The following is a 56,683-nucleotide window of genomic DNA, read 5'->3' on the forward strand; positions in this document are numbered from 1 at the left end:
CGACGAGGACGAGCACCTGGACAAGCTGCGCGGCTACGCACAGGACTCCGGCGAGGGCCGCTGGACCGTGGAGGCCGCCATCGACAACGCGGTGCCGCTGCCGGCGATCACCGCGTCCCTGTTCGCGCGGTTCGCGTCCCGGCAGGACGACTCGCCGCAGATGAAGATGATCGCGGCGCTGCGCAACCAGTTCGGCGGCCACGCGGTCGAGAAGAAGTAATCCACAGGGTTGTTCACAACAGCCCACAAGCTGGGGGAGGTCGGCGCCCGACCATGCACGTCACGCATTTGTCGCTGGCCGACTTCCGCTCGTACGCCCGGGTCGAAGTTCCGCTCGACCCGGGCGTCACCGCCTTCGTCGGCCCCAACGGGCAGGGCAAGACGAACCTGGTCGAGGCGGTCGGCTATCTCGCCACCCTCGGCAGCCACCGTGTCTCCTCCGACGCGCCCCTGGTCCGCATGGGGGCCGACCGTGCGGTGATCCGGGCGCAGGTCAGGCAGGGCGACCGGCAGCAGCTGGTCGAGCTGGAGCTGAACCCGGGCAAGGCGAACCGTGCCCGCATCAACAGGTCGTCGCAGGTCAGGCCGCGTGATGTGCTCGGCATCCTCAGGACCGTCCTCTTCGCCCCCGAGGACCTCGCCCTGGTGAAGGGCGACCCCGGGGAGCGGCGCCGCTTCCTCGACGAGCTGATCACCGCCCGGTCCCCGCGCATGGCGGGCGTGCGCTCCGACTACGAGCGGGTCCTCAAGCAGCGCAACACCCTGCTGAAGTCGGCGGCGCTCGCGCGCCGGCACGGCGGCCGTTCCATGGACCTGTCCACGCTCGACGTGTGGGACCAGCACCTCGCGCGCGTGGGCGCCGAGCTGCTCGCCCAGCGGCTCGACCTGATCGCCGCACTCCAGCCGCTGGCCGACAAGGCGTACGAGCAGCTGGCGCCGGGCGGCGGCCCGATCGCCCTGGAGTACAAGCCGTCGGCGCCCGGCGAGGCCCACACGCGCGAGGATCTCCACGAGCAGCTCATGGCGGCGCTCGCGGAGGCCCGTAAGCAGGAGATCGAGCGGGGCGTCACCCTCGTGGGGCCCCATCGAGACGATGTGCTTCTCAAACTCGGTCAGCTGCCGGCCAAGGGATACGCCTCGCACGGCGAGTCCTGGTCGTATGCGCTGGCGCTGCGGCTCGCCTCGTACGACCTGCTGCGTGCGGAGGGCAACGAGCCGGTGCTGATCCTCGACGACGTGTTCGCCGAGCTGGACACCCGGCGTCGGGAGCGGCTGGCGGAGCTGGTGGCGCCCGGGGAGCAGGTGCTGGTGACGGCGGCGGTCGACGACGACGTACCGCATCTGCTGGTCGGGGCGCGGTACGCGGTCTCCGGTGGGGTGGTGGAGCGCGTATGAGCGGCCCTCAGGAGCCCGCTCCGAAGAAGACGCCCGAGCCCTCCGGCATCGACCTCGCGCGCGTGGCGCTGCGCGCGGCCAAGGAGCAGGCACGCGCGCGTGGGGACGCGGCGCAGCAGAAGAAGCAGGCGCGGCGGGGCGGCCTGCGCTCCGGCGCGCGCGCCGACGGGCGCGACCCGATGGCGCTGGGTGCGGCGATCAACCGGCTGATCAGTGACCGGGGCTGGGAGGCGCCGGCGGCGGTCGGCGGGGTCATGGGGCGCTGGCCGGAGATCGTCGGCGAGGACGTGGCCAAGCACTGTGTGCCGGAGCGCTACGACGAGGACGAGCGGGTGCTCGTGGTGCGCTGTGACTCGACCGCGTGGGCGACCAATCTGCGGCTGCTGGCGCCGACGCTGGTGGCGCGGCTCAACGAGGACCTGGGGCACGGTGCGGTGCGGGTGATCAAGGTGCAGGGGCCTGGTGGCCCCGCCCGGCGCTACGGTCCCCTGCGTGCCCCGGGCAGCACCGGCCCCGGTGACACCTACGGATGACACGGACGAGCCCGCAAACCTGTGGGTGACAGACATCACATCGACGGCCGTCGGCGGTCCTTCGGGACCTTCGGCGGCCGTCGTGTCGTACACCCGCACGCGGTTGCGAATCGCGACCTGACTCCCAAGTAGCCAAGGGTTGACAGCCGGAAGCGCTGAGTGCCTCCGTGAGCCTCTTGGAGCCCCGCTCCGTATATGGGGACCCGGCGGAGCGGTATTTCGGGCGGCACATGAGGACTCAGGTACCGGCAAACCCCCATCACTGTCGGCGCTACCGGTAGACTGGAAGCCAATCCCGCCCCATTCGTGGGGACCGCCGGGACAAGCTGAGCAACGCTGATCAAGGCTTACCAACGCAACATGCCGCAGCCGCTCCGGCAACCCGCCGACGAGCTTGGCTCGTGCTGTGCCAGAAAGGGCGCTTCGTGGCCGATTCCGGCAACCCCAACGAGAACATCCCGTCCACCGACGCCGGCGTGAACGGCGAGGTCACCGCCTCGTACGACGCCAGCGCCATCACCGTCCTCGAGGGTCTGGACGCGGTCCGCAAGCGACCCGGTATGTACATCGGCTCGACCGGCGAGCGCGGCCTGCACCACCTCGTGTACGAGGTGGTCGACAACTCCGTCGACGAGGCGCTGGCCGGGTACGCGGACACGATCGACGTGACGATCCTCGCCGACGGCGGCGTCCGGGTCGTCGACAACGGCCGAGGCATCCCGGTGGGCATCGTCCCGTCCGAGGGCAAGCCCGCCGTCGAGGTCGTGCTGACCGTGCTGCACGCGGGCGGCAAGTTCGGCGGTGGCGGTTACGCCGTCTCCGGTGGTCTGCACGGCGTGGGTGTGTCCGTCGTGAACGCCCTGTCGTCGAAGGTCGCCGTCGAGGTGAGGACCGACGGCCACCGCTGGACGCAGGACTACAAGATGGGCGTCCCGACCGCGGCGCTCGCGAAGCACGAGGCCACCGACGAGACCGGCACCTCGGTCACCTTCTGGGCCGACGGCGACATCTTCGAGACCACGGAGTACTCCTTCGAGACGCTCTCGCGGCGTTTCCAGGAGATGGCGTTCCTCAACAAGGGTTTGACGATCAAACTCACTGACGAGCGCGAGTCGGCGAAGGCGACGTCCGGTGCGGACGAGGCCGGTGCGGACGAGAAGGCCGAGGTCAAGCACGTCACGTACCACTACGAGGGCGGCATCGTCGACTTCGTGAAGTACCTGAACTCCCGCAAGGGAGACCTGGTGCACCCCACGGTCATCGACCTGGAGGCGGAGGACAAGGACAAGAGCCTGTCCCTCGAGGTCGCGATGCAGTGGAACAGCGGCTACAGCGAGGGCGTGTACTCCTTCGCCAACATCATCCACACCCACGAGGGCGGTACGCACGAGGAGGGCTTCCGTGCGGCGCTGACCTCCCTCATCAACAAGTACGCGCGCGACAAGAAGCTGCTGCGCGAGAAGGACGACAACCTCACGGGTGACGACATCCGCGAGGGTCTGACGGCGATCATCTCGGTGAAGCTGAGCGAGCCGCAGTTCGAGGGCCAGACGAAGACCAAGCTGGGCAACACGGAGGCGAAGACCTTCGTGCAGAAGGCCGTCTACGAGCACCTCAACGACTGGCTGGACCGCAACCCGGTGGAGGCCGCGGACATCATCCGCAAGGGCATCCAGGCGGCCACCGCGCGCGTGGCGGCCCGTAAGGCGCGCGACCTGACGCGTCGCAAGGGTCTGCTGGAGTCGGCGTCGTTGCCGGGCAAGCTGAGCGACTGCCAGTCCAACGACCCCACCAAGTGCGAGATCTTCATCGTCGAGGGTGACTCCGCCGGCGGCTCGGCCAAGTCCGGCCGCAACCCGCAGTACCAGGCGATCCTCCCGATCCGAGGCAAGATCCTCAACGTCGAGAAGGCGCGGATCGACAAGATCCTGCAGAACCAGGAGATCCAGGCGCTGATCTCGGCCTTCGGCACGGGTGTGCACGAGGACTTCGACATCGAGAAGCTCCGCTATCACAAGATCATCCTGATGGCGGACGCCGACGTCGACGGCCAGCACATCTCCACCCTGCTGCTGACGTTCCTGTTCCGCTTCATGCGGCCGCTGGTCGAGGCCGGGCACGTCTACCTCTCCCGTCCCCCGCTGTACAAGATCAAGTGGGGCCGGGACGACATCGAGTACGCGTACTCGGACCGTGAGCGCGACGCGCTGATCGAGATGGGCCGCCAGCGCGGCAAGCGGGTGCGCGAGGACTCGATCCAGCGCTTCAAGGGTCTCGGCGAGATGAACGCCGAGGAGCTGCGCGTGACCACCATGGACGTCGAGCACCGCGTCCTCGGCCAGGTCACCCTCGACGACGCCGCCCAGGCCGACGACCTGTTCTCGGTCCTGATGGGCGAGGACGTCGAGGCCCGCCGCGCGTTCATCCAGCGCAACGCCAAGGACGTCCGCTTCCTCGACATCTGAGTCGGTCTCAGCTGACCGCACCAGGAAGGATCTTCACCAGCAATGGCCGACGAGAACACTCCTGTCACCCCGGAAGAGGGCGGCGACGTCGTCATGCGGATCGAGCCCGTCGGGCTCGAGACCGAGATGCAGCGCTCGTACCTCGACTACGCGATGTCCGTCATCGTGGCCCGCGCGCTGCCGGACGTCCGGGACGGTCTCAAGCCCGTCCACCGCCGCGTCCTGTACGCGATGTACGACGGCGGCTACCGCCCCGAGCGCGGCTTCTACAAGTGCGCGCGCGTGGTCGGCGACGTCATGGGCAACTACCACCCGCACGGCGACTCCTCCATCTACGACGCCCTGGTCCGCCTCGCCCAGCCGTGGTCGATGCGCATGCCGCTCGTCGACTCCAACGGCAACTTCGGCTCCCCGGGCAACGACCCGGCGGCCGCCATGCGCTACACCGAGTGCAAGATGGCGCCGCTGTCGATGGAGATGGTCCGTGACATCGACGAGGAGACCGTCGACTTCACGGACAACTACGACGGCCGCTCCCAGGAGCCGACCGTCCTGCCGGCCCGCTTCCCGAACCTGCTGATCAACGGCTCGGCGGGTATCGCGGTCGGCATGGCGACCAACATCCCGCCGCACAACCTGCGCGAGGTCGCGGCCGGCGCCCAGTGGTACCTGGAGAACCCGGAGGCCTCCCACGAGGAGCTCCTGGACGCGCTCATGGAGCGCATCAAGGGCCCCGACTTCCCGACCGGCGCGCTGGTCGTGGGCCGCAAGGGCATCGAGGAGGCGTACCGCACGGGCCGCGGCTCGATCACCATGCGGGCGGTCGTCGAGGTCGAGGAGATCCAGAACCGCCAGTGCCTGGTGGTCACGGAGCTGCCGTACCAGACCAACCCCGACAACCTCGCGCAGAAGATCGCCGACCTGGTGAAGGACGGCAAGATCGGCGGCATCGCGGACGTCCGCGACGAGTCCAGCTCCCGCACGGGCCAGCGGCTCGTCATCGTCCTGAAGCGGGACGCGGTCGCCAAGGTCGTCCTGAACAACCTGTACAAGCACACCGACCTGCAGTCGAATTTCAGCGCCAACATGCTGGCCCTGGTCGACGGGGTCCCGCGCACGTTGTCCCTGGACGCGTTCATCCGACACTGGGTGACGCACCAGATCGAGGTCATCGTCCGCCGGACGAAGTTCCGGCTGCGCAAGGCCGAGGAGCGGGCGCACATCCTGCGCGGTCTGCTCAAGGCCCTGGACGCCATCGACGAGGTCATCGCGCTGATCCGGCGCAGTGAGACCGTCGACGTCGCGCGCACGGGCCTGATGGAGCTCCTGGAGATCGACGAGATCCAGGCCAACGCCATCCTCGAGATGCAGCTGCGCCGACTGGCCGCCCTGGAGCGCCAGAAGATCATCCAGGAGCACGACGAACTCCAGGCGAAGATCGCCGAGTACAACGCGATCCTGGCCTCGCCGGTCCGCCAGCGCGGCATCGTCAGCGAGGAACTTGCCGCGATCGTCGAGAAGTACGGCGACGACCGCAAGACGATGCTGGTCCCCTACGACGGCGACATGTCCATCGAGGACCTCATCGCCGAGGAGGACATCGTCGTCACCGTCACGCGCGGCGGTTACGTCAAGCGCACCAAGACGGACGACTACCGGGCGCAGAAGCGCGGTGGCAAGGGAGTTCGCGGCACGAAGCTGAAGGAAGACGACATCGTCGACCACTTCTTCGTCTCCACGACCCACCACTGGCTGCTGTTCTTCACCAACAAGGGCCGCGTCTACCGGGCGAAGGCGTACGAGCTGCCCGACGCCGGGCGTGACGCGCGTGGACAGCACGTCGCGAACCTGCTGGCCTTCCAGCCGGACGAGGCGATCGCGGAGATCCTCGCCATCCGCAACTACGAGGTGGCGCCGTACCTGATCCTGGCCACCAAGGGCGGTCTGGTGAAGAAGACGCCTCTGAAGGATTACGATTCGCCGCGTTCCGGAGGCGTCATCGCCATCAACCTCCGGGAGACGGAGGACGGTTCGGACGACGAGCTGATCGGAGCCGAGCTTGTTTCGGCCGATGACGATCTGCTTCTGATCAGCAAGAAGGCGCAGTCGATCAGGTTCACGGCGACGGACGAAGCACTCCGTCCCATGGGCCGTGCCACCTCGGGCGTGAAGGGCATGAGTTTCCGTGAGGGAGACCAGCTGCTCTCGATGAATGTTGTTCGACCCGGTACGTTCGTGTTCACTGCCACCGACGGTGGGTACGCGAAGCGGACCGCCGTCGACGAGTACCGCGTCCAGGGTCGCGGCGGCCTCGGCATCAAGGCCGCCAAGATCGTGGAGGACCGGGGTTCTCTCGTCGGCGCGCTGGTGGTCGAGGAGACCGACGAGATCCTCGCCATCACCCTGGGCGGCGGTGTGATTCGTACGCGAGTCAACGAGGTCAGGGAGACGGGCCGTGACACCATGGGCGTCCAACTGATCAACCTGGGCAAGCGCGATGCCGTCGTCGGCATCGCACGTAACGCCGAGGCGGGGCGCGAGGCGGAGGAGGTCGACGGCGAGGACGCCGTCGACGAGACCGCCGAGGATGCCGCGACCACCGGCACGGACGAGGGTGAGGCGCCCTCGGCCGAGTAGCACGAGGAGTGAGTCACGTGAGCGGAGCCACGGGCGCCGGACCGTCCAGTACCTCTTCCGGTACGGACACGGACGACGGCGGTCGTGGCTCCGCCGCGCGTACGAACGCCGCGCGGACGACCGACGCGCGCACCACGGACGGGCGGGCGACAGATTCGCACACGACCCAGCTGAAGGCGATCAAGTCGCCCGCGAAGGACTCTCCCGCACCCGACGCACCTGGATCACAGGGGGGAACTGTGACGGACACCCGAGGCCCGCAGACCCAGCAGTACGCGGCCGGCGCGGGCCCGGCTGCTCCGGGCGCACAGCCGCAGCCGTCGGCCCAGCAGGCGCCGTCGCCGCTGCCGGGGGAACGCCAGCCGCAGCAGGCCGCGGGGCCCTACCACCCGCCGCAGGCCTACCAGGCGCAGGCGGCTCCCACGGGCGCCGTACGCCGGCCGCGCACCGGCGCGCGGACGACACCGCGCACCCGCAAGGCGCGGCTGCGGGTGGCCAAGGCCGACCCCTGGTCGGTGATGAAGGTCAGCTTCCTGCTCTCCATCGCGCTCGGCATCTGCACGATCGTCGCGGCTGCCGTCCTGTGGATGGTCATGGACGCGATGGGCGTCTTCTCGACGGTCGGCGGCACCATCTCGGAGGCGACCGGCTCGAACGAGTCCAACGGCTTCGACCTCCAGGCGTTCCTCTCCCTGCCGAACGTCCTGCTGTTCACGACGATCATCGCGGTCATCGACGTCGTCCTCGCGACGGCCCTCGCGACCCTCGGCGCGTTCATCTACAACCTCTCCGCCGGCTTCGTCGGCGGCGTCGAGCTGACGCTCGCCGAGGACGAGTGAGCGGCCCCGACTATCGATTTTGGGACTGCCCCGGTCGTGCGCTAATCTTCAGGAGTCAGCGCGCGGGACACACACCGCAGAGCGCGGCGGGGCTATAGCTCAGTTGGTTAGAGCGCATCCCTGATAAGGATGAGGCCACAGGTTCAAATCCTGTTAGCCCCACAGCACGAAGACCCCCGGTCCACAGGACCGGGGGTCTTTTGGCACCCATCGTCGAGAGCCAGGAGGGGACATGCTGGACGGGCTGCGGGATTACACGGGGAGCATCCTGGTTTTCGGGATCCCTCTTGCCGCGGGCGCGGCCCTGTTCATCTGGCGCCACCAAAATCTGGCCCGCCGGGGCGTGACCGTCAGCGCGCTGTGCACCAACACCGCCCGGGACGCCAAGGGCCTGGTCACGCTCCGTCTGATGTATGAGGTGGACGGCAGGCAGTACCACCGCAACAGCATGCCGTACCAGTTCCCGCCCATCGGGGTGGGGCAGCGGCTGGACATCATCTACGACGCGAAAACCCCCGAGTACGCCGAGGTCGTGGAGCAGCGGGGGCGAGGCCGAGTGCCGTGGTTCGTCGGAGGAATTGCCCTGCTCTTCCTGGTGCTGCTCGGCCTCGCGCATCTGTGAGGCGCGTCCGGTGCACGGAAAGGCCCGGTCGCTGGCGACGGGGGATGCACCAGCGACCGGGCTATGGCCAAGGCTAACAACGGGGAAGGTGCTGGGGGAGGCGGCTGCTCGGGACCGGTGAGGTGTTGTGACCGGGATCACGTGATCCCGGTCAGTCCTCGCACGGGGGTTCATAGGCGAGCCGGGGCAGGTACTCGTGCCATTTGCCGGGCGTCAGGACGCCGTGCGTGGCCGAGCAGACGCGGTGGACCGCCGCGTCGACGTCGAGATTCCACAGCCGTACGGTGTCGACGCCACTGGAGATGCCCAGCAGATCGGCGCGCGGGCTGAAGGACAGGAAGCTGCCCGTCCTGCCGTTGGGGGTCATCGCCTGCCCGATGGGCGTCGCCAGCGCCGGGTCGGTGACGTCCCAGGCGCGGACCGTGTTGTCGTTGCCGCCGCTGGCCAGGGTGTCGCCGTCCCGGCTGAAGGTCAGGGACACGATCGCCTCGGTGTGGCCGGTGAGAACGGGGCCGGCCTGTGCCGCGTCGCCGGGGTCGGTGACGTCCCACAGGCGGACCGTGTCGTCGTCACCGGCGCTGGCCAGGGTGTGGCCGTCCGGGCTGTAGGCGAGGGTGTCGATGGGGCCGGAATGGCCGGTGAGCGGCTTGCCGAGCGGGGTCGCGTGACCGGGGTCGGTGACGTCCCACAGCCGTACGGTGTCGTCGGCGCCGCCGCTGGCCAGGGTGCGGCTGTCCGGGCCGAACACCAGGGAGTTGACGTACCCCTTGTGGCCGGACAGCGGGGCGCCCAGCCGGGTGAGGTGCGTGGGGTCGGTGACGTTCCACAGCTGGATCGTGCGGTCGTCGTGGGCCGTCGCCAGCAGCCGGCCGTCCGGGCTGAACGCCAGCGCCTCGGGACCCGGGAAACGCGTCCGGAGGGGGACGGGGCGGCCGTAGGGGACCGGACGGCGGGGATCGGCGACGTTCCACAGCTGCACCGCGTGACTGCCCGTCAGGACCGCCAGGACGCGGCCGCCGGGGGCGTACGCCAGCGCGTGGATGTCGCCCTCACCCGGTCGGAAGGGGGTGCCCAGGGGCTTGGGGCGGTCGGGGTCGGTGACGTTCCACAGACGGACGCGTTCGTCGCGGGCCGCGGTGGCGAGGACGCGGCCGTCGGGGCGGAACGCACCGATCCTGCCGGTCATGTCCGAGGTGGGGACCGACCACAGGCGGACCTTGTTGTCGCCGTTGCCGGTGGCGAGCGTACGGCCGTCGGGGCTGAAGCCGAGGGCGTACATCTCCCCGCTCGCGCCCGCCAACGGCTCCCCTATCTGCGACGGGTAGGCGGGGTCGGCGACGTTCCACAGGCTGGCCGTGCTGTCGGCGCTCGCGGCGGCCAGGCGCGTGCCGTCGGGGCTGAACGCCACCGACCAGACGGGGCCGGTGTGCCCGGTCAGCGGGGTGCCCAGCGGCTCGGGTCGGCGTGGATCGGCCACGTTCCACAGCCGTACGGTGTCGTCCGTGCTGCCGCTGGCGAGGGTACGGCCGTCCGGACTGAACGCCACGGAGTGGATGAGCCCGGTGTGCCCGGTCAACGGGCCCCCCAGCGGCTTCGGTTCGCGCGGTTCGGCCGTGTCCCACAGGCGGATCGTGTCGTCGTCGCCCCCGGCCGCCAGGGTCCGTCCGTCGGGACTGAACGCGACGGACCGCACGGCGGCGGTGGAGCCGGTGAGCGGCTTGCCGAGCGCCGCCGGGTGCGCGGGGTCGGTCACGTTCCACAGCCGTACGGTGCGGTCGTCGCCGGCGGAGGCCAGGGTGCGACCGTCCGGACTGAACGCGACGAGGTAGATCGTGCCGTCGTGGCCGGTCAGGGGCGCACCGAGGAGACGCGGGCGGCTCGGCTGCCGTACGTCCCACAGGCGGATCGTTCCGTCGTCCGAGGCGCTGGCGAGCGTGCGGCCGTCCGGGCTGAAGACCGCGCCGCTGACCCAGCTCGTGTGACCGGTCAGCGGCCTGCCGAGCGGCTTGGGGCGGGCGGGGTCGGAGACGTCCCACAGGCGGACCGTGCGGTCGTAACCGGCGGTGGCGAGGATGCGGCCGTCGGGGCTGAACGAGGTCAGGTAGACGGCGCCCGTGTGGCCCAGCAGCGGGGTGGCCAGCGGGGCGTTGGCCGTCGACAGCAGGCGGCTGCGCGCGCCCTCGTCGCCCCCGCGCAGCCGGTGCGCCACCAGGGCGAGCTGGGCGGACAGCGAGGGATCGGTGTCCTGGAAGCGGTCCGACTCGGCGACCACCTGCTCGAAGACGGCGTCGTCCCGCTGCTTCCACGCGATCACCGCGGCGCAGACGGCGACCAGGGTCAGCGCGAGCAGCGCGGAGATCGCGGCCCGGCTGATCCACACCGTGCGCCGGCGCAGCCGTACCGAAGCCGCCAGGAACTCCGTCGCGCTGCGGGTCAGGAGGGTGTCGCCGGCCGACTTCGCCCAGGTGCGGGCCTGTTCGAGACGCGAGCCGCGGTACAGCAGCGCGGAGTCGCGGTCGGAGTCCTCCCAGGACCTGCCGTCCTCCTCCAGGCGCTGGCGCAGCAGATTGCCGCCCCGGTCCTCGTCGATCCAGTCGCGCAGCCGCGGCCAGGCGTGCAGGAGCGCCTCGTGGGTGATCTCCACCGTCTCCGCGTCCAAGGTCACCAGCCGGGCCCGTACCAGCGCCTCCAGGGACTCCTCGGTCTTGTCGGGGTCCGCCGACTCCGCCGCCAGCTGCCGCCGCGTCCCGCGCCTGCGGGTGGCCTGGGTGTCCTCGCCGAGCCGGACCAGCCGCAGCAGGAGCAGTCGTGCGGCGGTACGGGCGGCCGGGTCCAGGCCGGACCAGGCCCGCTCGGCGGTCGCCGCCACCGCGCCCTGGATACCGCCCGCGGCGCGGTAGCCGGCCAGCGTCAGCCGGCCCGACTTGCGGCGCTGCCAGGTCGCGAGCAGGGCGTGGGACAGCAGCGGCAGCACCCCGGCGTCGTGGGCCCCGCGCGGCCCGTCGGCGCTCACCTCGCGCACGATCAGCTCCGCCAGGCCCGGCTCCAGCTCCAGCCCGACGGCCTTCGCCGGGGCGGTCACGGCCTCGCGCAGCTCCGCGCTGGTCAGCGGGCCGAGCACCATGTGACGGTGCTGGAGCGCGTCGGCGAGTTCGGGGTGGTCGAGGCACTGCTCGTAGAAGTCGGCCCGGACACCGAGGACGACCAGCACCGGGGCCGGATCGTCCGGGCCGTCGCCGGGCGCGGACAGGGTGTGCAGCAGCTGGACGAAGGTACGCCGGTCCTTCTCGTCGGCGCAGAGGGTGAACGTCTCTTCGAACTGATCGACGATCAGGACCGGGCGGGCGGGGCTGTCTCCCTCGGGGCGGTTTCCGCTGGGGCTGTCTCCGCCGGGGCTGTTTCTGCTGCGGCTGTCACCGTCAGGGCTGTTTCCGCTGGGACTGGCTCCGCTGGGGCCGACCCCGCTGGGACCGGCTCCGCTGGGACTGGCTCCCTTGGTGGCCCACGCCCGCGCCTGGTCCCGTACTGACCGGGCGAAGCCGGTCTCCTCGGGGTGCGGGGCCGTGGCGAGCTCGGGTATACGACGTGTCAGCTCCGCGAGCGGCTCCGCCCCCGGCACGAGCTGGACTACGTCCCGGCCCTGGTCGGTCAGCGCGGGCCCCAGACCGGCGTTGAGCAGGGAGGACTTCCCCGCTCCCGAGGCGCCCACGAGCATGACCAGTCCCCCGGACCGCTCCGCGCCGAGGAGGTGGGCGAGGAGGGCGTCGGTGCTGCGTTCGCGGCCGAAGAACCAGCGGGCGTCCTCGCGACGGTACGAGGCCAGGCCACGATAGGGGCAGACGCCGGCCGCGAGCGGGGGCGCTGCCTCGGCCGGGGGGCGCTCCTGGGTGGCGGGGGCAGTGGCAGCGGCGGCACCGGTCACCGCCTGCTCCCACAGGCGCTGCCAGTGGGTGAGGTCGTAGAGGCCGGTGGAGACCGGAGTGGGCTGGGCGCGGCGGGCCTGGGGTATCAGGATGTGCAGGACGGCCGCGAGCGCCGCGAACTGCGCGGGCACGTTCCTGGCCCGGCGCCAGTCGCTGATGCGCTGCGCGGAGACCTGTACGGGCCGCCCGCGCTCGTCGACCCGTTGCAGTCGGCCGACCGCCTCGGACACGCTCTTGAGGGGCGGATTTCCGGCCTCTCTGTACAGCAGGGCGAGGCGTTCGGCGAAGGCCGTGCGTGCCCCTGAGTCGGAACTCAAGGCCTCCACCCCTTACTTTCCTCGCCACTGGGCATCCGGACCGGAAAACTCACTCTATAGCGCTGACCTGCGGAAAAGTCGATTCCCCAGGTCCGGAACCTCCCCGGCGACGGCATCAGGGGGCAGGATCGGGCCACGACAGCACAGTTGACTGTGTGTCGTCTGAGCTTCCGCCGGAGTAATCACGGCCGCATCCGGACTGCCATGTTCCGGCCATTGCCCGGCCATTGCCCGGCCGCGCCGCCGAGGCGCAGGCCGACGCCGCCCCACAGTTCGGCACCGGTCCCCACGAGGGGAGGGACCGGTGCCGGACGATGGGGCGCGTGGGCGCGAGGCGCGTAGGTGCGTGGGCGCATGAGCGCGTGGGCACCTGGTGTCGTACGTCGTGGTCAGCGTCGTACGGCTTCTTCCTTGTCCTTTGTCCTTGTATCGGGCGGTACGCAAGTTCGCCGTTACGTCGGGTGGTGCCGGCGGGTGAGGGCCGGAGAGCGGGGCCGGCTAGGGGGCGGCGGTCGCAGGGGTGGCGGCGGTCGTCCGGTCGGTTGACCCGTTCATCGCCTGGTCGGTTGACCTGTCCATCGCCTCGTCGGTCGATTCCGTGTCCGCCGGGGAGCGGTGGCGGCAGCTCGGGGTCTTGCCGTGTGCCTCGGCGCGGATGCGCTGCTTCATCGTCGGGGGCAGGGACCTGACGTGGGCCGGCGACCAGGAGCAGGAGAGGGGCCAGGGGACAAGATCAGGCGTCGCCATCGGCGCGGTGCCGTTGCGGGCCGTGTCGGTCTGCGGTGCGGCCGCCGCGGCGGTCGTGGTGACGAGTCCGAGCGTCGTGCACAGCGCCAGGAAGGCGGTGACGATGACGGTCCACAGCTTCATGACCTTGTTCTGGTTCATGACCCCTCGCATTCAGGTTGGGCGATTTGCGTACTTTCCTCATGATGTGTATGCGGCTCGCGAAATCACGGACCGACGCCCACGGCGCGTCGATCTTCAGATGAACACCACTCGGATGGGTGCAAGGAGCCCGAAAACCGGAGGAGAGGGGAGCAGTGAGGTCAAAGTCACCGTGTGTGGAGGTCTGATCACCCTCCGATCGGAGCGGCGTCATCCACTTCTACTGCGCTGTGGAGAGCGGAAGTTGAGGGGCTGACGCAGGTCACCGATCGGTATCGGTCGGTGTGTATAGTCGGGCGCCAGAGGTCCCCTACGTCAAGGAAAGACGAGGTCGCGCGGTGAAGAAGCTTCTCCTGGTCGCACTGGCCGCCATCGGCGGGCTCCTCGTGTACCGCCAGATCCAGGCGGATCGCGCCGAGCAGGATCTGTGGACGGAGGCGACTGACTCCGTGCCCACGGGTTCGTGAGCACTGACACCCGGTAGCACTGACACCCGGTTTCTGACAGACCCCGGCCGCCGTTGCGGTCGGGGTTTTGCGTTCGGAATACGGGGGTGAGGCGCGCCCCGGCCGGGCAGGATGGGCCACGGTCCGGGACGAGGAGGGGTGGCGGGTCGTGGTGCGGCGGCGTACGGTGCGGTGGCGTTCTCGGCCCTGGGCTGCTCTGCGCCCGGCAGTCGTCGGAGTGGTCCTCGCGGCCGTCACTCTGACGGGGGAGGCTGCCTCGCCGGCGGTCGGTGCGGTGGGTTCTGCCGGTGTGGCTGGTTCTCTCCGTGCGGTGGGTTCTGTCGGTACGGCTGACTCTGCCGCTGCCGCCGGTTCTCTCGGTACGGACGCCTCGTACGGCTTCGCGTCCGACGATCAGCCGGTCGCCGGTGCCACGAGCACCGCGGACGCCGAGCTCCTCGCTCCTGGCAAGACGTACAAGAGCTCCCTTCCGGCGGGCCGTGATGCCGTCTACCGCCTCGAACTCGACGCCGTGTCGGACGCGTACGTCTCCGTCACCGCCGTCCCGCGCCCGAACACGACGGTGACCGCGTACGACGGCATCAGGGTCACCGTCCAGGACGCCAACAGCCGTACCTGCTCCACCGAGAGCGCTTCGGTCGGGGCGGGCCGCAGTGCGCGGCCGGTCGTGGCGTGGGGCAAGCGCGAGACCTTTCTCCGGCGTACCTCGTGCCAGGGCGACGGCTCCTACTACGTGATCGTCCATCGCATCGCCGGGACGGGCCCGGTCCAGGACGACTGGGACCTGGAGCTGGCGCCGTTCCTGGAGCCGCGCCTGGAGAAGGCCGCGGGCACCGCGCCGCCGGAGAGCTGGGACTCCGCTTCCCCCGAACCGCCCACGGGCGCGGCCGCACCCCGTCCCGGCGGCCCGGGCTTCGGCGCGGCCGTGGGGTTGGAACCGGGTGTCTGGAGCGCGGGCATCTCCCCGGGGCAGACGCTCTTCTACGCGGTACCGGTCGGCTGGGGGCAGCGAATCGACGCCACCGCCGAACTGGGCGGCACGGGCCGCGGTCCCTTTGTGGGCGGTGCCCTGACCATGTCGCTCTACAACCCTGCTCGCGGTCCCGTCGACGACGTGAGCATCGGCTACAGCGGCAGTCAGAAGTCGGGCTCGCTCGACTCCCTGCCGCCCGTCGGCTACGCCAACCGTTACGCCGTCTCCGACACGGTGAACGGCATGCGGTTCGCCGGCTCCTACTACCTCGTCCTGCATCTCGCCGAGCGGGTGGGCGAGGAGTTCGGTACCGAGCCGTTCGCAGTGACGTTTCGTGTGGGTGTCGACGGCGCGGCCGAGGCGGGGCCTGTGTATGACGGACGGTTCCAGCCTCCGGGGCCCTTCGAGGCCGCGGGGCGGGGGCAGCAGGCGCAGGGGCGGGGGGCGGGAGCTGCCGGGGGAGGTGGCGCCGGTGGGGCCGCGGGGGGCGACCCGGTGATGACGGTGGTCGCTGTCGTCGGGATCGGGGGCGGGACCGTGCTGCTGGCGGTGCTCGGGGTGTGGACGGTGGTGGCTCGGCGGCGGGCCAGGGGTGCCTGGTAGAGGGCGTGGGCCGAAGGCCGGCGGGAGCTGGTGGGAGCCGGTGTGGGTCGGCGCGGCGGGGGCCGGTGCGGGCCAGTGGGGCGGGAGCCAGTGGGGGGCAATGGGGGGCAATGGGGCCAGTGGGGGCGGCCGTGAGTGATCAGATGCGGGTCAGCGCCCAGAAGCCCACGGCGTAGCAGGTCAGCGCGAGCAGGAGGAGCGGGAGCGCCACCTTGGCCGGGGGGCCGGGGCGGCGTCGGGCTCTGGAGCCGCGGCGGCGGGGGGTTGCCTGAGCCGGAGACGCCGAAGATGCCGGAGGCGTGGGAGGGGCCGGAGAAACCGAGGGGGCCGGAGGCGGAACCTGCGGGGATCGGGCGGTGTATGAAGCAGTAGAGGCATCGGCGCGCTGACGCGGGAGGGGCGGGGCCAGAGGCGGTGCCGGGAGGGGGGACTGGTGTGGCGCTCGGGCTTCGTGGCGCTGTGGCTCGGGGAACTGTGGCTTGGAGGACTGTGCCTCGGGGGGCTGTGGCTTGGGGGACTGTGGTTCGAAAGCGCTTGGCGGAAAGGCCTGTGGCTCGGCGGCCTGCCGCTCGGACGAGGGGGTGGGGGTCTGCGGAGGCGGCAGGTGGAAGCTGCCGGTGTCCGACATGGAGGGTCGCTGCGCTCCGGTCGACCGGTCCGTGGCGGGAGCGTGCCGGGGGCGGGGTGGTGTGGCGTCCGGCGTGAGACCGGTGGCGCTGCTCTGCCGCGGGTCGGGCGGCGGGGCGGCTGCGCGGGCGGTGGTGTGACGTGGATCGGTCGTCACCGAACCCGTGCCGGGCCATACGGAGGCCGGGGAGCTGTCCGGCCAGGAGGACTCCCCCGGCTGCCTGCGCGTGCTGCCCGATGCGCTCCTCGCTCCTCGCGTGGTCTCCACGCCCGGCGCCCGCTTGAGGGGCCCCTCGGTGCCGAACCCCGGCGGCAGGGGCCCCAGTTGGTCGAAGATCTCGATCAGCTCGTCGTCGGGGCCGGGTTCGGGCAGCAGTTCCGTGGCCGCGGCGAGCGCCTTGCGCGCCCCCGTGGCCGTGCGGAACCGCGCCTGCGGATCAGGCTGCAGCAGCGTGGCCACGACCTGCCACAGCGGTTCGGGTATGCCTTTGGGCGGGCCCGGTGTGCCGTGCGCCGCGAAGTACTGCACGAGCGCCTTGGTGTCGGGCTTGGCTCCCTCCAGGAGATACAGCGCGACCAGTCCTACGGCGAACAGGTCGGCGGGGAAGTCCGGTTCGGATCCCGTCATCTGCTCGGGCGCGATGTAACCGGGCGTCCCCACCACGAGGTTGGTCTCGGTCAGGCGCGGCTCGCCCAGCCGCATGGCGATGCCGAAGTCGGACAGCCGCAGCCGGGGGCGGCCCGTGCCGGTGGCCTCCAGCAGCAGGTTGGCGGGCTTGATGTCCCGGTGGACGACGTCCTCCGCGTGCACCGCGGCCAGCCCGGACAGCAGTTGGTCGAGCAGGACGCAGACGAAGGAGGGCGGCAGCGGGCCGTAGTCCCCGACCAGATGGACCAGCGAGCCGCCGCCCACCAGGTCCATGGTGAACAGGACCTTGTCGTCGTCGGCGGCCCAGCTGGCGGGCGCGAGCACATGGGGGTGGTCGATCCGCAGCGCCTGCTCACGGACGAACCGCAACAGGGAGTGCGCGTCGCTCTGCTGGAGCACCTTCGCGGCGACATAGCGCCGGCGCCGGTGGTCCCAGGCGCGCCAGACGGCGCCGACGCCACCGCGCCCGATCGGGTCGACGAGTTCGTACCGGCCGGCGAAGACCTCACCCATGGCTGTGCGTCGCTCCTCCCCCTTCGGTCTTCCCCCTTGCCTCCCCCTCTGCGAGGGATACGACTCCCGTCGTATCCCTCCGAGATGAGTGACACCCCTCATGCCCGGGGCCCAGCGGCAGGACACGCCCCCACATGTCCTTCTCCAGCCCCTCTGCGGTGAGGCACGACCCCCTCGCACCCCTTCTCGTCCTCCTCGGCTGTCGGCCCGGCTGCCGCCCCCTTCGGTGACCGGGCCCCGGGGTCAGCTCTGGTGGGACTGGTAGTGCGTGACGGCGTCGGAGGTGCGGCCGGCGCCGTAGACCCGGAGGAACTCTGCCAGTTCCGGGTGGGTCGGGGCGAGGGTGTCGGCGGCGTCGATGATGTCGCCGGCGGCCGCGACCGAGCGCAGCAGCGACTGGATCTCGCGGACGACCCGCTTGACCGTCGGCGCTCCCGAACTGCTGGTCGTGGTCGTGGCGTTGCTGAGCACCGAGCCCCCCTGCGACTTCTTGATCTCGTCCATCCGTTCGGTCGCCTCGGCGGCGCTGACGCTGCCGTCCGCGACCTGCCCCGCCAGGTCCTGGAGCAACTGCACCCGCTGCACCACGGCCGGGTTGCCGATCTTCGCCCGCTGGCCGCTCATCAACTGCGACAGCATCGGTGCGGACAGGCCCAGTACCCCCGCGAGACGAGCCTGGTTGAGGCCAAGATCGTCTATGAGCTTACGGAAGAGCGCCCCCAGCGGCTCCCCGTACCAGTTCCGCTGCAGTTCCCGCGCTCTTGCGGTGGCTTCCTGCTGTGCGGCGTCCATTGCGTCTCCCCATCGCTTCCCCAAATACCGCGGTTCGCTGTAGCGAACCACGCCGAGCATCTTACGGAGAGTGGTCATCCATCGGGACCCCCAATCTTTTTGCGAGATACCCGGGGCGACCCGGTACTCTGGTCTGCGGCGCCCGCCGGACGTGTGACTCTTCCGGACGGACGCTCCTTTTCCGGGGCCTTAGCTCAGTTGGTAGAGCGCTGTCTTTGCATGGCAGATGTCAGGGGTTCGACTCCCCTAGGCTCCACTTCAATGAACCCCCCTGACCTGCGGAAACGCGGTCAGGGGGGTTCTTCTGTCGGTTTCTTGCGCTGACACCTGGCGGAGTTCGGGGCGACCTGCGACAAGCTCCTCGATGAGCTCCACAGCTTCAGCCGTCGTCACGCCTCAAAGCCGGCGGGATTGGCTGGAACACGTCACTGCCGTCGCCCAGACGTCATCGTGGCGGCAGACGGGTCCGCAGAAGCGGTCCGCAGACCTCGAACTAGCTCGAATCAGCCGGTCCTCTGGTTCGGCCTTCAGTACGTCGCGCCCGGAAGCGCCCCGGACCCGGGAACGGGCGGCAGCCTCTTCGGCCGACGTTTCACGTGAAACGTCACTGTGGGGCGGGAGGCCCGTTCAGACCTCCCGCCCCACAACGACACTCACAGAGCCGGACGTACCTCTCGGCCCGGAGAATCAGCCGTCACCGCCGTTCGTCGCGGTGCGCGGCCTCCTCCTCGGCCTCCTTGGCCTGCACCTCGGGGTCGAGAACGGACTGCCCGCTGCCGTCCACCGAGGTCAAACCGCTGGACTCGGGCACCTCCGTCGCGGCGGGCGGCTCGACCAGCCAGTCCGGGTTGGCCTGCTTGTCCCACCACTTCCAGGCGGCGAAGGCGCCGCCCGCAAGCAGCCCCGCAACCGCCAGCGCCTTCGCGAGACGGCCCGCCCTCGCCCGCCGCGCATGCTTACGCGTCAGCTTCTCGATCTCCTTCGGCGAGACCTGACCACGCAGCGCGGCCAGCGCGGCCACACCGCGCGCGGCGGCCTCGTCCCTCACGGGCCCGGCCGCGGCCATGGCCTGCTCGATCCTCGGCTTTGAATAATCGGCGGCCTGCCGGGCAGCCTTACGGGTGCGTTCGGCGGCCTCGTGGGCGGCCTGGTCGACCTTCGGCGGCACATGCGTGCGGGCCTGTTCCAGACGCGGAGCGACATGCGCGCCGTACTGGACGCGGGCCTGATCGGCCGCCTGCGACACCCTGGGCGCGAGCCGTACGCGCGCCTCGTGTGCGTAGTGCGCGGCCCTGTCCTTGGCCGTGTCGGCGTAGGGCGCCACCACTTCCGCGGCGTGCAGCACGCTGTCCTTCGCCGAACCGGTCGCGGCGCGCACGCTGTCGATGCGGGTCACGGGAATCCTCCTCCTCGGTGGCGTACGGTAATTCGACTTTCCACCCTTTTACGGATCATGCATGCCAACACACGGGGAGGCATGCGAGGGCGGGCATACGGGGCAACGGGAGCTTGTCGTCGACAATGCCACGGATCGCCGACGAGCGCGCCCGGCCCGGGACTACTCGGCCCTTTTTCTGTGAACGCCGTCTGAACGACACCTCCACCGAGGCGACGGGCGCCGAACAGCCCGGCCCGTGCGAGGATCGGAGGGTCACAGAAAGACAACGGAAGGCAGACCGTGGCCGAGCAGCTCTACGCCACCCTGAAGACCAACCAAGGCGACATCGAAATCCGGCTGCTGCCGAACCACGCCCCCAAGACGGTCCGGAACTTCGTCGAGCTCGCCCAGGGCGAGCGTGAGTGGACCCACCCCGCCACCGGCGAGAAGTCCACGAACAAGCTCTACGACGGCACGGTCTTCCACCGAGTGATCAGCGACTTCATGATCCAGGGCGGCGACCCGCTCGGTGACGGCACCGGCGACCCCGGCTACCAGTTCGAGGACGAGTTCCACCCCGATCTGCGCTTCGACCGGCCGTACCTCCTGGCCATGGCCAACGCCGGCCCGGGCACCAACGGCTCGCAGTTCTTCATCACCGTCAGCCCCACGACCTGGCTGAACCGCAAGCACACCATCTTCGGCGAAGTCACCGACGCCGGAAGCCAGAAGGTCGTCGACGCCATCGCCGCCACCCCGACCAACCCCAACACCAACCGCCCGGTCAACGACATCGTCATCGAGTCCGTCGTCGTGGAGACCCGCGCGAACTGACACCCGCACCCGCAGGGAACCAACCGGCACCCGCCGGGAACCAACCGGCACCCGCGGGGAGTCAACCGGTCCTCGCAGGGAACCAAACGCCCCGCCCATCCGTAAGGATGGACGGGGCGGTTTCATTGCATACGACGACGTAGGGGACGACCTCATGGACCAGGCGCCAGGCACCCCACAGCAGGCACAGGGCCTGCCCGGCTGCTACCGCCACCCCGACCGCGAGACCGGCATCCGCTGCACCCGCTGCGAACGCCCCATCTGCCCCGAATGCATGGTCAACGCCTCCGTCGGCTTCCAGTGCCCCGACTGCGTCCGCAACGGCTCCGGCACCGGCCACGCCCCGGACGCGACGATGCCGCGCACACTCGCCGGCGGCGCCGTCGCGACCGACCCACGGCTCGTCACCAAGATCCTCATCGGCCTGTGCCTCGCCGCGTACTTCGTCCAGCTCTCCGTCGGCGACCGCTTCACCGACAGCTTCGACCTCATCGGACGTGCCTACGTCCCGATCCTGGGCGACGTCGAAGGCGTGGCCGAGGGCCAGTGGTACCGACTGCTGACCGCGATGTTCCTGCACGGCAGCTACATCCACATCCTCTTCAACATGCTCAGCCTCTGGTGGATCGGCGGCCCCCTCGAGGCGGCCCTCGGCCGCGCCCGCTACCTCGCGCTCTACTTCGTCTCCGGCCTCGCCGGCAGCGCGCTCACCTACCTGCTCGCCGCCCCCAACCAGCCCTCGCTCGGCGCGTCCGGCGCCATCTTCGGCCTCTTCGGCGCCACGGCCATCCTCATGCGCCGGCTCCAGTACGACATGAGGCCGGTGATCGCCCTGCTGGTGATCAACCTGATCTTCACCTTCGGCTGGGCCAACATCTCCTGGCAGGCCCACATCGGCGGCCTGGTCGGCGGCGTCGTCATCGGCTACGCCATGGTCCACGCCCCGCGCGAGCGCCGCGCCCTCGTCCAGTACGGCACCTGCGCGGTCGTCCTCGTCGCGGTCGTCGTCATGACTCTGCTGAGGACAGGGCAGCTCACCTGAGCTCGGAAAGGCCAGTTGTCCACAGCGGGTGGCGAATCTTGTGCACAGTGTGCGCGAACAACTGTGCCCCCTGTCGCTGACCCGTGTTTTCGCAGGTCAGGCAGGGGGCGAACAGGCTTACGGAGGCTGGTGTGGCAGTCGTACCGGCGTCAACCCTCTGTGAGTTATCCACAGATCGTCGTTCTTTTGTCCCCAGGCACCCTGTGGATATTTTTGCGATCTGTGGATAACTCAGCGAACAGCTTGGGGCAGAGCTACTTCCACTGCGTGGAGACGCCGAATCCGGCGGCGATGAAGCCGAAGCCGACCACGATGTTCCAGTTGTCCAGCGCGTCGATGGGCAGCGAGCCGTCGGTCACGTAGAAGACGACGATCCAGGCCAGCCCGATGACGAACAGGGCCAGCATGACCGGCGCGACCCAGGCGCGGCTGTTCAGCTTGATGCTGGTGGCCTGCTTCGCCGGCGGCGGCGTGTAATCGGCCTTCTTGCGGATACGTGACTTCGGCACGAGGGTCTCTCCTGTCGATGCGCTGCGTGGCCGCGCAGGTAGCTGGGTCGGGCTCGGGGCAGCGTACAAGGGGACACTGAGTGCTCCCCCGGGCGTCCGTTAGCGTAGTGCTTCCGCGGCGCCGAAGGAGATAAGGGTACGTTGAGCAATTCTGCCAACCCCCAGGGGATGGATTCCACCCCTGCCCGCAGCCGACGTTTCCGGCCCGTGCGGCTGCTCACGGTGGCCGTCTTCGCCCTCGCGGGGCTCATCTTCTTCACCAGCTTCAACACGGCCAAGGGCACCAACATCCGTACGGATGCCTCGCTGCTGAAGCTGTCCGACCTGATCCTGGAGCGCAGCCACAAGAACGGCCAACTCGACGAGTCCAACGGCGCGCTGCGCGACGACGTGGAGGCGCTGGCGGAGCGGGACGACGGTTCGACCAAGGCCGAGGACGAGAAGCTCACGGCCCTGGAGGAGAAGGCGGGCACGCAGCCGCTGAAGGGTCAGGCGATCAGCGTCACGCTCAACGACGCCCCGCCGGACGCGACGGCCAAGCTGCCCGGCTATCCCGAGCCCCAGCCCGACTACCTGGTCATCCACCAGCAGGACCTCCAGGCCGTGGTGAACGCGCTGTGGCAGGGCGGCGCCCAGGGCATCAAGGTCATGGACCAGCGGCTGATCTCCACCAGCGCCGTGCGCTGCGTGGGCAACACGCTGATCCTCCAGGGCCGGGTCTACTCACCGCCGTACAAGATCACGGCGGTCGGGGACCCGGAGAAGCTGAAGCAGTCGCTGGCCGCCAGCAAGGCCATCCAGAACTACATGGTCTACGTCAATGTCTACGGGCTCGGATGGAAAGTCGAGGACGACGGCGCAGTGACTCTGCCCGGCTACTCGGGCACAGTGGATCTGCAATACGCCAAGCCCGTGGAGTAGGTCCTCGTTGGCCCCCGTGGGTCCTCGCAGGTCTTCTGGAGCGGCCGGTGCGCGTACGTCTCGTCGTCAGGACCCTCAGCGAACTCTGCATCACGGTCGGCGCGGTCATCGTTCTCTTCGTGGTCTACGTGCTCTTCTGGACCGGTGTGAAGGCCGATGACGTCATGGGCGAGCAGATCGACCAGCTCCAGGAGCAGTGGTCGAAGGGGCATGCGGAGCAGCCGAAGGCCACCGGGGGTGCCGAGTCCGCCACGAGTCCGCCCGCTGCCGCGCCGTACAAGAGCGGCAAGCCGTTCGCGATCATGTACATCCCGCGTCTTGGTTTCACGTGGAACAAGCCGGTGCTGGAGGGCACGGCGGTCGGCACCTTGAAGAAGGGCCTCGGGCACTACGCGCGCACCTCGCAGCTGGGCGAGGAGGGCAACTTCTCGGTGGCGGGGCACCGGCGGACGTACGGCGACCCCTTCAAGGACTTCCCGAAGCTGCGGCGCGGCGATGCGGTGGTGCTGACGGACGGGACGACCTGGTTCACGTATCGGATCGACAAAGGGCCCTACAAAACCGTTCCCACGGACGTTGAGGTGATCGATCCTGTGCCACGTAAATCCGGGTACACGCGGTCGGGCCGCTACCTCACCCTGACCACGTGCGATCCGGAGTGGGGTCACAGCCACCGCCTGATCGTGTGGGCGCATCTGGACTCCACACAGCCCGTGGAGGCAGGGAAACCGGAGGCGCTGCGCCGTTAGTCTGTTGGCTGTACGGCGTGAGTCTGGTGCCGTGGTGCGACGGAAGGGACGGCATGTACGGCTGGATCTGGCGGCATCTGCCGGGGAACGCAGGGGTGAAGGCGCTGCTCTCACTCCTGCTGGTGCTTGCTGTGGTCTACGTCCTGTTCCAGTACGTCTTCCCGTGGGCCGAGCCGCTGCTGCCCTTCAACGATGTGACGGTGGACAACCAGTGAGTGCGCGGATTCTCGTCGTCGACAACTACGACAGCTTCGTCTTCAACCTGGTGCAGTACCTGTACCAGCTGGGCGCCGAGTGCGAGGTGCTGCGCAACGACGAGGTGTCGACGGCGCACGCCCAGGACGGCTTCGACGGCGTGCTGCTGTCGCCGGGTCCGGGGACGCCGGAGGAGGCGGGCGTCTGCATCGAGATGGTCCGCCACTGCGCGGCGACCGGCGTGCCGGTGTTCGGCGTCTGCCTGGGCATGCAGTCGATGCAGGTGGCGTACGGCGGTGTGGTGGACCGCGCTCCGGAGCTGCTGCACGGCAAGACGTCACTGGTGGAGCACGAGGGCAAGGGTGTCTTCGCGGGCCTGCCGAGCCCGTTCACGGCCACCCGCTACCACTCCCTCGCGGCGGAGCCGGGAACGGTCCCGGCCGAGCTGGAGGTGACTGCCCGGACCCACGACGGCATCATCATGGGCCTGCGGCACCGCGAACTGCCCGTCGAGGGCGTCCAGTTCCACCCCGAGTCGGTGCTCACCGAGCACGGTCACCTGATGCTGGCCAACTGGCTGGTGGAGTGCGGGGACCAGGGTGCGGTGGCGCGATCTGCGGGGCTGGCCCCGGTGGTGGGCAGGGCCACGGCGTGACCGCACTGCGCCCCGAGCGCGAGTCGGAGGCCTCGTACGGGGAGCAGCAGCCGTACGAGTCCTACGAGCCTTATGTGCCGCCCGCCGACGATGAGACGGTGGCACTCAGGCTCTCCGACCTGTCGGAGCGAATAGGTGCGCCTACGTCTGAGGCCACATCGCCCTCTGGCGCCTCGTCCGCAACAGGAGCCACCGGAAGCCCCACGGGTGGCCGTGCGGCCCGCAGAAAGGCCGCCAAGCGGCGTGGCGGGCGTCATGGGGCCGGAGCGAGGCCCTCCACGGAGCCGGCGGAGGACGGGGATTCCCCGGACGGCTCCGCCGCGCCCCTCTCCCGCGTCGAGGCGCGCCGACGGGCGAAGGCCCGCAAACCCAGCCCCGCGGTGCTCGCCAGCCGCGCGATCGGTGAGGTGTTCATCACCACCGGTGTGCTGATGCTGCTGTTCGTCACCTACCAGTTGTGGTGGACGAACGTCCGGGCGCACGCGCAGGCCGGCAAGGAGGCGAGCAACCTCCAGGAGGAGTGGGAGAGCGGGAAGCGGGCGCCGGGCGAGTTCGAGCCGGGCCAGGGTTTCGCCCTTCTCCACATCCCGAAGCTGGACGTGGTCGTGCCGATCGCCGAGGGCGTGAGCAACAAGAAGGTGCTCGACCGGGGCATGGTGGGCCACTACTCGGAAGGCGCGCTGAAGACGGCGATGCCGAGCGCGAAGACCGGCAACTTCGGCCTCGCGGGCCACCGCAACACGCACGGCGAGCCGTTCCGTTACATCAACCGGCTGGCCAAGGGCGACGAGATAGTCGTGGAGACCCAGGACGACTATTACGTGTACAAGATGACGTCGTCGCTTCCGGTGACGTCGCCGAGCAACACGAGCGTGCTGAACCCGGTGCCGCCGCAGTCCGGTTTCAAGGAACCCGGCCGCTACATCACCCTCACCACCTGCACGCCGGAGTTCACCAGCAAGTACCGGTTGATCGTCTGGGGCAAGATGGTCGAGGAACGGCCGCGCAGCAAGGGCAAGCCGGATGCGCTCGTCAATTAAGGGCAGATGACCAAGTGGCAGCCACCACCGACCACCAGGAGCACACCGACTCCATGCCTCCCGCTCCGCGCCGCCGCCGCGGCATGGGCCGGGTCGCGATGGCGATCAGTGTCTTCGGTGAACTCCTCATCACAGCGGGCCTGGTGCTGGGCCTGTTCGTCGTCTACTCCCTGTGGTGGACGAACGTCATCGCCGACCGCGCGGCCGACAAACAGGCCGACAAGGTCCGCGACAACTGGGCGCAGGACACGGGCCCGGGTGCCCTGGACACGAAGAACGGCATCGGCTTCCTGCACGTCCCGGCGATGAAGAACGGCGAGGTCCTGGTCGAGAAGGGCACGTCGACGAAGATCCTCAACGATGGTGTGGCGGGCTACTACACGGACCCGGTGAAGGCGACGCTCCCGTCGTCCGGCAAGGACGGCAACTTCTCCCTGGCCGCCCACCGCGACGGCCACGGCGCCAAGTTCCACAACATCGACAAGATCGAGAAGGGCGACCCGATCGTCTTCGAGACGAAGGACAAGTGGTACGTCTACAAGGCGTACGCGATCCTCCCGGAGACGTCCAAGTACAACGTCAAGGTCCTGGGCGCCATCCCGAAGGAGTCGGGCAAGAAGAAGGCCGGCAAGTACATCACGCTGACGACCTGCACGCCGGTGTACACGTCCCGGTACCGGTATGTGGTGTGGGGGGAGCTGGTGCGGGTGGAGAAGGTGGACGGGGAGCGGACGTTGCCGAAGGAACTGCGTTGACTGAGGTCCTTTGAGGGCCTCAGTCGCCTAGCATGACGGAGGTCCGAAGCCGCAACTACTCTTTGCGGCTTCGGGCCCTTTTGCGTCACGCCGTACCTACTCCAGGACCTTCAGCGGTTCCCCGCAGCTCCATGCCTCCAGCACGCCGCGGTGTACGGCGGTGATCCCCGTCTCGGCGGCGAGGGCGAGGGCCTCGGGGGTGAAGGGGCACGTCGCGACAAAGAGGGCTACCTCCGCGCTGTACAGCACCTTCGCCGAGCCGATGAACTTCTGGATGTCGGAGCTGGCAACGGTGAGGTAGGGGGCGCGCCTCTTGCACTGGACGACCATGCGTCGTCCGTCGGCCGTGAGCCCGATGAGGTCGACTCCTCTGTCTCCCTGACCGCCCTGTACGACGACGTTGGTGCAGCCGTCCCTGATCAGCAGCTTGGCGATGTGGCGCTCGAACGTCTGGCCGTTCATGGCGTCCATGGCAGCCATGACGCCGATGGTGGGCCGGTCGTCCCGTACCCCTTCTAGCCGCTTCAGCCGCTCATGGTGCTGGTGGAGTCGCCGTTCGATGCGCTGGACTCCTGATCGCAGGGCGATCAGCTCCTTGCGGTGTTCGCTCGAGGTTTCGATGAGGGCGTTGAACATGGGGACGACGGTTTTGCCGAGGATGTGGGTGATGCGTTGGTCGATGCGGGTGTCGAGGTCGTCGGGGGCTGTGGGAGCCGGGTTTTCCACAGGCTGGGTGCGGGCCAGGTACTCCATGTTGAGGAGGTATGTGCGCACTTGACGGGCGACCTCACTGTCGCGCAGGAGCATGGCGATGTTGAGGACGGCTCGGCGGGAGTAAAGAGTGAGGCTGGACCGGGGCCGTGGGTGACCTTCAGGAAAGCGTGACAAGATGTCACGCTTAAATTCTGCGAGGTCAGAGCCTCGGAGCGTCACCATGCCGTTGCACGACAACTCTTCGTGGCGCCGTGCCTTGAGCTGGCGGATTGCCTCGAGGGTGACGTCGAAGTACGCCGCCACCATCGCCGTGGTCACATGCATTCCGTCCGGCAGCAGTGACAGCGCCTTGACTCTGTCGAGTACGTCCGTGCGCTCCAGCACGCTGTCGCGCAGGCTTTGCGACTCCAGCAGCGCGAATTCGTTGATCATTACTCGCCTTTCAGTTCGGGATGTGGACTGATCAACGAGTTGTCGTATGTAAGGGCACGAACACGACTGGGCCCGGGATTCCCTGAGATCAGGGAATCCCGGGCCCAGTCGTTACCGATCGGTTCCAGCTGGCAGGTCCTGGCCTGCGGCTTGGGGATCGACCCATCAATGGGTCAGGTGAGCTTGAAAGCTCCGATCCGCCACGTCTCCCTGTTTATCTTCCCTCCTGAGGCGGTCGACTGATAGCGACCGGTGCAAGAGGCGTGTTCGTAGACAGTCAGCCTGTACTTGCTCCTGTTCCAGGCGGACCTGGCCGTCATCGAATTGAGGTTGATGCAAACGTTGCGGACCGTGGTGTGCCCCTCGAAGTAACCTCTCAGGTCCGGATCCGACCAGTAGCAGGTGTTGTTCGGGCCTGCCGGGCAATCGGAAGCAGCTGCCATAGTGGGGGTTGATGTCAGGGTCATGACAGGCACAGAAAGTGCGAATGTCAGGAGTAGTGCGGAACCTCGCCGGAGGTGCATCTTCCCGTCGCCGTGCTTGGTTTGCAGTGCGACGTCATTCACCCTCCGTGTTTCGGCCATGTCTGGTTGCCGCGGTGGGCTGGTAGTGGCACGCCAACGGGCGGAATGAGATGGAAGTGAGCCCCGGTGCGCAGAGCTGCACCGGGGCTCGGTGTAATGAAGGGATCAGTCCTCCGTGCGAGTTGCCTATCCGGTCGTGCCGCCGAAGATGTTGGTGCCGCCGTTGTTGCCGCCGCCCTGGTCGGTGGTGAACAGGGTGACGGTGTCGCCCTTGTTGACCGTGCTGCCCGGGGCCGGGCTGGAGGTGACGACCGTGGCGTTGCCGTCCTGGGAGCCCTGAACCTGAACCTGCAGGCCCAGGCCCTGGAGCGTGTTCCTGACGTCGTTCAGCTTCTTGCCCTGGATGTCCTGCGGGATCTGCACCTGCTGGTTCTCAGCGGCCTTGCCGATGTGGATCGTCACCGTCGAGTTCTTGTCGACCGAGTTGCCGATGCCGGGATCGGTGCTGATGACCTTGTTGACCAGGTTGGGGTCGTCGGTCTCCGTGTCGGTGACGCAGTTGCCGGTGAGGTTGTTCTGCGTCATCAGGGCCTTGGCCTCTTCACACGACTTGCCGGCGACGTCCGGCACCGTGGACTTCGCCACTTCCTTGGCCACGGTGAGGGTGATCGTCGTGCCCTTCTCCTTCTCCGTGCCGCCCTCGGGGTCCTGGCTGATGACGACGCCCGGGGTCCGTTCGGACTCCTCCGTCTTCTTCTCGACCTTGAAGCCCTTGCCCTCGAGGTCGGACTTGGCCTGCTCGAACTGAGCACCCTCGACGTCCGGCACGGTGATCTTCGGGGCGCCCGTGGAGACCACCAGCTCGACGGTCGACTTCTTGTCGACCTCGGTGCCCGCCTTGGGGTTCTGGTCGCAGATGTTGCCCTTGGGCTGGTCCTCGCACTCCTTCTTGGTGAAGGACAGCTGGAGGTCGCTGTTGGTCGCCATCTTCTTGGCGTTGTCCTGGGTCTCGCCGATGAAGGTCGGTACCGGCACCTTGTCGTCCGCGGCGTTGTTCCCGCTGAACGCCCACTTCCCGATCAGGATCGCGCCGATCAGGACCAGGACGGCCGCCACGACCAGCAGGATCGTGGAGGTGTTGTTCTTCTTCTGGCGGCGGCGGTCGGGGCGGTCGTCGTAGCCGTAGCCGTCGTCGCCCGGGGGCATCGGCGGGAGCATCGACGTGGCGCCCGCGTCCGTCGAGCGGAGTGCGGTCGTCGGCTGGTCGTCGGGGTAGCCGCCGTAGCCGACCGAGCCCATCGCCGCCGTCGCCGCGACCGGCTGGCCGTCGAGGCAGGCCTCGATGTCCATACGCATCTCGTCGGCGGACTGGTAGCGGTAGTTCGGGTCCTTGACCAGGGCCTTCAGCACGATCGCGTCCATCTCGGGCGTGATCTCGGGGTCGAAGACCGACGGGGGCTGTGCTTCCTCGCGGACGTGCTGGTAGGCCACCGCGACGGGAGAGTCGCCCACGAACGGGGGGCGGACCGTCAGGAGCTCGTAGAGAAGGCAGCCCGTCGAGTAGAGGTCGGACCTCGCGTCGACCTGCTCGCCCTTCGCCTGCTCCGGCGACAGGTACTGCGCCGTGCCGATCACCGCGGACGTCTGGGTCATCGTCATGCCGGAGTCGCCCATCGCGCGGGCGATGCCGAAGTCCATGACCTTGACCTGGCCGTTGCGCGTCAGCATGACGTTGGCCGGCTTGATGTCGCGGTGGACGATCTGGTTGCGGTGGGAGTACTCCAGGGCCTGGAGGATGCCGATCGTCATCTCCATCGCCCGCTCCGGCAGCAGCTTGCGGCCGGAGTGGAGGAGTTCGCGCAGCGTGGAGCCGTCGACGTACTCCATGACGATGTACGGGATCGAGACCCCGTCGATGTAGTCCTCGCCCGTGTCGTAGACCGCGACGATCGCGGGATGGTTGAGCGAGGCGGCCGACTGGGCCTCCCGGCGGAACCGGGCCTGGAAGGACGGGTCGCGCGCGAGGTCCGCGCGCAGCGTCTTCACCGCCACGGTGCGGCCGAGGCGGGTGTCATGCGCGAGGTAGACCTCCGCCATGCCACCACGACCGAGCACCTGGCCCAGCTCGTACCGGCCGCCGAGGCGACGCGGCTCTTCCATAGTTCCCTACCAGCCCTCTCCGTCGGTCCCGACCGGCACTGGTGTGCGGTCGGGGGCTGCCGTCCGGGCCTACCGTACCCGGCTGGCTTTGTGTGACCTGGCCAAGCCCGTCACCCGATACAGGACCGGTATCCCAACGTGCACGGATGTGAAGGGGGCGTGATGGGGGTCACTTCTTGGAGTTGATGACCGCCTCCATGACGCTCTTGGCGATCGGTGCCGCGAGGCCGCTGCCGGAGATGTTCTCGCGGACGGCGCTCTCGTCCTCGACGACCACGGCCACGGCGACCGGCTTGCTGCCGTCGCTGAGCTTGGCGTACGAGATGAACCAGGCGTACGGGTTCTTGCTGTTGTTCTCGCCGTGCTGGGCGGTACCGGTCTTGCCGCCGACGGTGACGCCGTTGCCGATCTGGGCCGTCGTACCGGTGCCCTTCTGGACGACCGTCTCCATCATCGACTGGAGGACCTGGGCGTTCTCGGGCGTCAGCGGCTGGCTGAGCTCCGCCGGGTCGTTCTTGGCGAGGGTGTCCAGGTTCGGGGCCTGGAGCTCGTCGACCATGTACGGCTTCATCAGCTTGCCGTCGTTGGCGACCGCGGAGGCCACCATGGCCATCTGGAGCGGGGTGGCGGCGGTGTTGAACTGACCGATGGAGGACAGCGCGACCTCGGAGGGCGCCATGTCCTCGGAGAAGACGGAGGCGCTGGAGCGGACCGGGGTGAACTGCTCCTCGGTGAAGCCGAACTTCTTGGCCTCGTCCAGCATCTTGTCGTTGCCGAGGTCGTAGCCGATCTTGCCGAAGACGGTGTTGCAGGACCACTGCAGGGCGACGCGCATGGTGGCGTTCTTGCAGGGGATGTTGCCCTCGTTCTTCAGCGGGGTCACGGTGCCCGGCAGCGTCCAGGGCAGCGGGGACTTCGTGTTTTCGTCCGCGCTGTTGTACAGGCCGTTCTCCAGGGCCGCCGCCGCGGTGACGACCTTGAAGGTGGAGCCGGGCGGGTAGACCTCGCGCAGGGCCCGGTTGAGCATCGGGTCGGCGGGGTTGTTCTTCTTGTCGAGCTTCTTCCATGCCTCGGCGTCGGAGTCGCTGCCGCCGGCGATGGTGCCCGGGTCGTACGACGGGTAGGAGGCCAGCGCCAGGATCTTGCCGGTGGACGGCTCCAGGGCGACGACGGCGCCCTTGCCGCGCTTGGCGAGGCCCTCGTAGGCGGCCTTCTGGGCGGCGGCGTTGAGGGTGGTGACGACGTTGCCGCCCTCGCGGTCCTTGCCGGTGATCATGTCGAGGGTGTTGCGGAAGAACAGCCGGTCGTCGTTGCCGGTGAGGATGCCGTCCTCGATGGACTCCAGCTGGTTGGCGCCGTAGGCCTGGGAGACGAAGCCGGTGACCGGCGCCCACATGGCGCCGTCCTTGTACGTGCGCTTGTACTTGAAGTCGCCGGTGGTCGTTTCCTTGTGCCCGGTGATGGCCTTGCCGCCCACGATGATGTCGCCGCGCGGGACGGAGTAGCGCTCGATGGCGACCCGGCGGTTGTCGGGGTCGGAGTTGAGCGCGTCGGCCTGGACGTACTGGACCCAGTTGTCCCGGATGAGCAATGCCAGGACGAGGAGTCCGCAGAAGATCGCGATCCTGCGCAGGGGCTTGTTCATGACGGGCGGACCACCTGGGTCATCTCGGCGTCGGGGTTCGGGGCGGGGGCGGGCGCCGGGCGGCGTGCGGTGTCGCTGATGCGCAGCAGGATGCCGATCAGCGCCCAGTTGGCGATGACGGACGAACCGCCGTACGCCACGAAGGGCAGCGTCATACCGGTCAGCGGGATGAGGCCCATGACGCCGCCGGCCACGACGAAGACCTGGAGGGCGAAGGCGCCGGACAGGCCGACGGCCAGCAGCTTGCCGAAGGGGTCGCGGGCCGCGAGCGAGGTGCGGATGCCGCGCTCCACGATCAGCCCGTAGAGCAGCAGGATCGCCATGACGCCGGCCAGGCCGAGCTCCTCGCCGAAGGTGGCGAGGATGAAGTCGGAGTTGGCGGCGAAGCCGATGAGGTCGGAGTTGCCCTGCCCGAGTCCGGTACCGAGGGTGCCGCCGGAGCCGAAGGCCCAGAGGGCCTGCATGGACTGCTCGGTGTGGCCGTAGATGCCCTTCCTGCTGAGCAGGAACTCGTTCATGGGGTCGAGCCAGGCCTGGACGCGCTGCTGGACGTGCGGCTCGAAGGAGGCGACGCCCACGGCGCCGGCCGCGGACATCAGCAGACCGAACACGATCCAGCTGGTCCGCTCGGTGGCGACGTACAGCATGATGATGAACATCCCGAAGAACAGCAGGGATGTACCGAGGTCGGTCTCGAAGACCAGGATGAGGATCGACAGCGCCCAGACGACGAGGATCGGTCCGAGGTCGCGTCCGCGCGGCAGGTACAGGCCCATGAAGCGGCGGCTGGCCAGGGCCAGGGCGTCTCTCTTGACCATGAGATAGCCCGCGAAGAACACGGCCAGCGCGATCTTCGCGAACTCACCGGGCTGGAGGGTGCCGAGGCCGGGGATCTTGATCCAGATCTTGGCGCCGTAGGTGGGGGCGCTGAGGCCGGGGATCAGCGGCATCACCAGCAGGAGGATGGCTCCGGCCATGGAGATGTAGGTGTAGCGCTGGAGGACTCGGTGGTCCTTGAGGAAGATCAGTACGGCCACGAGCAGGGCGACACCCAGCGCCGAGTACAGCAGCTGGCGCGGTGCTGCTTCGGGGTAGTTGGCGCTGAGCCGCTTGGACTGGTCCAGACGCCAGATGACGACCAGGCCCAGTCCGTTCAGCAGGGTGGCCATCGGCAACAGCAGAGGATCCGCGTACGGCGCGAACTTCCGTACGACGAGATGGCCGACCCCCGCGAGCAGGCCGAGACCCAGACCGTAGGCCAGCAGACCGGCAGGCAGCTCGTCGCTGATGGCGAGGCCCACGTTGGCATAGGCGAAAACCGGAATGACCACAGCGAACGCCAGCAGCGCGAGCTCGGTGTTGCGTCGGCTCGGCGTACCGATCGAGCCGATCGTGGACGTGTGGTGCGTCGGCGAGTTGGTGGTACTGCTCATCGTGTGACGGGGCCTCTCACGTACCGCACTTGCCCGCGACCTGCTTCTCCTTCTCGGAGAGCGTGGGGCCGGGGGTGGGAGTGGGCGCGGTCGGGGTTGCGGACGCGTTCGGGGACGGTGAGGTCGAGGTGGACGGGCTGGGCGATGCCTTGGACGTCAGGGAGGAGCGGGTGGTTCCCGTGGTCCCTCCTGCCTCACCCTCACCGGTCTTGGAGTTCTTCTCGCTCTCGGTCGCCTGCGCCTCGGCCACCTTGCGGCACGCGGAGGCCTGTACGGAGAGTTCGTCGATCTTCTTCTGAGCGGTCTTCAGACCGCCCTCCGCGATGGTGTTCTCGACGAGCTCCTGCTGGTACGGCTGCAGGTACTTGAGTTCGATCAGCGGGTAGTCCTTCTCCACCTTCGACAGCGACACCCAGGCGAGGTCCTGGCTGATGCCGCGGTACAGGGCGACGTGGTCGCCGTTGGCGGCGACGTAGTACTGGGTCTGGGTCCAGCGGTAGCCGCCGTAGAGCCCGCCGCCGATGACGCCGAGGGCGAGGGCGATGTAGAGGGATCTCTTCAGCCACTTGCGGCCCTTGCGGGGCTTGACGAAGTCCTCGTCGGAGTAGCCGCCGAAGCCGTCGGTGGAGATGAAACCGGTCACGTCGCCGGAGCCGGGCGGGCCGAACTCGCCGCCCCCGCCGCCCTGTCCGGGCACCTGGCGGCCGAGCCCGGAGGCACGTCCCGCGGGGGTCTGCATGATGCCGTTGTCGTGCAGCTGGTGCTGGTTCTCGGCGACGGCGCCGACCACGACGGGGGTGTCGGAGAGCTGCCCCGCGAGGGTGTCCCCGGTGTCGAGGTCGAGGACGTCGGCGACGATGACGGTGATGTTGTCGGGGCCGCCGCCGCGCAGGGCGAGCTGGATGAGCTCCTGGACGGTCTCCTGCGGGCCCTGGTAGCTGGCGAGGGTGTCTTCCAGCGTCTGGTGCGAGACGACGCCCGAGAGGCCGTCGGAGCAGATCAAGTAGCGGTCGCCGGCGCGGACTTCGCGGATGGAGAGGTCGGGCTCGACATGCTCGCCGCTGCCCAGTGCGCGCATGAGGAGGGAGCGCTGGGGGTGGGTGGTGGCCTCTTCCTCGGTGATGCGGCCCTCGTCGACGAGGCGCTGCACCCAGGTGTGGTCCTGCGTGATCTGGGTCAGGACGCCGTCGCGCAGCAGGTACGCGCGGGAGTCGCCGACGTGGACGAGGCCGAGGCGCTGGCCGGTCCAGAGGAGGGCGGTGAGCGTCGTGCCCATGCCTTCGAGCTGCGGGTCCTCCTCGACCATGGAGCGCAGCTGGTCGTTGGCGCGCTGCACGGCGATGCCGAGGGAGGTGAGGACGTCGGAGCCGGGGACGTCGTCGTCGAGGGCGACGATGGTGGAGATGGCCTCGGAGGAGGCGACCTCACCGGCGGCGGCGCCGCCCATGCCGTCGGCGATGGCGAGCAGTCGGGGTCCGGCGTATCCGGAGTCCTCGTTGCCCTCCCGGATCATGCCTTTGTGCGATCCGGCGGCGAAGCGCAGTGACAGACTCATGCGCACCTCGCCCGTCGGCTCCGGATACATCCGCACGGTGCCCACCCTCCGGTCGGGAGCGCGCCGGGGCCCGGGGTGGGGGCCGCTGCGTGCTCGCTCCGCTCGCGCCTATTCATGATGTAGCACTACTTCCGCAGCTCGATGACGGTCTTGCCGATGCGGATCGGCGCGCCCAGCGGAATCGGTGTGGGGGTCGTCAGCCGGCTCCGGTCCAGGTACGTGCCGTTGGTGGAGCCGAGGTCCTCGACGATCCACTGGCCGTCCCGGTCCGGGTAGATCCGCGCGTGGCGGCTGGAGGCGTAGTCGTCGTCCAGCACGATGGTGCTGTCGTGCGCCCGGCCGAGCGTGATGGTCTGGCCCTGGAGCGCGACGGTGGTGCCGGTGAGGGTGCCCTCGCTGACGACCAGCTTGGTGGGGGTGTTGCGGCCGCGGCGACCGCCCGCGCTCTGCTGGCGCTGCTGCGGGGGCGCTGCCTGCTGCCGCTGCGCCTGCTGCGGCCGGTTGGCCTCGCGCCGGGAGCCGCGCTGGGTGACGCGCGTACCGAACAGGTCGCTGCGGATGACCTGCACGGCCACGATCACGAACAGCCACAGTACGGCCAGGAAACCCAGCCGCATGACCGTGAGGGTCAGCTCTGACATTGCCCCCGCTTCACCCTTCGGCTTGCCTATAGATAACGGTGGTGCTGCCCACGACGATCCGCGAGCCGTCGCGGAGCGTAGCGCGGGTGGTGTGCTGCCCGTCCACCACGATGCCGTTGGTGGAGCCGAGATCCTGGATCGTCGAGGGCGAACCGGTCCGGATCTCGCAGTGCCGGCGGGAGACGCCGGGGTCGTCGATCCGCACGTCGGCCTCGGTGCTGCGGCCCAGCACGAGCGTCGCGCGGGAGATCTGGTGGCGGGTGCCGTTGATCTCGATCCAGTGACGGGTGCGGCCGCCGGGCGCCGGGGCGCCGACGGGTCCGCCGGAGCGCGGGGCCTGGGCGGGCTGCGGGTAGCCGTAGCCGCCGGGGCGTGCGCCGGGGGGCGGTGCGGCCGGCATGGGCGGGGCGCCCGCGGGCGCGGCGGCCGACGGCGGGTACCCGTAGCCGCTGGGTGCGGTGGGGCGGGCGGCGGGGGCTCCCGGTGCGCCGGGGGCCTGCTGGCTGGTGGAGGAGGCGAGCGTACGGCTGCGCACCCGGTACAGGCCGGTGTCGAGGTCGTCGGCCTTCTCCAGGTGGACCTTGATCGGTCCCATGAAGGTGTAGCGCTGCTGCTTGGCGTAGTCGCGCACCATGCCGGCGAGCTCGTCGCCGAGCTGGCCGGAGTAGGGGCTGAGCCGCTCGAAGTCCGGCGTGCTCAGCTCCACGATGAAGTCGTTGGGTACGACGGTCCGGTCGCGGTTCCAGATCGTCGCGTTGTTGTCGCACTCGCGCTGGAGCGCGCCGGCGATCTCCACGGGCTGGACCTCGGACTTGAACACCTTGGCGAAGGTGCCGTTGACCAGACCTTCGAGACGCTGCTCGAACTTCTTCAGGACTCCCATGGGGCACCTCCTCCGTAGCTGCTGCCGTCCTGCACCCCGCAGAGCGGGTACTGCCTTGCTCCGTACTGCACCTGGTACCGCACCTCGTACTGCACCGGGTGCCGCACCTGGTACTGCTTACTGATCGTATCCACGCGCCGGTGAATCGGCTGGTTCCCCCTGTCGGCCCCGTCGACGGGTGTCGACGCCTCCGAAGTTCCCTGTGGAGCTCCTCTTCGAACTCCCGCGGGCGACTCCTCCTGCCAAGGATCGTAGAGGCGGCCGGAGACCAGTGTCCCGCACCTGACTGTGGACCCCGACCGGCTCCTGGGGAGACGGGGCGGACCGGTACGAGGTTGATACGTGAACCAGTACTCGTTGATACGTGCCCGGGGGGGCGGGTGGGTTCGCGGCTCCTCGGTGGGCAGGCGGTGACGGTGCTGGTAGGCGACGACCTCTGGGTCCTGTGGCCCTCTGCCCCCGGATAAGGGATGTGAATCCACCCCGGCCAGCGTGCTAATGTTCTGGGTGTCGGAAGGCGCCAGGCCCGAAAGGGAACGGGGCCCGAGGACACACCCAATGCGCGGGTGGCGGAATAGGCAGACGCGCTGGATTCAGGTTCCAGTGCCCGCAAGGGCGTGGGGGTTCAACTCCCCCCTCGCGCACCAGCTGGAAGCCCCGCAGGTCTTGGACCTGCGGGGCTTTCGCGTTGTCCGGTTGCGCTCCGCTGTGCGCGCACAGCGCGGGGGCGGCCGTGGTGAGGACAATCACATGATGTGCGGCCGGGGACGGCGTGCTTCGTCGGTCTGCGTGGGGGCGGCAAGCTTCGTCGATCTGCGCCGGGCGAGCCCCGGCTTCAGCGAACGGATGCTGTCCGATCGCCTCAGCGAATTCGCCGGGCGGTAGCTGCCGGAGTGGGCGCCTGGGGAAGTTGCCGAGCGGTCGCTCCGGCAGAGGTCGTGGCGGGCCTTTTCCACAGCTGTGGAGTTGTCCACAGGGTCTGACGCGTTTCGGGCACCGGCTGTACGGTCTGGACGAGTTGATGTTCGGGCGCGTACGGGTTCGGGGGAGGCGGTCGGTGTGACCGAGGTCGGTGCAGAAGCGGTGGCGGAGGTCTCCGCCGGGGCGGGGCGCAGGCTGCCGCGCACGCGCGGCTTCGCCGCGTGGCCCGCGCAGGGTTCGCCCAAGGAGGAGGGCAAGTCGCTGCGGGCCAAGGTCCCGCGCAGGGCGCACGCCGAGCTCGACCTGGACGGCTCCCGCCCCGACGCGGTGAGCGCGGTCGAGGAGTCCAGCCGCGGACGCCTTCCCGAGCTCACCCCGATCCGCGTCGGACGGATGGCGGCCACGCCCTTCGCCTTCCTGCGCGGCTCGGCCGGCCTCATGGCGTACGACCTGGCGCGCACCCCCATGACCCGGATCGCGGCCCAGATCTGCGGCGACGCCCACGCGGCCAACTTCGGTCTCTACGGGGACGCGCGCGGCGACCTCGTCATGGACCTCAACGACTTCGACGAGACGGTGCCGGGCCCCTGGGAGTGGGACCTCAAGCGGCTCGCGGCCTCGCTGGTGCTCGCGGGCCGCGAGGCGGGCGCGGACGAGGACACCTGCCGCCACGCGGCGCACGGCGCGGTGGGCGCCTACCGCCGCACCATGCGGCTGCTGGCCAAGCTGCCTGTGCTGGACGCGTGGAACGCCATCGCGGACGAGGAGCTCGTCTCCCACACCGACGCCCATGACCTGGTCGGCACGTTGCAGCGGGTCTCGGAGAAGGCGCGGGCCAACACCAGCGGGCGGTTCGCGGCGAAGTCGACCGAGCCGACCGAGGACGGGGGGCGTCGCTTCGTCGACGCGGCGCCGGTGCTGCGGCGGGTGCCGGACGCGGAGGCCGCGGCGGTGGCCGGGTCCCTGGAGCAGTACCTGGACACGCTCTCCGAGGACCGGCTGCCCCTGCTGGCCCGCCACGCGGTGCACGACGTGGCGTTCCGGGTGGTCGGCACGGGCAGCGTGGGCACCCGCTCGTACGTCGTCCTGCTCCTGGACCACCGCGGTGAACCGCTGGTCCTCCAGGTGAAGGAGGCCCGTCCCTCGGCGCTGCTGCCGCACCTGGCGACCGCCGGGTTCGAGGCGCCGGCCGTCGGGCACGAGGGCCGGCGGGTGGTTCTCGGGCAGAAGCGCATGCAGGTCGTCAGCGACATCCTGCTGGGCTGGACGACGGTCGAGGGCCGTCCCTTCCAGGTACGACAGTTCCGCAACCGCAAGGGCAGCGTCGACCCCGCGGCACTCGCCGCCGACCAGATAGACGACTACGGCCGGATGACCGGCGCGCTCCTGGCCCGCGCCCATTCGCACAGCGCCGACCCGCGCCTGGTCGCCGGGTACTGCGGCAAGAACGACGAGCTGGACGAGGCGATCGCGACGTTCGCCGTCGCCTACGCGGACCGCACGGAGGCGGACCACGCGGAGCTGGTGGCCGCGGTGCGGTCCGGGCGGATCGCGGGGGAGACGGGGGTGTGAGGGGACGCGTCGAGGGGCTGGGGGCCGGCGGGTGAAGTACGTCGATCTCGACGGGCGGGACGGGGACGTCACCGGTGTCCTCGACCCGCGGCCCTATCTGGCGAGGCTGCCCGAGCTGGCGGCGGGGCTGCCGCCGGGGGCGCGCGCGTTCGCCACCGACCCGGGGCACTACGACTTTTCCGGCAGGCGGTGCGTGAAGGACCTCAAGCCGCTGGCGGTGCGGCGGATCGGCGACGAGGAGATCGAGCTCCGCCTCGGGCACAACTGCTGGAAGCACGACGAGGATCTGCTCGTCCGGTACGAGGGGGTCTCGCGGTTCCAGGTGGACGTCCTGGACGGCTGCGACGTGGCCGCGCTCGGGGAGGTCATCCTGGACGAGGTGCTGCCGTACGACGGCGGCTGCACCCATGAGCTCGCCTGCCGGCCGGGGACACTGGTCGTCGCGTGCCGGGACCTCGCGGCGCGGTGGGTGCCGGCGGACTGCCCGGACGCCCGGGAGAGCTGACGTACACGGTGTCGGAGGGGCCGCCCCGGCCGTGGCCTACGCTGGTCGGGTGACGACCCCGGAAGCTGAGCAGGGTGGTGTCGCCGGCGGGACGCGGGCGGTGCCCGAGGACGGTGCGCCGCGGCCCGAGGAGCGGCTGGAGCGGGCCGTGCGGGCCGCCGAGCAGGCGCTGATCGAGTACGAGATCGCGGTGGAGACCTTCCGGGTCGAGGTCGAGAACTTCTCCCGGCTGCATCACCAGAAGCTCGGGCCCATGTACACCCGGCTCGATGAGCTGGACGCGCAGATCGCCGAGGTCAGGGCCGCCCGCAGCGGTGACCCCGAGGATCTGCGCAAGGCGGACGAGGCCCGGGCGCGGGTGCTGCCGATGCCGGACGTGGAGGAGCTGTTCCACGGCTGGATGGACGGCGACGGGCTGTTCCCGGAGGCCGCCGCGATGCTCACGGACCAGCCGGTGCGGCCCCCGCAGCGGGTGCGGCCCAGCGACGAGGCCCGCAAGCTCTACCGCGAGCTGGCCCGCAAGGCCCATCCCGATCTGGCCCAGGACGAGACCGAGCGGGCCCGGCGCGAGGAGTTCATCACCCGCGTCAACGCCGCCTACGGCCGGGGTGACGAGCCGCTGCTGCGGGAGCTCGCCGAGGAGTGGGCGGCCGGGCCCAAGCCGCCGGAGCAGGGGCCGTCGGAGAGCGAGGAGCTCTACGCCCGCCTCGAATGGCTCGCCCAGCGCAAGGAGCTGCTGACCGTCGTCGCGCGGGAGCTGGAGGAGAGCGCGATCGGTGCGATGCTGCGCCTCGCCCCGGACGACCCGGACCGCCTCCTGGAGGAGATCGCCGAGCAACTGCTCGCCCAGGTCGCGGAGCGGGAGCGGGAGCTGGCGGAGCTGCTGGGGCAGTAGCTCCGCGGGGGCGTTGTCGGCGTCGGTGGGCACCTGCCGGGAGCGTGGCCGCCCCGGCCGGGGGCCGCTCTGCGGGCGCGGAGGGGCTGGGCGCGGGTGGCGAGGCGCCGGGCTGCTGGGCCGACGAGTGGGTGGCGGGCGTGCCCGCGTTGTGGTGGTGGGTGCTGGGCCGCCGGGGAGGTTCGGGCGTGCCCGCGTTGTGGTGGTGGGTGCTGGGCCGTGGGGTGTCTGGTGTGCTCAGGTAGCCTCGGGCCATGAGTTTTGGTGCTGCATTGCCTTCGGTCGACGTCGCCGGTGTTCCGGCCGACGCCCTCGTCCTGGACGTCCGTGAGGCCGACGAATGGGCCGCCGGGCATGTGGAGGGCGCCCTGCACGTTCCCATGAGCGGTTTCGTGGCGCGGTTCGGTGAGGTCACCGAGGCGGTCGCCGATGGCCGGCGGGCCTATGTGATGTGCCGCGTCGGCGGCCGTTCCGCGCAGGTGACGCAGTATCTGGTGCAGCAGGGCATCGACGCGGTGAACATCGACGGCGGCATGCTGGCCTGGGAGGGCGCGGGCCGGCCGATGGTGACGGACAACGGCTCGCCCGCCTTCGTGCTGTAGGCGCGGTCCGCGGCCCGGGCGGGTGACGGGCGTCAGCCCAGCGGGTGGGCCGCCAGCAGGTCGCCGAGGGTCTCCTCGTGGGCCGCTGCCGGGCCGAGCGACAGCTCCAGGTGCTTGGCCCAGGCGTGGTATCGGTGCAGGGGGTAGTCGACGTCGGCGCCGAAGCCGCCGTGCAGATGCTGTGCCGTCTGCACGATCCGCCGGGCGCCCTCCGAGGCCCAGATCTTGGCGACCGCGACCTCACCGGACACGGGCAGCGTCCCTTGCGTCCCGGAGCCGAGCCGCCAGGCCGCCTGCCACAGGGTGGCTTCCATGGCCTTCAGGTCGATGTAGCGGTCGGCGGCCTGCACGGCGACCGCCTGGAAGGTGGCCACCGGGAACCCGAACTGCTCCCGCTTGCCGGTGTACTCGCTGGTCATCTTGAGCACCTGGCGGCCGAGGCCGAGTGCCTGCGCACAGGTCCCCACGGCCAGCAGGTGCCGCAGCCAGTCCCAGGCGCCGTCCGCGTCGAGCACGTCCCGCGCCGCGATCCGCGCCGACTCCAGGCGCAGTTCGCCCAGCCGCTCCCCCGTCGTGGAGAACTGCTCCGCGAGACCCACCCCGTCCTGCTCCGGCGCCACCAGCGCGAGCACCGCATGTCCCGTCGCCGTGTGCGCGGGGACGACGACGAGGTCGGCGTCGTACGCCCACGGCACCGCCGTCTGCGTCCCGTCCAGGAGCCAGTCGGCGCCCTCCCGCCGTGCCGTCACGGCGAGTTCGGCCGGGTCGTGGCCGGTGCGGCCGCTCGCGGCGACCGTGAGGACGAGCTCCCCGCGCCCGGCCCGCTCCAGCAGGGCGGACCTCAACTCCTCGGTGCCGTAGGCCTGTACGGCGGCCACGGCGGCGCTGCTCTCCAGCAGCGGCACCCGGGCGAGCACCTTCGCCGACTCGCTCAGCACCAGGCACAGAGCGACGGCGTCCAGCCCCGCCCCGCCGTGCTCCTCCGCCAGCAGCAGGCTCAGCAGGTCCGCCTCGGCGAGCCTGGTCCACAGGGCCCGGTCGAAGTGGTCGGCGACGGCCCCCGTGGCCAGTGCCGGGCTGGGCACCGCGTCCGGCGCGACGTCCGCGAACACGCCCCGCGCCGCCTCGGCCGCCGCCTGCTGCTCCTCGGTGAAGCTGAAGTCCACGGTCCCTGTCCTTCCTGCCCGTCCGACGGGTGGCCGGTCGACGAGGCAGCCCGTCGACCGGGCCGCCGAGCTGACGGACCGTCAAGATAGAACAGGTTCTAGAAGAAGGGAACGGGGCGGCGGTGCCCGCCTGACGGCCGCGGGCGTCCGGCGGTGGCTATCTGTCGAAGTCCAGCTCCACCGTCTCCGTCGCCGGATGCGACTGGCAGGCCAGCACATAACCGGCCTCCGTCTCCTCCGGCTCCAGCGCGAAGTTGCGGTCCATGCGGACCTCGCCGGAGACGAGGAAGGCCCGGCAGGTCCCGCACACCCCGCCCTTGCAGGCGTAGGGGGCGTCGGGGCGGTTGCGCAGGACCGTCTCCAGGAGGGACTCGCCGTCCTGGACGGGCCAGGTGCCGCCACGGCCGTCGAGCCGGGCGGTGACCGTGCTGTGCGCGGGCGCGGGGGCGGCCGGGGCGGCCGGGGTGCCCGCGTCGACGTGGAAGATCTCCTGGTGGATGCGGGTGCGTGCCACGCCGAGTTCCTTGAGGGCCCGTTCCGCGCCCTGCACCAACCCGAACGGGCCGCACAGGAACCAGCCCGCCACGTCGGCCACCGGCAGCAGTGCGGGCAGCAGCCCGGTCAGCCGCTCCCGGTCGAGCCGTCCGGACGGCAGGCCCGCCTGCTGCTCCTCCCGGGACAGCACCGTCACCAGCTGAAGCCGCTCGGGGTAGCGGTCCTTCAGGTCGGCGACCTCGTCCAGGAACATCGTCGAGGCGGCCGTACGGTCGCTGCGGATCAGGCAGAACCGGGCGTCCGGCTCCCGCGCGAGCAGCGTCGACATGATCGACAGCACCGGGGTGATGCCGCTGCCGCCGACGATCGCCGCGTACAGCCCGGGGGCGGGGGCGAGCGTGAAGCGGCCCGCCGGGGTCATCACCTCCACCTCGTCGCCGACGTTGATCTCCTTGAGCGCGTACGTCGAGAACGCGCCGCCCTCCACCAGCCGTACCCCGACCCGGAGTTGACGCGGCGCCGCGCCGCCGTGCGGAGCCGGGGAGCAGATGGAGTACGTGCGGCGGATCTCCGTGCCGTCGGCCGTGCGCCGCAGGGCGAGATGCTGGCCCGGGGCGTGGCGGTAGGCCTCGGCGAGCTCCGGCGGCACGGAGAAGGTGAGCGCCACGGAGTCGTCGGTGAGCCGGTCGACCGCCGCCACCGGGAGCGCGTGGAAGCGGGCCATCACAACTCCTTGAAGTGGTCGAACGGTTCACGGCAGGCGAGGCAGCGGCGCAGCGCCTTGCAGGCGGTGGAGGAGAAGCGGCTGAGCAGCTCGGTGTCGGCGGAGCCGCAGTGCGGGCAGTGGACGGGGGGCGGGGCGAGGGTGCGGGTGGCGCTCAGGGACACCGGGACCGGGCCGGCGGTCCGCTGCGGGCGCGGGGGCGCTATGCCGAACTCCCGTAGTTTGCGGCGGCCTTCGGGGGAGATGTCGTCCGTCGACCAGGCGGGCGTGAGCACGGTGCGGACGGTGACGTCCCGGACGCCGTGGGCGTGCAGGGCGCGCTCTATGTCGAGGGACATCGCCTCGATGGCGGGGCAGCCGGTGTAGGTCGGGGTCAGTTCGACCTCGACGGTGTCGGGGCCGTCGGCGTGCACCGCGCGGACGACGCCGAGCTCCTGCAGGGTGAGCACGGGCAGTTCGGGGTCGGGTACCGCGCCGGCGATCTCCAGCAGTTCCGCCTCCAGCGGGGTCGCGGTCACCATGACGCCCCCGGGTGGCTGCGGTGCAGGTGCTGCATCTCGGCGAGCATGCGCCCGAAGGGTTCGGTGTGCAGGCCCTGCCGGCCCGCTCCGGCCGTCCACGCGCCCGTGCGCGGCCCCTCGGGGACGGTGAGACCGGCGCGGCCCAGGACGTCCGTGACGCACGCGAGCCAGGCCGCCTCCAGGGCCGCCCCGTCGACCGTCAGGCCCTCCACCGGCTGGAACATCTCCCCGGTGAACCGCCACAGCGCGCCGCACGCCCGCTGCATCCGCTCCCGGCTGACGTCCGTGCCGTCGCCGAGCCGCAGGGTCCACTGCTCGGCGTGGTCGCGGTGGTAGGCGACCTCCTTGACGGCCTTCGCGGCTAGCGGCGCGAACGGGCCGTCCTGGGCGGCGAGTTCGGCGTACAGCAGGTGCTGGTAAGTGGAGAAGAAGAGCTGGCGGGCGATGGTGTGGGCGAAGTCGCCGTTCGGCTGCTCCACCAGCTGGAGGTTGCGGAAGGCGCGCTCCTCGCGCAGGTAGGCCAGTTCGTCCTCGTCGCCGACCATCGACAGCAGGACGCGGGCCTGGCCCAGCAGGTCGAGCGCGATGTTGGCGAGGGCGACCTCCTCCTCCAGCACGGGCGCGTGGCCCGCCCATTCGCCGAGGCGGTGGGAGAGCACCAGGGCGTCGTCGCCGAGGGCCAGGGCGGCGGCGTGCGTGGTCACGTCGACGGTCACAGGTGCTTCACCCCCTCCGGGATCTCGTAGAACGTGGGATGGCGGTACGGCTTGTCGGCGGCCGGTTCGAAGAACGGGTCCTTCTCGTCCGGGGAGGACGCGGTGATCGCGGACGACGGGACGACCCAGATCGACACGCCCTCGCCGCGGCGGGTGTACAGGTCGCGGGCGTTGCGCAGGGCGAGCTCCGCGTCCGGCGCGTGCAGGCTGCCGGCGTGGGTGTGCGAGAGGCCCCGGCGCGAGCGCACGAAGACCTCCCACAGGGGCCAGTCGGTGTTCGTCATGCCTGCTGTTCTCCCGTTCCGCCCGTTCCGTGGCTGTGCTTGGCGGCGTAGGCCGCTGCCGCCTCCCGCACCCAGGCGCCCTCCTCATGGGCGCGCGTGCGCTGGGTGATCCGCTGTTCGTTGCAGGGGCCGTTGCCCTTGAGGACGTCCCAGAACTCGGTCCAGTCGATCGGCCCGAAGTCGTGATGCCCCCGCTCCTCGTTCCACTTCAGGTCCGGGTCGGGGAGGGTCAGGCCCAGGGACTCGGCCTGCGGGACGCAGATGTCGACGAAGCGCTGGCGCAGCTCGTCGTTGGAGTGCCGCTTGATCTTCCAGGCCATCGACTGTGCGGAGTGCGAGGACTCGTCGTCGGGCGGGCCGAACATCATCAGCGACGGCCACCACCAGCGGTCCACCGCGTCCTGCGCCATGGCGTGCTGCTCGGGGGTGCCCTTGCTCAGGGCGAGCAGCAGCTCGTATCCCTGGCGCTGGTGGAAGGACTCCTCCTTGCAGATGCGGACCATCGCGCGCGCGTACGGGCCGTAGGAACAGCGGCACAGGGGGACCTGGTTGGTGATCGCGGCGCCGTCCACGAGCCAGCCGATCGCGCCGACGTCGGCCCAGGTCAGCGTCGGGTAGTTGAAGATCGAGGAGTACTTCTGGCGGCCGGAGTGCAGCTTGTCGAGCAGCTCGTCGCGGCTGGTGCCGAGGGTTTCGGCCGCGCTGTAGAGGTACAGGCCGTGCCCGGCCTCGTCCTGGACCTTGGCCATCAGGATGGCCTTGCGGCGCAGGCTCGGCGCGCGCGTGATCCAGTTGGCCTCCGGCTGCATGCCGATGATCTCGGAGTGGGCGTGCTGGGCGATCTGGCGGACCAGCGTGGCGCGGTAGGCGTCCGGCATCCAGTCGCGTGGCTCGATGCGCTCGTCGGCGGCCACGGCGGCGTCGAAGGCGCGCTCGTACGCGTCCTGGCCGGCGGTGTCCGTCCTGTCGTACGCCTGTGCTGCTGTTGCCATGTGGCCCCCTCGACCCCGGTCCCTGCCCGGAGCAAGTTCCCGACCGATCGTTCGGTTCGTCGCATCCATGGTGTGCCGGGCGCCGTAAGGTGTCAACCGCTGTGGATAACCTGCCGGGGTGCCTGTGGACGACGTGGGCCGCCGGGCAGGGGCGCGGCTCGTGGGCTGTGCCCGGCGGGTGGGCCTGAGTACCGTTCGCGTGCGAGCGCCGAACGCAGCGGCGGGCGCGGACGGCCGGGCGGCCGGAGAACAGGGACCGGACATCGGGAAACGGGGCGTGATGGACGCGTACGACACAGGCTCGGAGGCCCGCCACGGGCCCGACGGGCCGCGCGCTTCCGAGGCGCCCGCGGACCCGGCTCCCCCGCGACCGCGGCCCTCGTCCGCCGACCCGGCTCCCGCACGGCCTCAGCCGTCGCTCGACCAGCCCTCGACCGCGGACCCGGCTGCCACGGGGCCGCAGCCTTCCCCCGCCGGCTCGGCAGCCCCGCGCCCGCAGCCTTCCCCCGCTGACTTGGCTCCCCCGCGCCCGCAGCCCTCACCTGCCGTCACGGCTGCTCCGCGACCGCAGCCTTCGTACGGGCCGTACGAGCAGCCTTCGTACGGCCCGTACGACTCGCCCTCAGGTCCTGTCGGCGCCGACCCCCGCAGCGGAGTCGCCGCGCTGTCCCTGCGCTATCAGATCGGGGCCGCGCTGGCCCTCGCGGTCGTGGCGGTCACCGTCTGTGTGCATCTCGGGGTGACCTTCCTGCACGTCGCGCCCGCGAACGCGGTCACCAAGCAGCACGGCAGGGCGATCGACGACTGGATCTACCCGGAGTTCGAGCAGAACTGGAAGCTGTTCGCGCCGAACCCGCTGCAGCAGAACATCGCCGTCCAGGTGCGCGCCCAGGTCCTCACCGGGGACGGCACCCTGCGGACCACCGGCTGGTACGACCTGTCCGCCGAGGACGGCCGGGCCATCGACGGCAATCTGCTGCCCAGCCACACCCAGCAGAACGAGCTGCGCCGGGCCTGGGACTTCTTCACCGCCACGCACGGCCCCGACAACCGGCCCGTCGGGCTGCGCGGCGCGCTGTCCGAGACGTATCTGCGCCGGATCGTGCTGATGCGGCTCGACCGGGACGGCGCGGCGGGGCCGGGCGGCAGCGTCGAGCGGGTGCAGGTGCGGTCCGTGTCCACGAACGTCCGGCCGCCCGACTGGAGCCAGGAGCAGGTCTCGGACAAGCCCACCCACCGCGAACTGCCCTGGTGGCCGGTCACCTCGGCCGACCATGGGGGAGGTGCCCGGTGAACCGGTTCTCCCTTGCGGTCTCCCGGGCCATAGCCCGGATCACCGAGTCGGCGCTCGGCCCGTACCAGTCCGCCGTGGTCCGCATCGGCTTCAGCGCGACCTGGCTGCTGTTCCTGCTGCGCGAGATCCCGCACCGCCAGGAGCTGTACGGTCCCGACGGGCCCTGGGACTGGGACCTCGCCGAGCAGCTGATCGCGGGCAATGGTGCCTTCTCGGCCCTGATGTGGTCCGACGGACAGGTCTGGTTCGAGCTCGTCTACGGTCTCGCCGTGCTGTCCAGCGCTCTGCTGCTGCTGGGCTGGCGCACCCGCGCGATGTCCGTGCTGTTCATGGTCGGTGTGCTCTCGCTGCAGAACCGCAGCATCTTCATGGGCGACGGCGGCGACAACGTCCTGCACCTGATGTGCATCTACCTGGTGTTCACGCGCTGCGGGCAGGTGTGGTCGCTGGACGCGCGCCGGGCACGCGCGCGGGGGGAGCACGCTCCGGACCGGGTCGGGCCCGCCCTGTGGGTCGTCCTCGGCCTGATGCTGATCGCGGCGACGGGCGCGGGCCGGCTCTTCGAGGGCGACCCGTTCGTCCCCGCGCTGCTGTGGGTGCTCTGGCTGTCGCTGGGCGTGTGGTGGGCGGTGGAACGGCTGGCGCGGACCGACCAACCGCGCATCCTGCTGGACGTGATCGCCAACATGGTGCACAACGGCGCCCTGCTCGTGATCATGGCCGAGGCCTGTCTGATCTACGCGACCGCGGGCTGGTACAAGATCCAGGGTTCGCGCTGGCAGGACGGCACCGCCGTCTACTACCCGCTCCACCTGGACTACTTCTCGCCCTGGCCGGGCCTCGCCGACGCCCTCTCGTCCAGCGCCGTGATGGTGCTGCTCATCACCTACGGCACCGTCGCCGTCCAGGTCGCCTTCCCGTTCACGCTGTTCAACCGGCGGGTCAAGAACGTCCTGCTGGCGGCCATGATGACCGAGCACGCGGTGATCGCGGTCGTGCTCGGGCTGCCGTTCTTCTCCCTGGCGATGATCGCCGCCGACGCGGTGTTCCTGCCGACGTCCTTCCTGCGCCGGATGGGCGGCTGGGCGGCACGCGCGCGTGCGCGGCTGACGGCGCGGCGCGACCGTACGCCGCTGCCGCCGCCCCGCGCCCCCGAGAACGCCGAGGAGACGCACGTAGGCTTCACGGCATGACCGACCCCGCGGACCCCGCAGACCGTCTCGCCCTCTGGCGCCGGCTCGCCGACTCCGCCGTGCTGCTCGACGGTTTCCACGCGCTCAAGCACGCGCTTCGCTTCGGGGCCGAGGTGCCGGTGGCGGTCACGACCGACCGCGCGGCCACCCTCGCCCTCGCCGACGAGCTGGCTCCCGACGCGCGCGGATCGCTGGACGCGCTGCTGACGGAGGTGGCGCCGGCGACGTACCAGAAGCTCGTGCCGCGTCCGCATCCCACGGGGGTGGCCGCCCTGGCGGTACGGCCGTCGCGCGCGGCCCATCTGCGGGCGCTGGCCCGTGTCCCCCGCCCCGCCCCCGTCGTGGTCCTCGACAATCCGCGCAACCTGGGCAACGCGGGGGCCGTGATCCGGCTGGCGGCCGGTTTCGGGGCGACCGGTGTCGTCACCACGGGCACCCTCGACCCCTGGCATCCCACGGTCGTGCGCGGGGGCGCGGGGCTGCACTTCGCGACGGCGGTGGAGCGGGTCACGGTCGAGGAGCTGCCCCCGGGGCCGCTGTTCGCCCTCGATCCGGAAGGCGACGACATCCGGGGCGTGAAGCTCCCGGACGACGCCGTCCTCGCGTTCGGCTCGGAGCGCAGCGGGCTGTCGGCCGAGCTGCGCGCGCGTGCCGACCATCTGGTGGCGCTGCCGATGAGACCCCAGGTGTCCAGCTACAACCTCGCCACCAGCGTGGCGATGACGCTGTACCACTGGAGCCTCACGGCGGACTTCTAGGCCTTCGGGCCTACTGGGCCTCGCGGCGCACCTCGACCACCCGGAAGCGGTTCGCCACGAACGCGCCGTCGCACAGGGCGGCGTTCGCCGCCGGGTTGCCGCCCGAGCCGTGGAAGTCGGAGAACGCGGCCGTCTGGTTGACGTACACCCCGCCGGTGAGGTTCAGCGACAGCTGCGCCGCCTCGTCGAAGCAGACCTCCTGGACCGCCCGCTCGACCTCGTCGTCGGTCGTGTACGCCCCGACCGTCATCGCGCCCTTCTCGCGGATCGTGCGCCGCAGCAGCTCGATCGCGTCCGCCGCCGAGTCGACCGCGACGGCGAAGGAGACGGGGCCGAAGCACTCGCTCATGTAGGCGGCCTCGTCGTCCGGCTTGGCGCCGTCGAGCTTGACGATGACCGGCGTGCGCACGACCGCGTCCGGGAACTCCGGGTTGGCGATCTCCCGGGAGGCGAGGGCGACTTCGCCGAGCCCGGCCGCGGCCTCCAGGCGGGCCTTGACGTCCGGGTTGACGATCGCGCCGAGCAGGGCGTTCGCCCGGGCGTCGTCGCCGAGCAGGCCGTCGACCGCGCGAGCCAGGTCGGCGACGACCTCGTCGAAGGTCCTGGGACCCTCGTCGGTGCGGATGCCGTCGCGGGGGACGAGGAGGTTCTGCGGGGTGGTGCACATCTGGCCGCTGTACAGGGACAGCGAGAAGGCCAGGTTGGAGAGCATGCCCTTGTAGTTCGCCGTGGAGTCGACCAGGACCGTGTTGACGCCGGCCTTCTCCGTGTAGACCTGCGCCTGGCGGGCGTTGGCCTCCAGCCAGTCGCCGAACGCCGTGGAGCCGGTGTAGTCGATGATCCGGATCTCCGGGCGGGTGGCGAGGGTCTTGGCGATGCCCTCACCGGGGCGCTCGGCGGCGAGCGCGACCAGGTTCGGGTCGAAGCCGGCCGCTCCGAGGACCTCGCGCGCCACCTTGACGGTGAGCGCGAGCGGCAGCACCGCGCGCGGGTGCGGCTTGACCAGGACCGCGTTGCCGGTGGCGAGGGAGGCGAACAGGCCCGGGTAGCCGTTCCACGTCGGGAAGGTGTTGCAGCCGATCATCAGGGCGATGCCCCGCGGGACCGGGGTGAACTGCTTGGTCAGGGCGAGCGGGTCGCGCTTGCCCTGCGGCTTGGTCCACTCCGCGGTGTCGGGGGTGCGGACCTGCTCCACGTACGCGTACGCCACCGCCTCCAGACCGCGGTCCTGCGCGTGCGGGCCGCCCGCCTGGAACGCCATCATGAAGGCCTGGCCGGAGGTGTGCATGACCGCGTGCGCGAACTCGTGCGTCCGGTCGCTGATGCGCTTGAGGATCTCCAGGCAGACCACCGCGCGGATCTCCGCGCCCGCCTCCCGCCAGGCCTTCTGGCCCGCCTTCATGGCGGGCAGCAGCACGTCCACGTCCGCGTGCGGGTACTCGACGCCCAGCTCCGGGCCGTACGGGGACACCTCGCCGGAGACCCAGCCGTCCGTGCCGGGCTGGCCGAGGTCGAGGCGGGCGCCGAGGAGGGCGTCGAAGGCCGCCTTGCCCGCCGCCGCGTCCAGACTGCCGTTCTCGCCGTAGGCCTTCGGGTGCTCGGGGTGCGGGGACCAGTACGCGCGCGTGCGGATCGCTTCCAGCGCCTGGTCGAGAGTGGGCCGGTGCTTGGCGATCAGCTCGTGGGCGGTCAGTTCGGCGGCCATGCGGGACCAACTCCTCGTCTTCAGAACTCTTCGTCGAGCTCATGACCTGGGCGGGACCATGGTCGAAACCATGGGCAGGAACGGCCAGTCAGGGTTAGAGTAACCGAACGATCGGTCGGGACAAGGGGGTCCGCCGCATCTGTGGAAAACCCCGTGCGGGAGGATCGCGCACATGACAGCACTCGACCTCAGCAGCCCCGTGGCCGTCGTCGGCACCGGCACCATGGGCCAGGGCATCGCCCAGGTCGCGTTGGTCGCCGGCCATCCCGTACGGCTGTACGACAGCGCCCCCGGGCGCGCCCAGGACGCGGCCGACGCGATCGGCGCCCGCCTCGACCGGCTCGTCGAGAAGGACCGTCTCACCGCCGCCGGCCGCGACGCGGCACGCGCGCGTCTGACGGCCGCCGGCACGCTCGCCGACCTCGCCGACTGCTCGCTGGTGGTCGAGGCCGTGCTGGAGCGGCTGGACGTCAAGCAGGAGCTGTTCCGCGCGCTGGAGGACGTGGTCGGCGAGGACTGTCTGCTGGCCACCAACACCTCCTCCCTGTCGGTCACGGCGATCGGCGGCGCCCTGCGCAACCCCGGCCGTCTGGTGGGCCTGCACTTCTTCAACCCCGCCCCGCTGCTGCCGCTCGTCGAGGTCGTCTCCGGGTTCGCCACCGACGTCACCTCGGCCACGCGCGCGTACGAGACGGCCCGCGCGTGGGGCAAGACGCCGGTCGCCTGCGCCGACACCCCCGGCTTCATCGTCAACCGCATCGCCCGGCCCTTCTACGCCGAGGCGTTCGCGGTCTACGAGGCCCAGGGCGCCGACCCCGCCACCATCGACGCGGTCCTGCGCGAGTCGGGCGGCTTCCGGATGGGCGCGTTCGAGCTGACCGACCTCATCGGGCAGGACGTCAACGAGTCCGTCACGCACTCCGTCTGGCAGTCCTTCTTCCAGGACGTCCGCTTCACCCCCTCCCTCGCCCAGCGCCGCCTGGTCGAGTCGGGCCGCCTCGGCCGCAAGAGCGGGCACGGCTGGTACGAGTACGGCGACGGCGCCGAGCGCTCCGAGCCGCACACCGCCGAACCGGCCCAGGCGCCCGCCTACGTCACCGCCGAGGGCGACTTGGGCCCCGCGTCCGAGCTGCTCGCCCTGATCCGCGAGGCGGGCATCCAGGTCCGCGAGGACGAGGAGGACCACGGCACGCGGCTGGTGCTGCCGAGCGGCGGCCAGCTGGCGCTCGCCGACGGGCAGACGTCGGTGGAGTTCCGGGACGTGGTCTATTTCGACCTCGCCCTCGACTACCGCCGCGCCACCCGCATCGCCCTGTCGGCCTCCCAGGACACCGCCCCGCAGACCCTCGCCGAGGCCATCGGCCTCTTCCAGGCGCTCGGCAAGGACGTCAGCGTCATCGGCGACGTCCCCGGCATGATCGTCGCCCGCACGGTCGCCCGCATCGTCGACCTCGCGCACGACGCCGTCGCCAAGGGGGTGGCGACCGAGGAGGACATCGACACGGCGATGCGTCTCGGGGTCAACTACCCGCTGGGTCCCTTCGAGTGGAGCCGCAGGCTCGGCCGCAACTGGGCGTACGCGCTCCTCGACGACCTGCACCTGCGCGACCCCTCCGGCCGCTACGCGCCGTCCCTCGCGCTGTACCGCCACGCGTACGCCACCGACAAGCGGGAGGGCAGCACCTCATGACCACCGCCAAGCGCGACACGTACACCCCCGAGACGCTGCTGTCCGTCGCCGTCCAGGTCTTCAACGAGCGCGGCTACGACGGCACCTCCATGGAGCACCTCTCCAAGGCGGCCGGCATCTCCAAGTCCTCGATCTACCACCACGTGGCGGGCAAGGAGGAGCTGCTGCGCAGGGCCGTCAGCCGCGCACTGGACGGTTTGTTCGGCATCCTCGACGAGGAGCACGCGCGCGTGGGGCAGGCCGTCGAGCGCCTGGAGTACGTGGTCCGGCGCATGGTGGAGGTGCTCATCGCCGAACTCCCCTACGTCACCCTGCTGCTGCGCGTGCGCGGCAACACGGGCACCGAACGCTGGGCCCTGGAGCGGCGCCGCGACTTCGACCACCGGGTCGCCGAGCTGCTCAAGGCGGCGGCCGCGGACGGGGACGTGCGGGGCGATGTGGAGGTCCGGCTGGCGACCCGGCTCGTCTTCGGGATGATCAACTCCATCGTGGAGTGGTACCGGCCGGACGGACGCGGGATGAACGAGCGGGACGTGGCGGACGCGGTGGCGCAGTTGGTGTTCGGGGGGCTGCGCAGGGCCTGAGGCGGGGCGCCTGAGCACCCGCGCGCGTGAGGGATGAGTACGGCGCCCGATGCCGCGCCCGCCCCGCCGCTGATGAGGTGGGGCGCATGATCCGGACCGCTGCTCATCATCACCGCACCTGGTGGCGGGCGCCCCTCGTCGCCTCCCTGCCCGGCCTGCCGTGCCTCGCCCTGGAGTACCGCTGGTTCGCGTCCCACCACGAGACCGGCGCCTTCGGGGGCGTCCTGTACTGGGCGTGCGGTCTCCTGGCGTTCGCCTGGGCCCTGCCGCACCGCCGGGCCCTGCGCCCGACGCGCATGACGGCGGCCGGCGCCGGGCTCGTCCTCGCGCTGCTGCCGATGCTGTGGCTGATGCTCGCGATCACGGCGTCGCCCTCGTCCTGACCGGCGGTTGCCGAGGCCGCTCAGCCCTGCGGCTCCAGGTCCTCCTCCTCGAACACCAGCAGCGTCCGCGTGCTCAGTACCTCCGGGATCGCCTGGAGGCGGGTGAGGACCAGCTCGCGCAGGGATCTGTTGTCCGGGGTGTGCACCAGCAGCAGGACGTCGAAGTCGCCGCCCACCAGGGCGATGTGGGAGGCGCCGGGGAGCTGGCGGAGCTGTTCGCGGACCGTGCGCCAGGAGTTCTGGACGATTTTCAGGGTGATGTAGGCCGAGGTGCCCTGGCCCGCGCGTTCGTGGTCGACGCGGGCGCCGAAGCCGCGGATGACGCCGTCCTCGATGAGGCGGTTGATACGCGCGTAGGCGTTGGCGCGGGAGACGTGGACGCGTTCGGCGACGGACCTTATCGAGGCGCGGCCGTCGACCTGGAGCATCTGCAGGATGTCCTGATCGATGGCGTCCAGGGGGCGCGGGGGCGGGAGGGGGACGCCGCCCTCCGGACTTTCGGCCATTTGTTCAGGTGCCATGTCCCCCCGCCTCCCTACCATGGACGTACTGCGTTCATTGGAGGCTGTGGAGAACCGTTTGTCCACAGCCTGAGGGTGCCTGTAGCCAAAATGTGCCGACGACCGAACAATCGGTAGGTGAGGCGCATCACAACCCGTGACGCGTCTGAAGCCGCTCCCACGAGGAGGTGCCGTCATGACGGTCATGGAGCAGCGGGACGGGTACCGGCCATCGCCGCCGCCCGCCTGGCAGCCCCGTACCGACCCCGCGCCGCTGCTGCCCGACGCGGAGCCGTACCGCGTCCTCGGCACGGACGCGGCGGCGAAGGCCGACCCGGGCCTGCTGCGCCGCCTCTACGCCGAGCTGGTGCGCGGTCGTCGGTACAACGCGCAGGCGACCGCCCTCACCAAGCAGGGCCGCCTCGCCGTCTACCCCTCCAGCACCGGGCAGGAGGCCTGTGAGGTCGCCGCCGCCCTGGTGCTGGAAGACCGTGACTGGCTCTTCCCCAGCTACCGCGACACCCTCGCCGCCGTCGCCCGGGGCCTCGACCCCGTCCAGGCGCTGACCCTGCTGCGCGGCGACTGGCACACCGGCTACGACCCGCACGAGCACCGGGTCGCGCCGCTGTGCACCCCGCTCGCCACCCAGCTCCCGCACGCCGTCGGCCTCGCCCACGCCGCCCGCCTCAAGGGCGACGACGTGGTCGCGCTCGCCATGGTCGGCGACGGCGGCACCAGCGAGGGCGACTTCCACGAGGCGCTGAACTTCGCCGCCGTCTGGCAGGCACCGGTCGTCTTCCTCGTCCAGAACAACGGCTTCGCCATCTCCGTCCCGCTCGCCAAGCAGACCGCGGCCCCGTCGCTGGCCCACAAGGCCGTCGGCTACGGCATGCCCGGCCGGCTCGTCGACGGCAACGACGCGGCCGCCGTGCACGAGGTGCTCGCCGACGCCGTACGGCGCGCGCGTGCGGGCGGCGGCCCCACCCTCGTCGAGGCCATCACGTACCGCGTGGAGGCCCACACCAACGCCGACGACGCGACCCGCTACCGCGGCGACGCCGAGGTCGAGACCTGGCGCCGGCACGACCCGATCGCCCTCCTGGAGCACGAGCTGACCGAGCGCGGACTCCTCGACGACGCCGGAATCCAGGCGGCCCGCGACGCCGCCGAGACCATGGCCGCCGACCTGCGCGAGCGCATGAACCAGGACCCGGTCCTCGACCCCATGGACCTGTTCGCCCACGTCTACGCCGAACCCACCCCGCAACTGCGGGAGCAGCGGGCCCAGTTGCAGGCCGAGCTGGAAGCAGAGGGGGAGACTCCATGACCACCGTCGCGGTGAAGCCCGCCACCATGGCGCAGGCCCTCACGCGCGCGATGCGCGACGCGATGGCCGCCGACCCCACCGTCCACGTCCTGGGCGAGGACGTCGGCACCCTCGGCGGCGTCTTCCGCGTCACCGACGGGCTCGCCAAGGAGTTCGGCGAGGACCGCTGCACCGACACCCCGCTCGCCGAGGCCGGCATCCTCGGCACGGCCGTCGGCATGGCGATGTACGGGCTCAGGCCGGTCGTGGAGATGCAGTTCGACGCGTTCGCCTACCCCGCGTTCGAGCAGCTCGTCAGCCATGTCGCCCGTATGCGCAACCGCACGCGCGGTGCCATGCCCCTGCCGATCACCATCCGCGTCCCCTACGGCGGCGGCATCGGCGGCGTCGAGCACCACAGCGACTCCTCCGAGGCGTACTACCTGGCGACCCCGGGGCTCCATGTCGTCACGCCCGCCACCGTCGCCGACGCCTACGGCCTGCTGCGCGCCGCGATCGCCTCCGACGACCCGGTCGTCCTCCTCGAACCCAAGCGCCTGTACTGGTCGAAGGACTCCTGGAACCCGGAGGAGCCGACGGCCGTTGAACCGATCGGCCGCGCGGTGGTGCGGCGCTCGGGCCGGAGCGCCACGCTCATCACGTACGGTCCGTCCGTACCCGTCTGCCTCGAAGCCGCCGAGGCGGCCCGGGCCGAGGGGTGGGACCTGGAGGTCGTCGACCTGCGCTCGCTGGTGCCGTTCGACGACGAGACGGTCTGCGCCTCGGTACGGCGGACCGGGCGGGCGGTCGTCGTACACGAGTCGGGCGGGTTCGGCGGCCCGGGCGGAGAGATCGCGGCCCGTGTCACGGAGCGCTGCTTCCATCATCTGGAGGCGCCGGTGCTGCGCGTGGCCGGGTTCGACATTCCCTACCCGCCGCCGATGCTGGAGCGTCATCACCTGCCCGGCGTGGACCGGATCCTGGACGCCGTGGGGCGTCTGCAGTGGGAGGCCGAGAGCTGATGGCACAGGTGCTGGAGTTCAAGCTCCCCGACCTCGGGGAGGGGCTCACCGAGGCGGAGATCGTGCGCTGGCTGGTGCAGGTCGGTGACGTCGTCGCCGTCGACCAGCCGGTCGTCGAGGTCGAGACCGCCAAGGCGATGGTCGAGGTGCCCTGCCCCTACGGCGGTGTCGTCACCGCCCGCTTCGGCGAGGAGGGCACGGAACTGCCCGTGGGGGCGCCGCTGATCACCGTCGCGGTGGGGGCGCCCGCCGCCGTCGGGACCGCCGAGGACAGCGGCGGCAAGACCGAGGGCTCCGGGAACGTCCTGGTGGGGTACGGCACTTCGGAGGCCCCGGCCCGGCGCCGAAGGGTCCGTCCGGCGCAGCCGACGGCCACGCCGGCCGGGGGCGCGGCGAACGGCACGGGCACCGCGAACGGCACGGGCGCGCGTGAGATGCCCGTCGCGCGTGAAGTGGCCGAAGGACCCGTGCCGGTCATCTCGCCCCTCGTGCGTCGGCTCGCCCGCGAGAACGGCCTAGATCTGCGGGAGCTGACCGGCTCCGGCCC

At 70.4% G+C, this 56,683-nt stretch carries 52 protein-coding genes, 3 tRNA genes and 2 pseudogenes (1 of these 57 running past the window's edge); 34 read left to right on the forward strand and 23 right to left on the reverse strand.

Translation table 11 applies throughout. The features are described 5' to 3' along the window. The 8 genes and pseudogenes from DI272_RS45450 to DI272_RS22895 all read left to right on the forward strand — a co-directional run. Positions 1-220, forward strand: a pseudogene (locus tag DI272_RS45450) (6-phosphogluconate dehydrogenase); the annotation flags it as partial. 53 nt (positions 221-273) lie between these two features. Next, on the forward strand, positions 274-1,395 hold the full coding sequence (gene recF, locus DI272_RS22865; RefSeq protein ID WP_109497155.1) for a DNA replication/repair protein RecF: 1,122 nt from the start codon (positions 274-276) through the stop codon (positions 1,393-1,395). Continuing rightward, a complete protein-coding gene (locus DI272_RS22870; protein ID WP_109497156.1) occupies positions 1,392-1,928 on the forward strand; it encodes a DUF721 domain-containing protein in 537 nt (178 codons plus the stop codon). The genes recF and DI272_RS22870 overlap by 4 nt, the downstream gene beginning before the upstream one ends. Before the next feature lie 425 nt (positions 1,929-2,353). Next, a complete protein-coding gene (gyrB, locus tag DI272_RS22875; RefSeq protein ID WP_181387285.1) occupies positions 2,354-4,393 on the forward strand; it encodes a DNA topoisomerase (ATP-hydrolyzing) subunit B in 2,040 nt (679 codons plus the stop codon). A 42-nt stretch (positions 4,394-4,435) separates the two neighbouring features. Beyond that, positions 4,436-7,030: a DNA gyrase subunit A gene (gene gyrA, locus DI272_RS22880; protein ID WP_109497158.1), complete on the forward strand. Its 2,595-nt coding sequence runs from the start codon at positions 4,436-4,438 to the stop codon at positions 7,028-7,030. A 17-nt stretch (positions 7,031-7,047) separates the two neighbouring features. Further along, a complete protein-coding gene (locus DI272_RS22885; RefSeq protein WP_109497159.1) occupies positions 7,048-7,869 on the forward strand; it encodes a DUF3566 domain-containing protein in 822 nt (273 codons plus the stop codon). 88 nt (positions 7,870-7,957) lie between these two features. Beyond that, positions 7,958-8,031, forward strand: a tRNA-Ile gene (locus tag DI272_RS22890). A gap of 70 nt (positions 8,032-8,101) precedes the next feature. After that, positions 8,102-8,491: a DUF3592 domain-containing protein gene (locus DI272_RS22895; RefSeq protein WP_109497160.1), complete on the forward strand. Its 390-nt coding sequence runs from the start codon at positions 8,102-8,104 to the stop codon at positions 8,489-8,491. A gap of 151 nt (positions 8,492-8,642) precedes the next feature. On the opposite strand, the gene DI272_RS22900 is transcribed toward DI272_RS22895, so the two are convergent. Beyond that, the gene (locus DI272_RS22900; protein WP_258314634.1) at positions 8,643-12,740 is read right to left on the reverse strand and encodes a hypothetical protein; all 4,098 of its coding nucleotides are present in this window, start codon (positions 12,738-12,740) and stop codon (positions 8,643-8,645) included. Positions 12,741-13,229: 489 nt separating this feature from the next. After that, on the reverse strand, positions 13,230-13,619 hold the full coding sequence (locus tag DI272_RS22905; RefSeq protein WP_109497161.1) for a DUF6344 domain-containing protein: 390 nt from the start codon (positions 13,617-13,619) through the stop codon (positions 13,230-13,232). A 338-nt stretch (positions 13,620-13,957) separates the two neighbouring features. Here DI272_RS22905 and DI272_RS22910 point away from each other — a divergent pair, with 338 nt between their 5' ends. Together DI272_RS22910 and DI272_RS22915 are read left to right on the forward strand one after the other, a co-directional pair. Beyond that, positions 13,958-14,086 carry a DLW-39 family protein gene (locus tag DI272_RS22910; protein ID WP_003999697.1) on the forward strand — a complete coding sequence of 43 codons (129 nt, stop codon included), beginning with the start codon at positions 13,958-13,960 and terminating at the stop codon, positions 14,084-14,086. A gap of 310 nt (positions 14,087-14,396) precedes the next feature. Next, entirely contained in the window at positions 14,397-15,662 is a 1,266-nt protein-coding gene (locus DI272_RS22915) for a hypothetical protein (RefSeq protein WP_258314635.1), read from the forward strand. 139 nt (positions 15,663-15,801) lie between these two features. Here DI272_RS22915 and DI272_RS22920 read toward each other — a convergent pair whose 3' ends face one another. Next, positions 15,802-17,451 carry a serine/threonine-protein kinase gene (locus DI272_RS22920; protein WP_109497162.1) on the reverse strand — a complete coding sequence of 550 codons (1,650 nt, stop codon included), beginning with the start codon at positions 17,449-17,451 and terminating at the stop codon, positions 15,802-15,804. A 243-nt stretch (positions 17,452-17,694) separates the two neighbouring features. Beyond that, a complete protein-coding gene (locus DI272_RS22925) occupies positions 17,695-18,243 on the reverse strand; it encodes a DNA-binding protein (RefSeq protein WP_109497163.1) in 549 nt (182 codons plus the stop codon). Between the two features lie 183 nt (positions 18,244-18,426). Between DI272_RS22925 and DI272_RS22930 the strand changes: the two genes are divergently transcribed. Then, positions 18,427-18,499 (forward strand) — tRNA-Ala (locus tag DI272_RS22930). A 438-nt stretch (positions 18,500-18,937) separates the two neighbouring features. Here the strand turns inward: DI272_RS22930 and DI272_RS22935 are convergent. Further along, positions 18,938-19,639: a DUF5324 family protein gene (locus tag DI272_RS22935; protein ID WP_109497164.1), complete on the reverse strand. Its 702-nt coding sequence runs from the start codon at positions 19,637-19,639 to the stop codon at positions 18,938-18,940. Positions 19,640-19,921: 282 nt separating this feature from the next. Between DI272_RS22935 and DI272_RS22940 the strand changes: the two genes are divergently transcribed. Then, complete coding sequence (locus DI272_RS22940; protein ID WP_109497165.1) at positions 19,922-20,455, forward strand: peptidylprolyl isomerase; 534 nt, start codon at positions 19,922-19,924, stop codon at positions 20,453-20,455. A gap of 154 nt (positions 20,456-20,609) precedes the next feature. Continuing rightward, positions 20,610-21,497 (forward strand): rhomboid family intramembrane serine protease, encoded by an 888-nt coding sequence (locus DI272_RS22945; protein WP_109497166.1) that lies wholly within the window; start codon positions 20,610-20,612, stop codon positions 21,495-21,497. 254 nt (positions 21,498-21,751) lie between these two features. Here DI272_RS22945 and crgA read toward each other — a convergent pair whose 3' ends face one another. Further along, positions 21,752-22,006: a cell division protein CrgA gene (gene crgA / locus DI272_RS22950; protein ID WP_059194346.1), complete on the reverse strand. Its 255-nt coding sequence runs from the start codon at positions 22,004-22,006 to the stop codon at positions 21,752-21,754. Positions 22,007-22,147: 141 nt separating this feature from the next. Here crgA and DI272_RS22955 point away from each other — a divergent pair, with 141 nt between their 5' ends. Genes DI272_RS22955 through DI272_RS22980 form a run of 6 tightly spaced genes read left to right on the forward strand, consistent with a single transcriptional unit; the run spans position 22,148 to position 26,321 of the window. Beyond that, on the forward strand, positions 22,148-22,927 hold the full coding sequence (locus tag DI272_RS22955; RefSeq protein WP_181387286.1) for a DUF881 domain-containing protein: 780 nt from the start codon (positions 22,148-22,150) through the stop codon (positions 22,925-22,927). 47 nt (positions 22,928-22,974) lie between these two features. After that, on the forward strand, positions 22,975-23,676 hold the full coding sequence (locus DI272_RS22960; RefSeq protein ID WP_258314636.1) for a class E sortase: 702 nt from the start codon (positions 22,975-22,977) through the stop codon (positions 23,674-23,676). 17 nt (positions 23,677-23,693) lie between these two features. Next, a complete protein-coding gene (locus DI272_RS22965) occupies positions 23,694-23,891 on the forward strand; it encodes a hypothetical protein (protein ID WP_181387586.1) in 198 nt (65 codons plus the stop codon). Then, positions 23,888-24,526 (forward strand): aminodeoxychorismate/anthranilate synthase component II, encoded by a 639-nt coding sequence (locus DI272_RS22970; RefSeq protein ID WP_109497170.1) that lies wholly within the window; start codon positions 23,888-23,890, stop codon positions 24,524-24,526. The genes DI272_RS22965 and DI272_RS22970 overlap by 4 nt, the downstream gene beginning before the upstream one ends. Beyond that, positions 24,523-25,566: a class E sortase gene (locus DI272_RS22975; RefSeq protein ID WP_109497171.1), complete on the forward strand. Its 1,044-nt coding sequence runs from the start codon at positions 24,523-24,525 to the stop codon at positions 25,564-25,566. The genes DI272_RS22970 and DI272_RS22975 overlap by 4 nt, the downstream gene beginning before the upstream one ends. A 14-nt stretch (positions 25,567-25,580) precedes the next feature. After that, positions 25,581-26,321 carry a class E sortase gene (locus DI272_RS22980; protein ID WP_109497172.1) on the forward strand — a complete coding sequence of 247 codons (741 nt, stop codon included), beginning with the start codon at positions 25,581-25,583 and terminating at the stop codon, positions 26,319-26,321. 96 nt (positions 26,322-26,417) lie between these two features. Here DI272_RS22980 and DI272_RS22985 read toward each other — a convergent pair whose 3' ends face one another. From DI272_RS22985 to DI272_RS44590, 9 genes are all read right to left on the reverse strand, one after another. Beyond that, positions 26,418-27,467: a restriction endonuclease gene (locus DI272_RS22985; protein WP_109497173.1), complete on the reverse strand. Its 1,050-nt coding sequence runs from the start codon at positions 27,465-27,467 to the stop codon at positions 26,418-26,420. A gap of 173 nt (positions 27,468-27,640) precedes the next feature. Then, a complete protein-coding gene (locus DI272_RS46245; RefSeq protein WP_109497174.1) occupies positions 27,641-28,051 on the reverse strand; it encodes a peptidase inhibitor family I36 protein in 411 nt (136 codons plus the stop codon). Positions 28,052-28,177: 126 nt separating this feature from the next. Continuing rightward, on the reverse strand, positions 28,178-30,151 hold the full coding sequence (gene pknB / locus DI272_RS22995) for a Stk1 family PASTA domain-containing Ser/Thr kinase (RefSeq protein ID WP_109497175.1): 1,974 nt from the start codon (positions 30,149-30,151) through the stop codon (positions 28,178-28,180). 169 nt (positions 30,152-30,320) lie between these two features. Then, positions 30,321-31,796, reverse strand: coding sequence for a penicillin-binding protein 2 (locus DI272_RS23005; protein WP_109497176.1), 1,476 nt, complete (start codon positions 31,794-31,796; stop codon positions 30,321-30,323). Further along, on the reverse strand, positions 31,793-33,229 hold the full coding sequence (locus tag DI272_RS23010) for an FtsW/RodA/SpoVE family cell cycle protein (protein WP_109497177.1): 1,437 nt from the start codon (positions 33,227-33,229) through the stop codon (positions 31,793-31,795). The genes DI272_RS23005 and DI272_RS23010 overlap by 4 nt, the downstream gene beginning before the upstream one ends. A 16-nt stretch (positions 33,230-33,245) precedes the next feature. Continuing rightward, positions 33,246-34,814 carry a Stp1/IreP family PP2C-type Ser/Thr phosphatase gene (locus DI272_RS23015; RefSeq protein WP_109500988.1) on the reverse strand — a complete coding sequence of 523 codons (1,569 nt, stop codon included), beginning with the start codon at positions 34,812-34,814 and terminating at the stop codon, positions 33,246-33,248. A gap of 95 nt (positions 34,815-34,909) precedes the next feature. Continuing rightward, positions 34,910-35,425, reverse strand: coding sequence for an FHA domain-containing protein (locus DI272_RS23020; RefSeq protein ID WP_109497178.1), 516 nt, complete (start codon positions 35,423-35,425; stop codon positions 34,910-34,912). Between the two features lie 10 nt (positions 35,426-35,435). Then, the gene (locus tag DI272_RS23025) at positions 35,436-36,308 is read right to left on the reverse strand and encodes a DUF3662 and FHA domain-containing protein (protein ID WP_109497179.1); all 873 of its coding nucleotides are present in this window, start codon (positions 36,306-36,308) and stop codon (positions 35,436-35,438) included. Next, positions 36,296-36,442, reverse strand: a complete 147-nt coding sequence (locus DI272_RS44590; protein ID WP_181387288.1) for a hypothetical protein — start codon at positions 36,440-36,442, stop codon at positions 36,296-36,298. Before DI272_RS44590 ends, DI272_RS23025 begins: the two co-directional genes overlap by 13 nt. A 426-nt stretch (positions 36,443-36,868) precedes the next feature. Between DI272_RS44590 and DI272_RS23030 the strand changes: the two genes are divergently transcribed. The 6 genes and pseudogenes from DI272_RS23030 (at position 36,869) to DI272_RS23055 (ending at position 40,803) form a co-directional block, all read left to right on the forward strand. After that, positions 36,869-36,955: transfer RNA gene (locus tag DI272_RS23030), tRNA-Leu, on the forward strand. Between the two features lie 157 nt (positions 36,956-37,112). Continuing rightward, a pseudogene (locus tag DI272_RS45455) lies at positions 37,113-37,184 on the forward strand (transcriptional regulator); the annotation flags it as partial. A 183-nt stretch (positions 37,185-37,367) separates the two neighbouring features. After that, positions 37,368-38,801 (forward strand): DUF2252 domain-containing protein, encoded by a 1,434-nt coding sequence (locus DI272_RS23040; RefSeq protein WP_109497180.1) that lies wholly within the window; start codon positions 37,368-37,370, stop codon positions 38,799-38,801. A 31-nt stretch (positions 38,802-38,832) separates the two neighbouring features. Then, entirely contained in the window at positions 38,833-39,306 is a 474-nt protein-coding gene (locus tag DI272_RS23045; RefSeq protein WP_109497181.1) for a hypothetical protein, read from the forward strand. Positions 39,307-39,355: 49 nt separating this feature from the next. After that, complete coding sequence (locus DI272_RS23050) at positions 39,356-40,201, forward strand: J domain-containing protein (RefSeq protein ID WP_375138058.1); 846 nt, start codon at positions 39,356-39,358, stop codon at positions 40,199-40,201. A gap of 254 nt (positions 40,202-40,455) precedes the next feature. After that, positions 40,456-40,803: a rhodanese-like domain-containing protein gene (locus tag DI272_RS23055; protein ID WP_109497183.1), complete on the forward strand. Its 348-nt coding sequence runs from the start codon at positions 40,456-40,458 to the stop codon at positions 40,801-40,803. Between the two features lie 32 nt (positions 40,804-40,835). Here DI272_RS23055 and DI272_RS23060 read toward each other — a convergent pair whose 3' ends face one another. The 6 genes from DI272_RS23060 to paaA all read right to left on the reverse strand — a co-directional run bounded on the left by DI272_RS23060 (position 40,836) and on the right by paaA (position 45,701). After that, on the reverse strand, positions 40,836-41,969 hold the full coding sequence (locus tag DI272_RS23060) for an acyl-CoA dehydrogenase family protein (protein ID WP_109497184.1): 1,134 nt from the start codon (positions 41,967-41,969) through the stop codon (positions 40,836-40,838). 157 nt (positions 41,970-42,126) lie between these two features. Then, positions 42,127-43,188 carry a 2Fe-2S iron-sulfur cluster-binding protein gene (locus DI272_RS23065; protein ID WP_109497185.1) on the reverse strand — a complete coding sequence of 354 codons (1,062 nt, stop codon included), beginning with the start codon at positions 43,186-43,188 and terminating at the stop codon, positions 42,127-42,129. Beyond that, positions 43,188-43,709, reverse strand: a complete 522-nt coding sequence (gene paaD, locus DI272_RS23070; protein ID WP_109497186.1) for a 1,2-phenylacetyl-CoA epoxidase subunit PaaD — start codon at positions 43,707-43,709, stop codon at positions 43,188-43,190. The genes DI272_RS23065 and paaD overlap by 1 nt, the downstream gene beginning before the upstream one ends. After that, complete coding sequence (gene paaC, locus DI272_RS23075) at positions 43,703-44,425, reverse strand: 1,2-phenylacetyl-CoA epoxidase subunit PaaC (RefSeq protein ID WP_109497187.1); 723 nt, start codon at positions 44,423-44,425, stop codon at positions 43,703-43,705. Before paaC ends, paaD begins: the two co-directional genes overlap by 7 nt. Then, positions 44,422-44,709, reverse strand: a complete 288-nt coding sequence (gene paaB / locus DI272_RS23080) for a 1,2-phenylacetyl-CoA epoxidase subunit PaaB (protein WP_073944895.1) — start codon at positions 44,707-44,709, stop codon at positions 44,422-44,424. Before paaB ends, paaC begins: the two co-directional genes overlap by 4 nt. After that, a complete protein-coding gene (paaA, locus tag DI272_RS23085) occupies positions 44,706-45,701 on the reverse strand; it encodes a 1,2-phenylacetyl-CoA epoxidase subunit PaaA (protein ID WP_109497188.1) in 996 nt (331 codons plus the stop codon). The genes paaB and paaA overlap by 4 nt, the downstream gene beginning before the upstream one ends. Before the next feature lie 280 nt (positions 45,702-45,981). Between paaA and DI272_RS23090 the strand changes: the two genes are divergently transcribed. The 3 genes from DI272_RS23090 to DI272_RS23100 are packed head-to-tail and all read left to right on the forward strand — an operon-like array spanning position 45,982 to position 48,946. Then, entirely contained in the window at positions 45,982-46,995 is a 1,014-nt protein-coding gene (locus tag DI272_RS23090) for a DUF5819 family protein (RefSeq protein WP_109497189.1), read from the forward strand. Further along, complete coding sequence (locus DI272_RS23095) at positions 46,992-48,188, forward strand: HTTM domain-containing protein (RefSeq protein WP_109497190.1); 1,197 nt, start codon at positions 46,992-46,994, stop codon at positions 48,186-48,188. Before DI272_RS23090 ends, DI272_RS23095 begins: the two co-directional genes overlap by 4 nt. Then, positions 48,185-48,946, forward strand: a complete 762-nt coding sequence (locus DI272_RS23100; RefSeq protein WP_109497191.1) for an RNA methyltransferase — start codon at positions 48,185-48,187, stop codon at positions 48,944-48,946. Before DI272_RS23095 ends, DI272_RS23100 begins: the two co-directional genes overlap by 4 nt. 10 nt (positions 48,947-48,956) lie before the next feature. On the opposite strand, the gene paaN is transcribed toward DI272_RS23100, so the two are convergent. After that, positions 48,957-50,651 carry a phenylacetic acid degradation protein PaaN gene (gene paaN / locus DI272_RS23105; RefSeq protein ID WP_109497192.1) on the reverse strand — a complete coding sequence of 565 codons (1,695 nt, stop codon included), beginning with the start codon at positions 50,649-50,651 and terminating at the stop codon, positions 48,957-48,959. 172 nt (positions 50,652-50,823) lie between these two features. Here paaN and DI272_RS23110 point away from each other — a divergent pair, with 172 nt between their 5' ends. The 3 genes from DI272_RS23110 (at position 50,824) to DI272_RS23120 (ending at position 53,308) form a co-directional block, all read left to right on the forward strand. Next, the gene (locus DI272_RS23110) at positions 50,824-52,341 is read left to right on the forward strand and encodes a 3-hydroxyacyl-CoA dehydrogenase (protein WP_109497193.1); all 1,518 of its coding nucleotides are present in this window, start codon (positions 50,824-50,826) and stop codon (positions 52,339-52,341) included. Continuing rightward, positions 52,338-52,925 carry a TetR/AcrR family transcriptional regulator gene (locus tag DI272_RS23115; protein ID WP_109497194.1) on the forward strand — a complete coding sequence of 196 codons (588 nt, stop codon included), beginning with the start codon at positions 52,338-52,340 and terminating at the stop codon, positions 52,923-52,925. Before DI272_RS23110 ends, DI272_RS23115 begins: the two co-directional genes overlap by 4 nt. Positions 52,926-53,011: 86 nt before the next feature. Then, on the forward strand, positions 53,012-53,308 hold the full coding sequence (locus DI272_RS23120) for a hypothetical protein (RefSeq protein ID WP_109497195.1): 297 nt from the start codon (positions 53,012-53,014) through the stop codon (positions 53,306-53,308). A gap of 20 nt (positions 53,309-53,328) precedes the next feature. Here the strand turns inward: DI272_RS23120 and DI272_RS23125 are convergent, their stop codons facing one another. Then, complete coding sequence (locus DI272_RS23125; RefSeq protein WP_109497196.1) at positions 53,329-53,814, reverse strand: Lrp/AsnC family transcriptional regulator; 486 nt, start codon at positions 53,812-53,814, stop codon at positions 53,329-53,331. Between the two features lie 190 nt (positions 53,815-54,004). Here DI272_RS23125 and pdhA point away from each other — a divergent pair, with 190 nt between their 5' ends. The 3 genes in view from pdhA to DI272_RS23140 are tightly spaced (each overlapping or abutting the next) and all read left to right on the forward strand, a layout consistent with a single transcriptional unit that may run on beyond the window. Continuing rightward, positions 54,005-55,135, forward strand: coding sequence for a pyruvate dehydrogenase (acetyl-transferring) E1 component subunit alpha (pdhA, locus tag DI272_RS23130; RefSeq protein ID WP_109497197.1), 1,131 nt, complete (start codon positions 54,005-54,007; stop codon positions 55,133-55,135). Further along, positions 55,132-56,136: an alpha-ketoacid dehydrogenase subunit beta gene (locus DI272_RS23135; protein WP_109497198.1), complete on the forward strand. Its 1,005-nt coding sequence runs from the start codon at positions 55,132-55,134 to the stop codon at positions 56,134-56,136. Before pdhA ends, DI272_RS23135 begins: the two co-directional genes overlap by 4 nt. Beyond that, positions 56,136-56,683, forward strand: the beginning of a protein-coding gene (locus DI272_RS23140) for a dihydrolipoamide acetyltransferase family protein (RefSeq protein ID WP_109497199.1). The gene runs 844 nt beyond the window's last position; 548 of the gene's 1,392 nt are visible here — the first part of the coding sequence; the start codon lies at positions 56,136-56,138; its stop codon lies off the right edge, out of view. The genes DI272_RS23135 and DI272_RS23140 overlap by 1 nt, the downstream gene beginning before the upstream one ends.

The sequence above is a fragment of the Streptomyces sp. Act143 genome (genome assembly GCF_003143935.1).
Classification (GTDB): domain Bacteria; phylum Actinomycetota; class Actinomycetes; order Streptomycetales; family Streptomycetaceae; genus Streptomyces.

Coding starts and splice junctions, on each gene's coding strand:
- DI272_RS23015 (WP_109500988.1), bottom strand. CDS start 34,814: ATGTATCCGGAGCCGACGGGCGAGGTGCGCATGAGTCTGTCACTGCGC.
- DI272_RS22895 (WP_109497160.1), top strand. CDS start 8,102: ATGCTGGACGGGCTGCGGGATTACACGGGGAGCATCCTGGTTTTCGGG.
- DI272_RS22905 (WP_109497161.1), bottom strand. CDS start 13,619: ATGAACCAGAACAAGGTCATGAAGCTGTGGACCGTCATCGTCACCGCC.
- gyrA (WP_109497158.1), top strand. CDS start 4,436: ATGGCCGACGAGAACACTCCTGTCACCCCGGAAGAGGGCGGCGACGTC.
- DI272_RS22945 (WP_109497166.1), top strand. CDS start 20,610: ATGGACCAGGCGCCAGGCACCCCACAGCAGGCACAGGGCCTGCCCGGC.
- DI272_RS23065 (WP_109497185.1), bottom strand. CDS start 43,188: ATGGCCCGCTTCCACGCGCTCCCGGTGGCGGCGGTCGACCGGCTCACC.
- pdhA (WP_109497197.1), top strand. CDS start 54,005: ATGACGGTCATGGAGCAGCGGGACGGGTACCGGCCATCGCCGCCGCCC.
- DI272_RS23005 (WP_109497176.1), bottom strand. CDS start 31,796: ATGAACAAGCCCCTGCGCAGGATCGCGATCTTCTGCGGACTCCTCGTC.
- recF (WP_109497155.1), top strand. CDS start 274: ATGCACGTCACGCATTTGTCGCTGGCCGACTTCCGCTCGTACGCCCGG.
- DI272_RS46245 (WP_109497174.1), bottom strand. CDS start 28,051: ATGGCCGAAACACGGAGGGTGAATGACGTCGCACTGCAAACCAAGCAC.
- DI272_RS23100 (WP_109497191.1), top strand. CDS start 48,185: ATGACCGACCCCGCGGACCCCGCAGACCGTCTCGCCCTCTGGCGCCGG.
- DI272_RS22925 (WP_109497163.1), bottom strand. CDS start 18,243: ATGGACGCCGCACAGCAGGAAGCCACCGCAAGAGCGCGGGAACTGCAG.
- DI272_RS22920 (WP_109497162.1), bottom strand. CDS start 17,451: ATGGGTGAGGTCTTCGCCGGCCGGTACGAACTCGTCGACCCGATCGGG.
- pknB (WP_109497175.1), bottom strand. CDS start 30,151: ATGGAAGAGCCGCGTCGCCTCGGCGGCCGGTACGAGCTGGGCCAGGTG.
- DI272_RS23115 (WP_109497194.1), top strand. CDS start 52,338: ATGACCACCGCCAAGCGCGACACGTACACCCCCGAGACGCTGCTGTCC.
- DI272_RS23125 (WP_109497196.1), bottom strand. CDS start 53,814: ATGGCCGAAAGTCCGGAGGGCGGCGTCCCCCTCCCGCCCCCGCGCCCC.
- DI272_RS22985 (WP_109497173.1), bottom strand. CDS start 27,467: ATGATCAACGAATTCGCGCTGCTGGAGTCGCAAAGCCTGCGCGACAGC.
- paaA (WP_109497188.1), bottom strand. CDS start 45,701: ATGGCAACAGCAGCACAGGCGTACGACAGGACGGACACCGCCGGCCAG.
- paaB (WP_073944895.1), bottom strand. CDS start 44,709: ATGACGAACACCGACTGGCCCCTGTGGGAGGTCTTCGTGCGCTCGCGC.
- DI272_RS23055 (WP_109497183.1), top strand. CDS start 40,456: ATGAGTTTTGGTGCTGCATTGCCTTCGGTCGACGTCGCCGGTGTTCCG.
- DI272_RS23110 (WP_109497193.1), top strand. CDS start 50,824: ATGACAGCACTCGACCTCAGCAGCCCCGTGGCCGTCGTCGGCACCGGC.
- paaD (WP_109497186.1), bottom strand. CDS start 43,709: ATGGTGACCGCGACCCCGCTGGAGGCGGAACTGCTGGAGATCGCCGGC.
- paaN (WP_109497192.1), bottom strand. CDS start 50,651: ATGGCCGCCGAACTGACCGCCCACGAGCTGATCGCCAAGCACCGGCCC.
- DI272_RS23010 (WP_109497177.1), bottom strand. CDS start 33,229: ATGAGCAGTACCACCAACTCGCCGACGCACCACACGTCCACGATCGGC.
- DI272_RS23025 (WP_109497179.1), bottom strand. CDS start 36,308: ATGGGAGTCCTGAAGAAGTTCGAGCAGCGTCTCGAAGGTCTGGTCAAC.
- DI272_RS23135 (WP_109497198.1), top strand. CDS start 55,132: ATGACCACCGTCGCGGTGAAGCCCGCCACCATGGCGCAGGCCCTCACG.
- DI272_RS23020 (WP_109497178.1), bottom strand. CDS start 35,425: ATGTCAGAGCTGACCCTCACGGTCATGCGGCTGGGTTTCCTGGCCGTA.
- DI272_RS22870 (WP_109497156.1), top strand. CDS start 1,392: ATGAGCGGCCCTCAGGAGCCCGCTCCGAAGAAGACGCCCGAGCCCTCC.
- DI272_RS23090 (WP_109497189.1), top strand. CDS start 45,982: ATGGACGCGTACGACACAGGCTCGGAGGCCCGCCACGGGCCCGACGGG.
- DI272_RS23120 (WP_109497195.1), top strand. CDS start 53,012: ATGATCCGGACCGCTGCTCATCATCACCGCACCTGGTGGCGGGCGCCC.